The 57671-nt window shown below is 66.8% G+C and carries 47 protein-coding genes and 2 rRNA genes (2 of these 49 cut by a window edge); 21 read left to right on the top strand and 28 right to left on the bottom strand.

All coding sequences use genetic code 11. From position 1 onward, the window contains the following. A 23S ribosomal RNA gene (locus LZC94_14245) occupies positions 1 to 703 on the top strand; it begins 2268 nt to the left of the window's first position. 171 nt (positions 704 to 874) lie between these two features. After that, positions 875 to 991: ribosomal RNA gene (rrf, locus tag LZC94_14250) — 5S ribosomal RNA — on the top strand. Between the two features lie 187 nt (positions 992 to 1178). Here rrf and LZC94_14255 read toward each other — a convergent pair. The 3 genes from LZC94_14255 to LZC94_14265 form a co-directional block, all read right to left on the bottom strand. After that, entirely contained in the window at positions 1179 to 2549 is a 1371-nt protein-coding gene (locus LZC94_14255) for an IS66 family transposase (protein ID WXB18393.1), read from the bottom strand. A 118-nt stretch (positions 2550 to 2667) separates the two neighbouring features. Continuing rightward, positions 2668 to 3066: an IS66 family insertion sequence element accessory protein TnpB gene (gene tnpB, locus LZC94_14260; protein ID WXB18394.1), complete on the bottom strand. Its 399-nt coding sequence runs from the start codon at positions 3064 to 3066 to the stop codon at positions 2668 to 2670. Then, on the bottom strand, positions 3060 to 3389 hold the full coding sequence (locus tag LZC94_14265) for a hypothetical protein (GenBank protein ID WXB18395.1): 330 nt from the start codon (positions 3387 to 3389) through the stop codon (positions 3060 to 3062). Before LZC94_14265 ends, tnpB begins: the two co-directional genes overlap by 7 nt. A 624-nt stretch (positions 3390 to 4013) precedes the next feature. On the opposite strand from LZC94_14265, the gene LZC94_14270 reads away from it, so the two are divergent. The 3 genes from LZC94_14270 (at position 4014) to LZC94_14280 (ending at position 7776) form a co-directional block, all read left to right on the top strand. Next, positions 4014 to 5720 (top strand): HAMP domain-containing histidine kinase, encoded by a 1707-nt coding sequence (locus tag LZC94_14270; GenBank protein WXB18396.1) that lies wholly within the window; start codon positions 4014 to 4016, stop codon positions 5718 to 5720. Then, the gene (locus tag LZC94_14275; GenBank protein WXB20189.1) at positions 5720 to 6430 is read left to right on the top strand and encodes a response regulator transcription factor; all 711 of its coding nucleotides are present in this window, start codon (positions 5720 to 5722) and stop codon (positions 6428 to 6430) included. Before LZC94_14270 ends, LZC94_14275 begins: the two co-directional genes overlap by 1 nt. A 71-nt stretch (positions 6431 to 6501) precedes the next feature. Then, complete coding sequence (locus LZC94_14280; GenBank protein ID WXB18397.1) at positions 6502 to 7776, top strand: AgmX/PglI C-terminal domain-containing protein; 1275 nt, start codon at positions 6502 to 6504, stop codon at positions 7774 to 7776. Positions 7777 to 7810: 34 nt separating this feature from the next. On the opposite strand, the gene LZC94_14285 is transcribed toward LZC94_14280, so the two are convergent. Next, the gene (locus LZC94_14285) at positions 7811 to 8578 is read right to left on the bottom strand and encodes an oxidoreductase (GenBank protein WXB18398.1); all 768 of its coding nucleotides are present in this window, start codon (positions 8576 to 8578) and stop codon (positions 7811 to 7813) included. A gap of 118 nt (positions 8579 to 8696) precedes the next feature. Here LZC94_14285 and LZC94_14290 point away from each other — a divergent pair, with 118 nt between their 5' ends. Then, entirely contained in the window at positions 8697 to 9290 is a 594-nt protein-coding gene (locus LZC94_14290) for a TetR/AcrR family transcriptional regulator (GenBank protein ID WXB18399.1), read from the top strand. A gap of 384 nt (positions 9291 to 9674) precedes the next feature. On the opposite strand, the gene LZC94_14295 is transcribed toward LZC94_14290, so the two are convergent. From LZC94_14295 to LZC94_14320, 6 genes are all read right to left on the bottom strand, one after another. After that, the gene (locus tag LZC94_14295; GenBank protein ID WXB18400.1) at positions 9675 to 10160 is read right to left on the bottom strand and encodes an SRPBCC family protein; all 486 of its coding nucleotides are present in this window, start codon (positions 10158 to 10160) and stop codon (positions 9675 to 9677) included. Next, positions 10157 to 10558 (bottom strand): metalloregulator ArsR/SmtB family transcription factor, encoded by a 402-nt coding sequence (locus LZC94_14300; GenBank protein ID WXB18401.1) that lies wholly within the window; start codon positions 10556 to 10558, stop codon positions 10157 to 10159. Before LZC94_14300 ends, LZC94_14295 begins: the two co-directional genes overlap by 4 nt. Positions 10559 to 10634: 76 nt before the next feature. Then, positions 10635 to 11912, bottom strand: a complete 1278-nt coding sequence (locus tag LZC94_14305; GenBank protein ID WXB18402.1) for a beta-lactamase family protein — start codon at positions 11910 to 11912, stop codon at positions 10635 to 10637. A gap of 157 nt (positions 11913 to 12069) precedes the next feature. Further along, complete coding sequence (locus tag LZC94_14310) at positions 12070 to 12561, bottom strand: PQQ-like beta-propeller repeat protein (GenBank protein WXB18403.1); 492 nt, start codon at positions 12559 to 12561, stop codon at positions 12070 to 12072. Between the two features lie 163 nt (positions 12562 to 12724). Further along, positions 12725 to 12940 (bottom strand): hypothetical protein, encoded by a 216-nt coding sequence (locus LZC94_14315; GenBank protein ID WXB18404.1) that lies wholly within the window; start codon positions 12938 to 12940, stop codon positions 12725 to 12727. Positions 12941 to 13316: 376 nt separating this feature from the next. Beyond that, complete coding sequence (locus LZC94_14320; GenBank protein ID WXB18405.1) at positions 13317 to 14036, bottom strand: TetR/AcrR family transcriptional regulator; 720 nt, start codon at positions 14034 to 14036, stop codon at positions 13317 to 13319. A 28-nt stretch (positions 14037 to 14064) separates the two neighbouring features. Here LZC94_14320 and LZC94_14325 point away from each other — a divergent pair, with 28 nt between their 5' ends. Both LZC94_14325 and LZC94_14330 read left to right on the top strand, forming a co-directional pair. After that, positions 14065 to 15648 carry an FAD-dependent monooxygenase gene (locus tag LZC94_14325; protein WXB18406.1) on the top strand — a complete coding sequence of 528 codons (1584 nt, stop codon included), beginning with the start codon at positions 14065 to 14067 and terminating at the stop codon, positions 15646 to 15648. 203 nt (positions 15649 to 15851) lie between these two features. Next, complete coding sequence (locus tag LZC94_14330) at positions 15852 to 16865, top strand: formylglycine-generating enzyme family protein (GenBank protein ID WXB18407.1); 1014 nt, start codon at positions 15852 to 15854, stop codon at positions 16863 to 16865. A gap of 16 nt (positions 16866 to 16881) precedes the next feature. Here the strand turns inward: LZC94_14330 and LZC94_14335 are convergent, their stop codons facing one another. The 5 genes from LZC94_14335 to LZC94_14355 are packed head-to-tail and all read right to left on the bottom strand — an operon-like array spanning position 16882 to position 27273. Further along, positions 16882 to 19041: a TOMM precursor leader peptide-binding protein gene (locus LZC94_14335; protein ID WXB18408.1), complete on the bottom strand. Its 2160-nt coding sequence runs from the start codon at positions 19039 to 19041 to the stop codon at positions 16882 to 16884. A 7-nt stretch (positions 19042 to 19048) separates the two neighbouring features. Continuing rightward, on the bottom strand, positions 19049 to 21196 hold the full coding sequence (locus tag LZC94_14340) for a TOMM precursor leader peptide-binding protein (protein WXB18409.1): 2148 nt from the start codon (positions 21194 to 21196) through the stop codon (positions 19049 to 19051). 4 nt (positions 21197 to 21200) lie between these two features. Beyond that, entirely contained in the window at positions 21201 to 22340 is a 1140-nt protein-coding gene (locus LZC94_14345; GenBank protein WXB18410.1) for an amidohydrolase, read from the bottom strand. 29 nt (positions 22341 to 22369) lie between these two features. Beyond that, positions 22370 to 23341: a BMA_0021/BMA_0022 family TOMM bacteriocin gene (locus tag LZC94_14350; GenBank protein WXB18411.1), complete on the bottom strand. Its 972-nt coding sequence runs from the start codon at positions 23339 to 23341 to the stop codon at positions 22370 to 22372. A 53-nt stretch (positions 23342 to 23394) separates the two neighbouring features. Further along, positions 23395 to 27273 (bottom strand): TOMM system kinase/cyclase fusion protein, encoded by a 3879-nt coding sequence (locus tag LZC94_14355; GenBank protein ID WXB18412.1) that lies wholly within the window; start codon positions 27271 to 27273, stop codon positions 23395 to 23397. 333 nt (positions 27274 to 27606) lie between these two features. Here LZC94_14355 and LZC94_14360 point away from each other — a divergent pair, with 333 nt between their 5' ends. Next, entirely contained in the window at positions 27607 to 29340 is a 1734-nt protein-coding gene (locus LZC94_14360; protein ID WXB18413.1) for a sigma 54-interacting transcriptional regulator, read from the top strand. Positions 29341 to 29527: 187 nt separating this feature from the next. On the opposite strand, the gene LZC94_14365 is transcribed toward LZC94_14360, so the two are convergent. After that, positions 29528 to 30778 (bottom strand): carboxylesterase family protein, encoded by a 1251-nt coding sequence (locus LZC94_14365; GenBank protein WXB18414.1) that lies wholly within the window; start codon positions 30776 to 30778, stop codon positions 29528 to 29530. Between LZC94_14365 and LZC94_14370 the strand changes: the two genes are divergently transcribed. After that, on the top strand, positions 30764 to 31210 hold the full coding sequence (locus tag LZC94_14370) for a helix-turn-helix transcriptional regulator (protein ID WXB18415.1): 447 nt from the start codon (positions 30764 to 30766) through the stop codon (positions 31208 to 31210). The genes LZC94_14365 and LZC94_14370 overlap by 15 nt on opposite strands. 54 nt (positions 31211 to 31264) lie before the next feature. Here the strand turns inward: LZC94_14370 and LZC94_14375 are convergent, their stop codons facing one another. Together LZC94_14375 and LZC94_14380 are read right to left on the bottom strand one after the other, a co-directional pair. Continuing rightward, complete coding sequence (locus tag LZC94_14375) at positions 31265 to 32074, bottom strand: ParB N-terminal domain-containing protein (protein WXB18416.1); 810 nt, start codon at positions 32072 to 32074, stop codon at positions 31265 to 31267. A gap of 371 nt (positions 32075 to 32445) precedes the next feature. After that, positions 32446 to 33036, bottom strand: a complete 591-nt coding sequence (locus LZC94_14380) for a hypothetical protein (GenBank protein WXB18417.1) — start codon at positions 33034 to 33036, stop codon at positions 32446 to 32448. A gap of 697 nt (positions 33037 to 33733) precedes the next feature. On the opposite strand from LZC94_14380, the gene LZC94_14385 reads away from it, so the two are divergent. Further along, positions 33734 to 34612 carry an alpha/beta hydrolase gene (locus LZC94_14385; protein ID WXB18418.1) on the top strand — a complete coding sequence of 293 codons (879 nt, stop codon included), beginning with the start codon at positions 33734 to 33736 and terminating at the stop codon, positions 34610 to 34612. A 21-nt stretch (positions 34613 to 34633) separates the two neighbouring features. Here the strand turns inward: LZC94_14385 and LZC94_14390 are convergent, their stop codons facing one another. Then, the gene (locus LZC94_14390; GenBank protein WXB18419.1) at positions 34634 to 34990 is read right to left on the bottom strand and encodes a GFA family protein; all 357 of its coding nucleotides are present in this window, start codon (positions 34988 to 34990) and stop codon (positions 34634 to 34636) included. Positions 34991 to 35075: 85 nt separating this feature from the next. On the opposite strand from LZC94_14390, the gene LZC94_14395 reads away from it, so the two are divergent. Beyond that, positions 35076 to 35888, top strand: coding sequence for a helix-turn-helix transcriptional regulator (locus LZC94_14395; protein ID WXB18420.1), 813 nt, complete (start codon positions 35076 to 35078; stop codon positions 35886 to 35888). 5 nt (positions 35889 to 35893) lie between these two features. Continuing rightward, entirely contained in the window at positions 35894 to 36337 is a 444-nt protein-coding gene (locus LZC94_14400) for a hypothetical protein (GenBank protein ID WXB18421.1), read from the top strand. Between the two features lie 354 nt (positions 36338 to 36691). Here the strand turns inward: LZC94_14400 and LZC94_14405 are convergent, their stop codons facing one another. After that, the gene (locus tag LZC94_14405) at positions 36692 to 39118 is read right to left on the bottom strand and encodes a Xaa-Pro dipeptidyl-peptidase (protein WXB18422.1); all 2427 of its coding nucleotides are present in this window, start codon (positions 39116 to 39118) and stop codon (positions 36692 to 36694) included. A gap of 1105 nt (positions 39119 to 40223) precedes the next feature. Here LZC94_14405 and LZC94_14410 point away from each other — a divergent pair. Further along, positions 40224 to 40592, top strand: coding sequence for a hypothetical protein (locus LZC94_14410; GenBank protein ID WXB18423.1), 369 nt, complete (start codon positions 40224 to 40226; stop codon positions 40590 to 40592). A 205-nt stretch (positions 40593 to 40797) separates the two neighbouring features. Here LZC94_14410 and LZC94_14415 read toward each other — a convergent pair whose 3' ends face one another. From LZC94_14415 to LZC94_14435, 5 genes are all read right to left on the bottom strand, one after another. Next, on the bottom strand, positions 40798 to 41709 hold the full coding sequence (locus tag LZC94_14415; protein WXB18424.1) for a DUF4041 domain-containing protein: 912 nt from the start codon (positions 41707 to 41709) through the stop codon (positions 40798 to 40800). Between the two features lie 45 nt (positions 41710 to 41754). Beyond that, positions 41755 to 42465, bottom strand: a complete 711-nt coding sequence (locus tag LZC94_14420; protein WXB18425.1) for an HIRAN domain-containing protein — start codon at positions 42463 to 42465, stop codon at positions 41755 to 41757. A 354-nt stretch (positions 42466 to 42819) separates the two neighbouring features. Continuing rightward, positions 42820 to 43611, bottom strand: coding sequence for a phytanoyl-CoA dioxygenase family protein (locus LZC94_14425; GenBank protein ID WXB18426.1), 792 nt, complete (start codon positions 43609 to 43611; stop codon positions 42820 to 42822). A 300-nt stretch (positions 43612 to 43911) separates the two neighbouring features. Then, positions 43912 to 44244: an antibiotic biosynthesis monooxygenase gene (locus LZC94_14430; GenBank protein WXB18427.1), complete on the bottom strand. Its 333-nt coding sequence runs from the start codon at positions 44242 to 44244 to the stop codon at positions 43912 to 43914. A 98-nt stretch (positions 44245 to 44342) separates the two neighbouring features. Continuing rightward, complete coding sequence (locus LZC94_14435; GenBank protein ID WXB18428.1) at positions 44343 to 45842, bottom strand: FAD-dependent monooxygenase; 1500 nt, start codon at positions 45840 to 45842, stop codon at positions 44343 to 44345. Between the two features lie 339 nt (positions 45843 to 46181). Here LZC94_14435 and LZC94_14440 point away from each other — a divergent pair, with 339 nt between their 5' ends. The 3 genes from LZC94_14440 to LZC94_14450 all read left to right on the top strand — a co-directional run bounded on the left by LZC94_14440 (position 46182) and on the right by LZC94_14450 (position 49651). Beyond that, positions 46182 to 46721, top strand: a complete 540-nt coding sequence (locus tag LZC94_14440; protein WXB18429.1) for a hypothetical protein — start codon at positions 46182 to 46184, stop codon at positions 46719 to 46721. Positions 46722 to 46797: 76 nt separating this feature from the next. Then, positions 46798 to 47874: a hypothetical protein gene (locus LZC94_14445; protein WXB18430.1), complete on the top strand. Its 1077-nt coding sequence runs from the start codon at positions 46798 to 46800 to the stop codon at positions 47872 to 47874. A gap of 115 nt (positions 47875 to 47989) precedes the next feature. Further along, on the top strand, positions 47990 to 49651 hold the full coding sequence (locus LZC94_14450) for a S41 family peptidase (GenBank protein ID WXB18431.1): 1662 nt from the start codon (positions 47990 to 47992) through the stop codon (positions 49649 to 49651). Here the strand turns inward: LZC94_14450 and LZC94_14455 are convergent. Beyond that, complete coding sequence (locus tag LZC94_14455) at positions 49625 to 50527, bottom strand: LysR family transcriptional regulator (protein ID WXB20190.1); 903 nt, start codon at positions 50525 to 50527, stop codon at positions 49625 to 49627. The genes LZC94_14450 and LZC94_14455 overlap by 27 nt on opposite strands. 75 nt (positions 50528 to 50602) lie before the next feature. Here LZC94_14455 and LZC94_14460 point away from each other — a divergent pair, with 75 nt between their 5' ends. The 4 genes from LZC94_14460 (at position 50603) to LZC94_14475 (ending at position 53796) form a co-directional block, all read left to right on the top strand. Next, positions 50603 to 51136, top strand: a complete 534-nt coding sequence (locus LZC94_14460; protein ID WXB18432.1) for a dihydrofolate reductase family protein — start codon at positions 50603 to 50605, stop codon at positions 51134 to 51136. 166 nt (positions 51137 to 51302) lie between these two features. Next, on the top strand, positions 51303 to 51611 hold the full coding sequence (locus LZC94_14465; protein WXB18433.1) for a DUF6506 family protein: 309 nt from the start codon (positions 51303 to 51305) through the stop codon (positions 51609 to 51611). 125 nt (positions 51612 to 51736) lie between these two features. Further along, positions 51737 to 52765 carry a DUF1566 domain-containing protein gene (locus LZC94_14470; GenBank protein ID WXB18434.1) on the top strand — a complete coding sequence of 343 codons (1029 nt, stop codon included), beginning with the start codon at positions 51737 to 51739 and terminating at the stop codon, positions 52763 to 52765. A 407-nt stretch (positions 52766 to 53172) separates the two neighbouring features. Next, positions 53173 to 53796, top strand: a complete 624-nt coding sequence (locus LZC94_14475) for a hypothetical protein (GenBank protein ID WXB18435.1) — start codon at positions 53173 to 53175, stop codon at positions 53794 to 53796. A 33-nt stretch (positions 53797 to 53829) separates the two neighbouring features. Here the strand turns inward: LZC94_14475 and LZC94_14480 are convergent, their stop codons facing one another. Together LZC94_14480 and LZC94_14485 are read right to left on the bottom strand one after the other, a co-directional pair. Further along, positions 53830 to 55899: a TonB-dependent receptor gene (locus LZC94_14480; protein WXB18436.1), complete on the bottom strand. Its 2070-nt coding sequence runs from the start codon at positions 55897 to 55899 to the stop codon at positions 53830 to 53832. 83 nt (positions 55900 to 55982) lie between these two features. Next, a protein-coding gene (locus tag LZC94_14485; protein WXB18437.1) for an efflux RND transporter permease subunit crosses the window boundary here: on the bottom strand, positions 55983 to 57671 show its 3' portion. It continues 1431 nt past the right edge of the window; 1689 of the gene's 3120 nt are visible here — the last part of the coding sequence; its start codon lies beyond the right edge, outside the window; it ends in the stop codon at positions 55983 to 55985.

The following is a 57671-nucleotide window of genomic DNA, read 5'->3' on the forward strand; positions in this document are numbered from 1 at the left end:
CCTGCGCCCATGACCTGGGCGGGGGACACTGCCTGGTGGGCAGTTTGACTGGGGCGGTCGCCTCCTAAATCGTAACGGAGGCGTGCGAAGGTTCCCTCAGCCTGATTGGAAACCAGGCGTAGAGTGCAAACGCACAAGGGAGCTTAACTGCGAGACCGACAGGTCGAGCAGGTGCGAAAGCAGGCGTTAGTGATCCGGTGGTCCCGAATGGAAGGGCCATCGCTTATCGGATAAAAGGTACTCTGGGGATAACAGGCTGATCACTCCTGAGAGTTCACATCGGCGGAGTGGTTTGGCACCTCGATGTCGGCCCATCGCATCCTGGGGCTGGAGCAGGTCCCAAGGGTTCGGCTGTTCGCCGATTAAAGCGGTACGCGAGCTGGGTTTAAAACGTCGTGAGACAGTTTGGTCCCTATCTGCCGTGGGCGAAGGATACTTGAGAGGAGCTGACCATAGTACGAGAGGACCTGGTTGGACGCACCTCTAGTGAGCCAGTTGTCACGCCAGTGGCATAGCTGGGTAGCTATGTGCGGAACGGATAACCGCTGAAAGCATCTAAGCGGGAAGCCGGCCTCAAGACAAGGTATCCCAGGCCGCAAGGCCTCTAAAGACCCCTCGTAGACCACGAGGTCGATAGGCTGGGGATGGAAGTCCTGTAAAGGGCGGAGTTGACCAGTACTAATAGGTCGTGAGGCTTAACCATGTCTCTAAGGCAAACATCGTTTTGCACCGACCGCCGCGCGTGCGCGAGCCGGTCGCGTGTAGCTCGCACCCAGGATTGGGTTTGCGAAGCTCGCGCTTTAGCAACCGTTTCGAAAAGACGATCTTTTCACTGACCAACAAGACACGGTCGGAAACGTGGAAACCCACAGTTTCCGGTGGTGATCTCGAGGAGGCCACACCCGATCCCATCCCGAACTCGGAAGTTAAGCTCCTCGGAGCCGATGGTACTGCACGGGAAGCCGTGTGGGAGAGTAGGACGCCGCCGGGATTTCTTATGAGGGCTCGAATCTTTCAGATTCGAGCCTTTCCTTTTTTGTCGCTGCGCATCGCGTGTGCGGCTGGGCGCCCTGCGGCGTAGCGGTACATGCCGCGTCGAGGGAACGGGCGGCGTGGGTCGTCGCTGCGTAACCGTACGGCGAACGGCCTGAACGGGGTTCCGTTCGATCCGCGATGGTCTAAGCGTCGAAAAACGTCGAGGGTGATGCGATCGCGTGTGGTTTCCAGCGATCGGGCAGGAGGTTCGAGAGATTGTCGTCGGCGGTCTTGTCGATGCGTTCGAGAACGTCCGCGATGTACTCAACGGGATTGATGGCAACGCGTGTGCACGAGACGACCAGTGAGTAGAGCAGTGCGAGTTCCTTACCGGCGTCCTCGCTGTGGACAAATAGAAAATTTTTCCGGCCAAGAGCGACGAGCCTAAGGGCATTTTCTGCCAAGTTATTGTCCAGGCGGATGCGCGGATCGCGGAGAAAACGGCCGAGCGGGCGCAGGTTGCGCCATACATAGTGCGCGGCACGACCGAGCAACGTCTTCGGTCCGTGTGCACGACGAAGTTCGCGAGAAAGCAGAAGTAATCGCACAAATAGAGGCCGTGCATAGGTGCGCCGCAGCGCGAGATGCTCGGCCGTGCCAAGAAACGCGCGATGCTCTGCCTCGTGCTCGACACCGTACATTCCGGCGATGAGGTCGAGTGCTTCCTTCGCTTCGGGCACCTCCCCGGCCTCGAAAAATTTCCGACGAACGTGAGCGAGACAGCCACATCGCTGACGGAGTCCTCGCTTCTCGAGCGGGTCATATCCACGATAATCGTCGCACAGAAATGCGCCAGGCGAATCACCGAGGACCTCGAGTGGAGCATCGCCACCACGCGTGAGCTCAAAGCGATATCCCGTGAGGCGCTTGCCAACAAAGGCCCAGATAAACGCCTTCGAGGTTTGCTTCGTCAGCGTAAACGACGTCTCGTCGACATGGACGAGGAAGTCCTTCTTGATGACGTCGAAGAGCGGGGCTCGGAGGGGCTCGAGCTTTTGCGCCGCACGCCGGAACAAGTCATTCATCGTGCTTCGTGCGATGGGCATACCGAGCCGCGCGAACGACTGCTCGAGACGATAAAGCGGCGTGACGACAAGGCACTTCGAGACGACGAGGTGCGCAACGAAGCTCGAATCGTACCGCGTCTTGTCCGACCAACGCTCCGGCGGCGGCGCGGTAATGACGCATCCACCGCATCGACACGCGACGACCTCGCGCGTGTGCACAACACGTCGGAAGTAGCCCGGGACGTACGAGTAAACCTCGGATGGCTTGCCGGTGCCGACGCTGCGAAAATTCGTGCCGCCGCAAAGATGACACTTCTTCAGCGTCTCGGGCACGGGCTCCGTCTTCTCTTCTGTGACGATGTGTTCCGCGCGAAGCAAAGCCTGCTCCGTGCGGCGCTCGGCGATCTCCGCTGGCGTCCTCGGTGGCCGCGCGATCTTGGGCATCTTGCCCATCTTCTCGGTACGCCTGGCGAAGGCGCGTTTGAGCACCTCGAGCTCGGCCTGCATGATATCCATTCGAGCTTGCGCCCGCGCACCCTCCTGTTCGAGGTACTGCGCGTACTCGCGCCAAGCGCAGGAACCGTGTTCGTCGTTGTCGGGAGGAGGGACCAATAAACAGCTTTGATCATGCACTCCGCCGAATGTCGATCCCCTTTTTCGCTTCGGCGGTCGTCTTCGCGGGTTTCCACATCGGTGTGCGTCGAACGAGACGAAGATCGACACCATCGAGCAGCATGGTGAGCGACGTCGCGTCGAGGTCGATGCATGAGGCCCCTTCAGGGATCCGCGGCAGCGTGAAGCGCCCAGATTCGAGCCTTTTGTAATAGACAACGAAGCCGCCCGCGCTGAAGAAGAGGATCTTCACGCGATCCATGCGGCGACCAAGAAACACGAAGAGGGTGCCACTGTACGGGTCGGTCTTCCACAAAGACTGCACGAGCGTCACGAGGCCATCGTGTCCGCGCCGAAGGTCGACGGGCGCACTCGCGAGGACGATCTCGATGCCGGGCCCGAGACTCAACACGCGCGCGCCGCGGCGGCCACCAGCGCCGCAAGATGCTCGGCCGTAATCGCTCCACGCATCGTGATGCGTGCCGGTCCGGCTTCGACGACAAGCTCGATATCGCGCTCCACCGTCGCAGGTCGTGTCACGACGACGGGCAGCAGGCGCGTGGGGCCTGCTGTGCGCGCGCGCCGCTCAAGCTCGGATCGCCACCAGATCAACGTCCGCTCCCTGACGCTGTGTCGGCGGGCGATCCCCGCCGCGTCGCCGCTTTGCGCCAGCTCCTTGATCCGCTCAGCCCACCAGTTCGCATCATGTCTCGCCATGCGCGCAATGAACATCAAACGCGACCGCCCCGCACGGCGTCTTTGCCCGTACGGTTACGTCGCTGCGCATCGCGTGCGCGGCGCGGCGCGACGTTTTGCTCCAGGCCGTGACATTTCCTGTGGCGCGGGAGCGGTTTGGTGCGCCAGCGGCGTGGGCTGTGCATCGCGTGCGCGGCGCGGCGTTTTGCTCCAGGCCGTGACATTTCCTGTGGCGCGGGAGCGGTTTGGTGCGCCAGCGGCGTGGGCTGTGCATCGCGTGCGCGGCTCGTGGGCTCGGCGAATTGTCTGTGCGGCGTGGAGCGGTTTGGTGCGCCAGCGGCGTGGGCTGTGCATCGCGTGCGCGGCTCGTGGCTCCAGGCCGTGACATTTCTTTGCGGCGTGGGGGCGGCTTGGTGCGCCTGCGGCGTGGGGGGTGCTGCGCGTGCGCGGCTCGTGGTTCGACGAATTGTCTGTGCGGCGTGGGGCGGCTGGGTGCCTGCGGCGTAGCGGTACATGCCGCGTCGAGGGGACGTGCGGCGTGCGGCGTGGGGCGGCTTGGTGCGCCAGCGGCGTGGGGGGGGCTGCGCGTGCGCGGCTCGTGGTTCGACGGTTTGCTCCAGGCCGTGACATTTCCATGACCTGGACGTGCCATGTTGCGAGGGCATGCGCGCATCTCTGGCGTGGCTCTTTTTTGCCCTTGGCGCGGCGGTTCCGTCGGTGGCCGTTTTGGTGGTTGCCGTTCGCGCCGCCTCCACCGAGAGCGCCCGCGTGCGCGAGGAGCAGCTCGCCGAGCGCGTGGCCGTGGCCCAGGCCACCAAGCGCGACGTCGAGGCCGCCCTCGCCCGAGCCAAAGAGACCTTGCGCCGCTTGGAGCCGGCGGCCGTCTCCCGGCTCGAGTCGCGGTTGATGGCCGAAAAGCCGGCCTTTGCCGACGTCGTGGTGATGGGCGCCGAGGGGCAGATGCTGGTCCCGAAGCCGATGACCGACGAGCCCCCGTCGCCCCCCCAATGCCTCGCCGACCGCGCGGAGCTCTTGAAAGGGGACCGCACTGCGGCCCGCAATCGCATCGTCGGCGGCTGCCCGCACCTCAAGAGCGAACAAGGTCGCTACTTGTGGCCGCTCCTGGCGCTCGAGCGGGTGGCGGAGGGGACCACGCCGGCCGACGTCGTCGCGAGCTGGATCGGGGAGCACGCCGCGCGCCTCGGAGCGGCGGAGCGCGCGGTGCTGCGTGCGCGGGTGGCGCCGCTTCCCGAGGGAGTTCGCGGTGCGGCGCTGCGGGCGCTCGATGGGCCGCTCCCCCTTCATCGCACCTTGGCCGGGCTCCTCACCGAGCCACCCGGGAGCGACCCGCTCGAGGCAGGGCTGCGGGTTCATCGCGGGCGCTACCTCTCGCTCGTCCGGCCGATGCCCGAGGGCGGCGCCGCGGGCTTCGTCGTCCACGAGGCCTCGATGCTCGGCGCGCCCGGATTGCCCGCCCACCTGGTGCTCGCCGCCGGCGCGCGCGGCGATGCCACCGACGTGGCGTTGACCCCGGATCTCGTCGTCCATGTGGAGCCGAGGGACGGAGCGACGCTCGACGCGGAGGCCCGCCGCAGCGGCCATCGCATCCTTGCCGTCGGCGTCGCGGGGGTGCTCACCGCGGTGGTGCTGGCGACCGTCCTCTTTGCGCGGGCGCGAAAGGCGCAGCGCTTGGCCGAGCTGCGCACCGACTTCGTGGCCGCCGTCTCGCACGAGCTGCGTACGCCGCTGGCCTCGGTGCGGATGCTGTCCGAGCTCCTGGAAGCGGGCGAACTCCGGGACGACGAACGGCCCGAGGTGGACCGCATCCTGGCCGGCGAAGCGCGAAGGCTCTCGGCCACCGTCGAACGCATGCTCCGCTTCGGCGCGCTTGCGCGGGGGCGCCTGTCGGTCCAGAAGTCGCGGGTGCCCGCGTCGTGTATCCTCGAGGACGCACGGGACCGCTTCCGCAAGGCGCACCCGGACAAAGAGCTCGTCGTGGACGCACCAGAGGCCTTGGAGATGCACGTGGACCCCGGCCTGGTGGCCCTGGTGTTGGACAACCTGCTCTCCAACGCTGCCAAGTACGCGGCGGAGGGGCACCCGTACCGGATCGAGGCCCGGTGTGACGGACACCATGCGCTCCTCTCCGTGAGCGACTCCGGCCCGGGGATCGCCGCGCGCGCGCGGCGCCGGATCTTCTCCCCCTTCGAGCGCGCCGATGATCGCCTGTCGCGCGCCACCGAAGGCACCGGCGTGGGGCTGTCGCTCGTCCGCGGCATCGCCCGGGCCCACGGAGGCGACGCGTTCGTGAAGAGCACGGTCGGCGTTGGCTCGACATTCGTGGTTCGCTTTCCGATGGAGGGAGCGTGATGGCGGTGACGGAGAGGGTGCTCATCGTCGAAGACGACGCGGCGCTGCGCTTGGCCATGACCAAGGTGCTGCGCGCCGCGGGCTATCGCGTCGACGTGGCCAGCACCGGGGACGAGGGGCTCGAGATGGCGCTGGCCGATCCGCCCGACGTGGTGCTCTTGGACGTCATGCTCCCCGGGAAAAACGGCTTCGAGATCCTGTCCGCCCTCCGGCAGCGCGACACCGATCTGCCCATCGTCATGATCACCGCCAAAGGTGAAGAGGCGGACAAAGTGCGCGGACTCGAGCTGGGGGCCGACGAGTACGTGGTGAAGCCGGTGGGGGTGGCCGAGCTCCGAGCGCGCGTCGGCGCGGCGCTCCGTCGCAGGCGCCTGGTGGCCAAGAGCGGCCCGGTCGCCATCGGGGCGCTCACGGTGGACTTCGCCCAGCACGCGGCGACCCGGGAGGGGGCACCGGTGGAGCTGACGGCCCACGAGATGAAGCTCCTCGTCTTCTTTCTCCGCAACGAAGGGGCGCTCTTGCCGCGGGAGCGCATCTTGGCCGCCGTGTGGGGGGCCGACTACTTCGGGACGGATCGCACGGTGGACAACTTCGTCAACCGCCTCCGGGCCAAGGTGGAGAAGGATCCCAAGAACCCCCTGCACTTGGTCACCATCCGCGGCGCGGGCTACCGCTTCTCGCGCACCCCTCAGCGGCCCGAAGGCCGGTGATGAAACGGTGACATGGTGAGGAAACTTCCGAGACCGAGGCGGCGCAGAGTGGAGCGCATGGAGGTCACACGATGAATCCGATACGAACGCGAACGCGAACGCGAATGACATGGGCGCTCTTGCTGCTCGCCGGCTGCGGCGAGACGTCCAGCGCTCCGGGGGCGGCGCCGGCCCCAGCCCCAGCCGCAGCCGCAGTTCAGGGCACGCCCGAAGCTGCGCTGGAGCAGGCGCTGGTCGACGCCGACATCGGCCAAAACCTGGCGGCCGCCCGCGAGACGCTGACGGCGACCTTGGCCTCCGGCGCCGTCTCCAAAGGCGACCGCGTGCGGGCCGATCTCGCGCTGGCCAAGCTCGTGGAGTCCACGGACAAGGAGCGCGCCATTGCCCTCTTGGAGGACGCGGCATCGCTGGACGACGGGGCGGCGCAAAAGCGCCTCTTCCGCCTGCTCGCCGGACGCGACGCGCCCTCCTCCTGGTCGCGCAATACGTGGGATGCGCCGCCGCCGCCCAGCGCGTTCGCCTTCGCCCGCTACTTCCCGGCCCCCACGGCCGACAGCGAGGTCGACGCTCAGGTCTTCGTCTTCGGCGGAGACTCGCGGACCACCGATACGCTCGGCACCTTCCACGTGGCCGACGCACTGCGCTCCAGCGCGGTCGACGTTTGCGGCGCGTGCGACGGGGTGAAGAGCAGCATCCACGCCGGCAGCACGCACAGGGAGTTCTGGAGTGCCATCCCCGCTTATGCGGCGCAGATGGAGAAAGCGTTGGTGGTCCTCTATGTCGACGAAGAGACGATGGTGCCCGAGCGCTACGCCAAATGGCTGGCGGCCCCCGCGGCCGACCTTCGCGCGGCGTTCGCGCGCGGTGAGGGCCTGGTGGCGGTCAAGCAGCGGCCCGGCGCGCCGCCGCTGGTTACGGTAGCCGCTCCGCGCGTGGCGCAGCTCCTCACCGTCGAGGCCACCTTGACGGCCATGGACGAGCTCCCGAAGCAGCCGGTCACGGTGAAGCTCCGCGACGTCCTCACCAAGAACGAGATCCAGCGAGGGATACGCGCCCACTTCGGCGGGTTCTGGTCGTGCTACGAGTCGCTCGTGACCCGGCGCCCCGACGCGCGCGGGAGGGCGAACCTCTCCTTCACCGTCGAGGGATCGGGCAAGGTCGAAGACGCGCGCGTGGCGCTGGACGGCACCTTGGAAGACCCCGAGCTTCGCGCTTGCTTCGAGAAGGCCAGCCGCGCCATCCAGTACCCGGCGTGGTCCAAGACGCCCTCGGCCAAGACCACCGTCCGTTACCCCCTCCAGTTCGCGAACGGCGGCACGGGTGGAGAGCCCGGCGGCGGCGGTTAGCGTCGCGACGTAGGTCTCGTCGCGGCGTAGGTCGTCAGCGCGCCGTCATCCCGCCGTCGACGCGGTAGTTCACACCGGTCAGCCACTTCCCGCGATCCGACGCGAGGAGCGCGACGACCTCCGCGATATCGTCGGTGGCGCCGAAGCGACCGAGCGGCACCCACTGGAGCCACGCATCGCCCGGGATCCCGGGGTACGTCCTCCGCAGCTCGTCGGCGCTCGGCGTGGCGACGGGACCGGGCGACACGACATTCACGCGGACGCCGCTCGGTGCGAGCTCCACGGCGAGCGTGCGCGAGTAGGCATCGAGCGCCGCCTTCGCCGCGCAGTAGTGCGCGGCGGGCCCGAACGGCATCGTCGCGGCCGTCGACGAGATGTTCACCACGGAGGCGGCCTTCGACGCGCGGAGCGCGGGGAGGACCGCGTTCGTGAGGCGGATCGCGGACAAGAGGTTGAGCGCGAGGGCGTCTTGCCACTCCTCCTCGGGGATCGTCGCCGAGCCCCCCGGAAACACGCGCGAACCGCCCGCGTTGTTCACGAGGATGTCGAGGCCGCCCAGCGCTTCGAGCGTCTCGGCGGCGATCGCCTTCACCCCCTCGCTCGTGCGGACGTCGCCGGAGACGAACGTCGCCGCCGTGGGGGTGACGTCGCTGCGCGAGCGAGCGGCGACCACGACCTTGGCGCCGGCATCGAGGAGGCGCTGCGCGATCGCCGCGCCGATGCCGCGCGAGCCTCCGGTGACGAGGGCACGGCGACCGACGAACTCCTTGGAAAGATCGAGCTTGCTGGACATGTTGGACATGAGTCTCCCTTCGTCGCGAACGACGCACGGTCGTGCGGCTCGCGAGCGCGGACGTGTTAGTATTACCGGAGCGGTGCTCCAGATATGTGGAGCACTGCTCCGATTGTCAAGAACACCCATGCGAGCCGATGCTAGGCAGAACTACGACCACCTCCTCGCCGTCGCGCGCGACGTGGTAACCGAGCAAGGCGCCGACGCATCGCTGCGCGACATCGCGCGCCGAGCCGGCGTCGGGCTCGGCACGCTGTACCGTCACTTCCCGACGCGCGAGGCGTTGCTGGAGGTCTTGCTCCGCGCGAGCCTCGACGAGCTGACGCAAAAGGCGGGCGAGCTCCAAACATCCAGCTCACCGGATGAAGCTCTCGCGTCCTGGTTTCGCGAGGCGGTGGCGTTCGCGCATCGCTATCGCGGCGTCGTAGCTTTGATGGCGGCCGCCATCGCAGATCCGGGCTCCGCGCTTCATGCTTCATGCGTCACGGTGCGATCGGCCGGCACGCGGCTCCTTCTTCGAGCTCAGGCCGAGGGCATGGCGCGCGCCGATCTCGATGGGGCCGACCTGTTCGCCCTGATCGGCGCGCTCGGGTGGCTCGGCGACCAACCTTCGTTTGCGCCGCGCATCGATCACCTGCTCGGGATCATCGCGAGCGCCGTCCTGACGAAACCCGCGAGCAGCGACGTCAAAGGGGAGCGCCGGCGCCGGATCCCACCTTGAAGGCCCGTTGCGCTCCGCCATAACGTTCACCCCACTTCACCTCGCGACGAAATGGCGACCTCGCCCCTGTCGCGCGCTGCCGCACATCGGACGAGGGATAGACGTGCTCATGCTCACACCACGGCTCTCGCCTCGCCGGTTGCCGCGCGGCTCGACCCGGCGCGTGCAGTCGCGATCGCAGGGGAGAAAGAGCGCGCAGAGATTCGGCGGTGGCACCGCGCGCGACGGCACCCGCGCGACCGTCAGCGGCCCACGGACTTCATGTGCGCCACGAGTTGCTCGAGCACGGTTCCCCATCCGTCGTGGAACCCCATGGCCTCGTGCTTGTTGCGGAGCCACGGAGATTCGGCGGTGGCACCCCGCGTGACGGCACCCGCGCGACCGTCAGCGGCCCACGGACTTCATGTGCGCCACGAGTTGCTCGAGCACGGTTCCCCATCCGTCGTGGAACCCCATGGCCTCGTGCTTGTTGCGGCACTCTTCGTTGCTGTGCATGGCGATGGCGGTGTACTTCGTGCCGCTGCCATGGGGCTCGAGCAGAATGGCAGCCGTAAATCGGAACCCCAGATGCGCCGGTTGCCGCGATGGCCGAAAGCCTGCTTCGAGCGCGTCGGTCCAAACGAGTTTTCGCTTTGGGACGAGCTCGAGGTAGCAGCCCACGTTCGGGTGCTCTTCGCCCTCCGGCGAGCGCATCACGGTGCGGAACGTGCCGCCGGGGCGAAGATCGATTTCGCAGTCCACGGTGGTCCACGGCGCGGGCGTGAACCATTTCTTGATGTGCTCCGGTTGGGTCCACGCCGTCCAGACCAATTCCGGCGATACATCGACGACGCGTTCCAGTACGAGGTCCAGCTTGGAGTCGGTGGTCATTTCTTTGCCTTCTTTTTCTTGGATTGCACCCCGGCCCCGGACCGCTCTGTGCCCTTCGCCGGGTTCATGCTGGCCGCGAGATCCTCGAGATACCGGTCGAGTTGGTTGAACCGGCGCTCCCAGAGGGTGCGCTGCTCGGACATCCAGCCCTCCGCCGCCATCAGCGGGGTCGGTGAGATCTGGTACGTGCGGATTCGCCCCGCCTTCTCCGATCGAACCAACCCCGACCCCTCGAGCACCTTGAGGTGCTGGAGGAAGGACGGCAGCGCCATGTCGAACGGTTGGGCAAGCTCGCTCACGGCGGCGGCACCGCCGCTCAGCCGCTGCAGGACGGCCCGCCGCGTCGGATCCGCCAGGGCGTGGAATACGCGGTCGAGATCGATGGATTGTGTAGGCACAATTCTAACTATGCAGCTGCATGATACATAGGTCAATATCTAAGCATTGCGTTATCGCGTTTGCAATGTCATCGCATCAGGCATGGACGTGGCGCCAGAACTCCCGAAACATCCGCGGCGGTGACGGATCCGTCCACGAGCGCGACGAGAGGAGAATGCCCGTGGTGTTGGTGCGAGGATCGGCGTACCACGAGCTACCGAGCCCGCCGTCCCAACCGTAGCTCCCGGCAGGCATGTGATCATCGTCGCGCGCGGTGACGACCGCCATGCCGAACCCCCACCCGTGTCGATCGAAGTACCCCGGCACCATGGCGCCGAACGTCTTGTTCTTCGGGGTCAATGTGTCGTGCGTCATTTGCTCGACCGCCGCTTCGGAGAGCAGGCGTTTGCCGCCGAACGTACCCCGGCCCAACAAGAATCGGGAGAAGCGCAGGAAGTCGGGCGCCGTGGACACCAGGCCTTCGGCGCCGCTCGCGTGGAGCGGCGGCTGGGCCCACTGCCCGTTGGGCGAATCGTAGAGCGACAGCGCACCGGTCCCGGGGTCGGCCAAGTAGCTCGCCGTGAACCGATGGAGCTTCGACGCGGGGACGCTGAAATCGGTGTCGTGCATTCCGAGCGGCCCGAACAGACGCTCGCGCAAAAACGCGTCGAGCGGCATTCGCGCCGCCCGCCCCACGAGGATGCCGAGGACGATGCCGCTGGTGTTGTACATCCAGCGCTCACCGGGTTGATGCATCAGCGGCAACGTCGCAAATCGGCGCATCCACTCGTCGGGCGCGACGAGCTTGGCCGGCGCGGGCATTCCATCGCCCAAGAGCTCCTGGGTAACCTTCTCGATCGGGTACCGGTCGGGGTCGAACAGGAGGCCGGCGCCCATGCGGAAGGTGAGCAGATCGCGCACGGTGATCGCGCGCGCCGCGGGCACGACCCGGTCGAGCGGGCCATCGAGTCGTTCGAGCACCCTGGGATGCGCGAGCTCCGGGAGCAGGCGCGCAACGGGCTCGTCGAGCCCGAGCTTGCCGTCTTCGATGAGCATCATGGCCGCCGTGGCGGTGACGGGCTTGGTGATGGACGCGATGCGGAAGATGGTGTCCGGCTCCACCGCGACGCGCGAGCCCTGCGCCGTCGTCCCCATGGCGTGCAGCTCCTCGCGATCGCCCCGCGCGACCAGCGCGACCATCCCGGGGACCTCGCCGCGCTCCACGTACGGGGCGAGCACCCCGCGGGCCCCGCCGCGTTCGAGCCGCGAGGCGGTCTTCGCCGGCGTGTTGCTGCATGCGGCCAGAATTCCTGCGCTGGCCGCCGTGAGGAGATCGCGCCGCGTAAGGCGCGCGGTTGCATGATGGTTAGTCATGTGTCTAACTATCACGCGCGCTAACACTTAGGTCAACGCCTAAATTTTACATGCTCGGTAGGATGGCGGTTCGGGGGAGTCTCGCGGCGCAGGCCCGATCCGATGCTCGCACATCGCGTCACGGGCATCGCATCGCGGAGCGATCGTTTTTTGCTCTCTAGATATCTCCTTGCTCGGCGGCACCCGCGACCGCCAGGGCAACGGGGAGGACACCCCGGTATACTTCCACATGGTCGATCTTTTGCACCCAGAGCACCTGCCCCGTCTCGAGCGCGAACGCGGTGAGGACCGCGGCGTGCGCGAGGAAGACCTGGTCGCCGTCGATGAGCAAGGTCGCCGTGAAGCGATTGATGTTCTGCCCACCTTTGACCGGCTGATGCCAGAGGGGTCGGCCTGTCTCATAATCGAGGCAGCAGACGTGCGCCGTGCCATCGGCGTTCGCGAACATGCCCTCCTCGTTCATCCTGGCCGCCACGATGACGACGCGGTGCCCATCGGCGATGAGGCGGGTCACATGGCGATACTCCATCGCGCCATCGGGAACGCGGAACGTCCACGCGATCGCGCCCGAGGCGCGGGCGTAGGCCGTCACGGTGCCGTCGACGGCAGAGAGAACGAATGGGCTCGGGGCATGGTTGGTGCGGTACATGGCGTCAGTATAGTCAACGGAGGTCGCACCCCGAGCTCTCTGCAGGCCGAAAAGGCCCGTATGACCGAGGATCACCGGACGTTCTGCCGCGTCGATCGCCGTGCTGCCGCAGGTATTTTTCGCATGTCCCTCCGGCGAGACATCGGGCCTCACGGCGTCCTCGTCACGGCTCCTGCTCGGCGCCGAGTCGAACGCGCCCCGGTTGTATGGCGATTCGCCAGCCACGCGCTCGTTCGTACTGGGCATGCAGCCGCGCGTAGAAGCCGCCCTGTCGCTCCAGGCGCTCAGGTGGCCCCGCCTCGACGATATGCCCGGCACGGAGCGCGACCACTTGCGTGGCGATGGCGAGGGTCGCCGGCCTGTGCGCGATGACGATCACCGTCCGCTGCGGATCGCGCGCGAGGTTCCGGAGGGGCCGACGAGCGCCGTCGTTGTCCCTGGCGCACAATGGAACGACACGTCGGCTGCTCCATCGGGACCGCTCATGACGGGACCTCATGGCTCGAGAGGTTCGAGCGGTTCGAGCGGTTCGACGTGGCGCAGACGCCTGCGGCGGCACGCGCGCCGCCGTCCAAGCGCGCCGAGCACGGAGAGGTGGAGGAGGAAATCGCTGCGGACATGAGCATTCTCCAAGAGCCATCGGGGCTCGACGCGCAGCAGACCACTTCAAGTCGACTTGAAGTCAAGGTGCTCTCTGCCGATTGGGCTATTTGGCAAAGCCCGCCGAACCCGAGAGCGAGGCTGCTCGCGAATGGTCACTTCAATTTGAAGCGCTTCGCGAGCCCGTCGAGCAGCGCGTCGAGGCCGATGTCGAAGTGGTCGTCCTCGGTCAAGAAGCTTGAGTTCTTCACGAACGCATCGAGGGGATCGCCGTCGCCGATCATCGCGCGCAGATGTGGGTAGTCGCCCTCGTCGAGGTAGCGGTGTATCGCCCCGCTCAGCGCCTTGGCGGTCTTGCGGTCGAACTGCGATTGGCTACGCCTTCGCACCAACGAGGCGCAGTGGCCAAACACGTAGTCGTCGACGACGGACAGGATCGCGTGCTTGTCGCCCAGCGATAGATCCATGCCCGCGACCGCCTGCAGCGACTGCTCGATGTGGCGCAGCGCGTTCGGTCCGAAGCGCAGCCCGGTGAGCGCGCGCAGCGCCCACGCGTGGCGCACATAGGTCGCGCGGGTCGCGTTCGCGAGCTTGCGAATCGCAGGGCGCCACGCCTTCGGCAGCGGAGCGCAGGCCTCGACCGTCTCGCCCGTCAGCGCGTCCTCGACGAGGGCCAGCAGGTCCTCCTTGGTGCGCACGTAATAGTAGAGCGTCATCGTGCCCGCGCCGAGCTCTTCGGCGACCCGGCGCATGGACAGCGCCTCGAAGCCCTCGGAATCCGCGATCTCCAGCGCCGTCTTCGCGATCTGTTCGCGGGTGAGCCGCGGCTTGCGCGAACCGGGCGCGGCGACGGTCCAAATCGGGGCCTTTGACATTCGTACGGTGTACCACTAAATAATTCGTATGACGTACGAACAACACTCGGATCGAGGAAACGACTTGGTCTACGACGTGATCATCGCAGGGGCGGGCCCGGTCGGCCTGTTCCTCGCCTCCGAGCTGCGGCTCGCGAAGCTCTCGGTGCTGGTGCTCGAACGATCGGAGGATCCGTGCTCACCCCTGAAGCGGCTCCCGTTCGGACTGCGAGGGCTCTGGGGCCCGAGCATCGAAGCCTTCCACCGGCGCGGCCTCTTGGACCGAATGGCGTCGCGACCTCGCGCCGACGAGAAGGGCCCCGGCCAGCCGCGACCTGGAGCCATGGCGCCCGGGGCCCAGCTCCGCGGGCCGGCCGGCCACTTCGCGGGCATCCAATTCGATTACAGCAACATCGATTCATCGCGGTGGACATACCGACTACCGGGTCCGGCCGACACCCAATTCGGGTGCGAAATGGAGCACCTCGAGAGCGTCCTCGCCGCGCACGCGCTCTCCCTCGGGGTCGCGATCCGGCGCGGCCACGGTGTCGAAGGATACGAGGCTACGCACGACGAAGTCCTCGTCCGTGCCGGCGAGCAACGCTTTCGCGCGCGTTGGCTGGTGGGGTGCGATGGCGCCCGCAGCACGGTGCGCAAGCACGGGGGCTTCGAGTTCGTAGGTACCGAGCCCGAGTTCACCGGATATTCGGCCCAAGTCGAACTCGCCGACCCGTCGATACTCCCTTTGGGCCGTCATTACACGGAGGCCGGCATGTACACGCAGTGGCAACCCGGGGTGCTCGGGATCGCCGACTTCGACGGCGGCGCGTTTCATCGCAGCCAACCGCTCACGCTCGAGCACATCCAAACGGTCTTACGGCGCGTGTCCTGCACCGACGTGACCATCCGAGCGTTGAACATCGCCTCGACATGGACCGATCGCTCGCGGCAGGCCACGACCTACCGCAAAGGACGGGTGCTGCTGGCAGGCGACGCCGCGCACATTCATTCACCGCTCGGCGGACAAGGCTTGAACCTCGGATTCGGCGACGCGATGAACCTCGGGTGGAAGCTCGCGGCCACCCTCCGCGGCGATGCCCCCGATGGCCTGCTCGACAGCTACACCACCGAGCGGCACCCCATCGGGGCGCGCATCCTCGAGTGGACGCGGGCCCAGGTCGCGGTGATGCGACCGGACCGACAATCCCGCGCGATCCAAGCCGTCCTGCGCGACCTGATCGACACACGCGACGGCGCGACCTACTTCGCGGAGCGCGTCTGGGGTGTGTCCCTCCGCTACGATCTCGGCGAGGAGCACCCGTTGATGGGCCGCAGCTGCCCGGACTTCGAGCTCGAGGACGGAACGAGGGTCGGCACCTTGCTCCGCGATGGAAACGGTTTGCTGCTCGACTTCGGCCAGCAAGCGCCGCTCCAAGCGCTCGATGGCCTTTGGGGCGACCGCGTCAGGTACGTCGCCCGCGACGCCAAGGATCGTCTTGGCCTCCGCGCGGTGCTCGTGCGTCCCGACGGATTCGTGGCGTGGGCGAGCGATACGGCGCCCCATCCCGAGGACGTCACGCGGGCCGCGGCACGATGGTTCACGAGCCGCGAACATCGCGCCGTCCGTAGCTGATCGAACGTCATCGGGCCCAGGGTGAGATAACGTATCGCGAGGAGCTCGTGGACTGGCTCGAAACATCCCGGAGACGGTTCCAAGGCGATCGGATGGCCGTCATCGCGGCGAGCCAATCGCGCGCGTCTGACCGCGATCGCCCGATGGTGCTGCGGTCGCGCGGGACCGGGTGATGGATCCATGTTAGGGTGAAGGGCTCCGAGATGAAACGCCGGTTCCTTTGGCTCGTCGTGCCCTTCGCGTTCCTGGTCGCAGCGTGGGGGGTGGCGCGCTGGATGCGCGCACACGGCTTGTCCGGGGAGGACCTGATGAGCGAGATCCGCCGCAGCGAAGCGCCGCGCTTTGCATGGCAGAGCGTCGACCGCCGGCATTGGCAGGCGAGCTCGCTCAGCCCCTCGGAGCAGGCCATGACCTTGGTCTCGTTGGAGCCAAACGGGGAAGGGTGCCCCCTCGGGATGGTGCGCGCGAAGGGGACGTTTCACAGCGACACCTCCGACGGGCGCATGACGGGCGCGATCGAGCGCCTCCAAGACGCGGCCTGCACGGACTGGATCAGTCGTGATTTTCCGGCGCGGTGCCGCGCGTTCGATGCGGCCAAGATCGCCGAGGGCATCGCCGCGCTGCCGACCACGGAGCTCGATTTCTGCATCGACCGGTTCGAGTACCCCAATGTGGTCGGGCAAAATCCAATTATCGTGGTGACGTTTCACGAGGCCGAGGCGCTCTGCAAGCGAGAGCAAAAGCGCCTCTGCACGGAGAACGAATGGACGTTCGCCTGCGAGGGCGAGGAGGCGCGCCCCTATCCTTATGGCTACACGCGCGATGACTCGGCGTGCGTCATGGATCGTCCGTGGCGGCCATTCACCGAAGGCGCCCTCCAGCCGCGCGATGGAGAGAGGGCCCGCGCCGAGCTCGATCGACTGTGGCAAGGAGAGCCTTCCGGTGCGCGTCCCAAGTGCCGTAGTCCGTTCGGTGCCTACGATATGACGGGAAACGTCGACGAGTGGACGCGCTCGGTCAACCCTACCGGCTATTCCTCGATCCTGAAGGGCGGCTATTGGGGCCCGGTGCGCGCCCGCTGCCGGCCTTCCACGCGCGCCCACAACGAGGACTTCATCGACTACCAACAAAGCTTCCGCTGCTGCGCGCAGCCGTCCTCGCCCCCGGAAGCCCCGGAGACGACGAGCGCCAACGGGAGCTCCGTCAAGAGTCTTTGATAGGCCGTCTGCGCGGTCAGATGAGCAGCTCCAAGGGATGGAGCTCGGCCTCGGTGAGGGGGGACGCGCGCCAGCCCATACGCACCGGAACTTCGTAAAGTCGGGCGGCCGCCCGGTACGGGAAGATATGGCAAGCTCCGGGCATGATGACTTTGGCCGTGCGGAGCGGAAAGTCGGGACGGCTATTGTCCAACACCAAGACCTCCAGCCCGACCGCGGCCGCCCGCGCCACACAGGTCCGCACGTCGTCGGCGATGTCCCCGTTGAATGATTCGAAGGGGATCGCGTCGATGGCCGGGATCCGCGGCGCCTGTTCGGTATTTGGAAAGAGGTAGTCCTCGGGCGCAATCGCGTCGAAGTCGAAGGGCGCCGCGTGCTGGTGGCGAATCTCGAGGATCTGACATAGCTCGGTGAGCGCACGCCGGAGGGCCAGGCGCGGGTCGAGGTGGGCGCCGAAGCCCAGACACAGCTTGCCCGTCGCGCGCTGGCGGCTCACCGCGACGAACACAGGGACGCGAAAATCGTGGGTGACGTCCAGGACCCAATAGTCGCTTTCGACGCCTACGGTCGCCGCCAGCTGCCGGACGAGCTCCTCGGGCAGGGACTCCAGATGTACCGCGGGCCGGCGTTGGCGATTGTACCACCACACCGCGACCGCGTCCCGCTCCACCAGCTCGAGAAACCCTTGCAGGATCGCCTCCTCGAGGCAATTGCCGGCCGCGCCGCCGCTATGGAAGAAACGGCAGCGCGGATCCTCGTCGTAGGGCGTATTCGCATAGCACCACGTGAATGGAACGAAGCAAACCTCCGAGCGCGTCAGCGACCAAACCGGTGTCCAATCCAGCACCGCGTCGGAGCTCGCGGGCATCATCCCATGCAAGGTCTTCCGGAGCGGATCGCCGGTCGCCTCGAAGGCTCGATACTGCTGCTCGCTGTACGGAGCCAGGGCCGCCGGCGGAAAGCTCCTGCCCGGAAGCTCGCGCGCGCGGGCGCGGATCACGGGCTCGTCTCCGTGGTAGTTGGACGCGAGGCGCTCGAGCGACTCGCCGATGGCGCTGACCCGGGACTGCTCCGCCGCGATGCCCTTGCCCAAGGTCGTTTGAAAGAGCTGCTCGGTGCGCGGGAGCTCGCTCCGATACGGGGCCTTGGCGAACCAGGCGCGAAAGATGCGATTGACGTCGGCTCCCGGCCCGGAGTGGCAGACCACCCTCGCCACCAAGCCGCTGACCGGGCCGAGGATGCGCTCGAGCGCGCGCGCGGTCCGTTCGGGCGCCTGGGTGCGAACGCCGCCATCTTCGTCCCAAGCTTTGGGCGCGGGCTGGAGCAGGAGAGGGCGCCCGGCGCGCGCGGCGTAGAGCGAGGAATCGCCGCAGACGGAGCATTGCGGGCGCCGGATGACCGGGTGCGCGAGCGACTCGGGTGGGTCCCATCGCAGCTCCGTCATCGCGTCCCCGACCCGCGCCTCGACCAGACGCTGCGCCGCCGCCGCGAAGCGCGCGAGCTCGCGCTCGATGACGGATGGGCGAAAGGCCACCGGGATCGGCAGGAGCTCGCCAGGGTGCGTGCGGTGGTACCAGCGGCGAACGGGCTGGTTCCACAGCATCCGAAACGACAGACAGCTCCAGCACGGTGCCTGGTCCGACGTATCGAACAGCGGACCGGCGGTGGGATGATCGCCGGCGAGCCGCAGCAGCAGCCAGGGGCGCCCGGCCGCGCGCAAGCGCCGATTCAGCACGTCGAGCCGAGGATCCAGCGCGTCATCGACCACGACCGCCGCGAAGGCCGGCGGGAGCGCGAGCTTCGTGGCCAGCATCGCGATCAGCGGGTCCTCGCGCGGATCGGCCAAGGTCACCCACTGGCCGCCCGAGCCCCGATCCTCGAGCGCGCGCGGCGCTGCGTCGAAATCGGGGAGGATATAGGCGCTCGAATCGGGCTCGCCGCCGCCCAGGATCCAGAGACCCGCTGCCACGAGCATTTCCAGATTGGCGCGCAGCCGCTCGTGCCGCTTGGAATCGAGCGCCCCGAGATCGCGCGCGGCGGACGGATGCAGGAGCGCGGCGTCGGGGATATCGACCAGGAACTGCGCGAACTCGGCGAACATCGCCAGGCCCCCGCCATGGGGCCATAGGACCCGAAAGCGCGGGTGCGGGGAGCCCAGCTCGTTTTCGAGGGTCATGATGGGCTCAGACGAACAAGGGCAGGGGGTTGAGATCGTGCTCGCCGAGGGCACGCGAAGACCAGCCGAGATCGACCGGAACGCGATACAGCCGGGACGCCCCGAGCTCTGGCCAGATGTGGCATGCGCCGGGGACGATGGTCTTGACGACGGCGAGCGCATCGTCGATGGCCGGGTAGCGGTGCGCCAGCACCTCGAGCCCGCGCGCGGCCAGGCGCGCGATGCATGCCTCGATGGCATCGCGAATGTCATCGTATTCGGTGGAGACGGCCAAGGCGCGCGCCGCCCGGCCCGTGGCCGATGGATGAAGGTACGGCTCGCCCGCGACCCCCGCGAAATCGAAGGATGCTCCGCGCTGCTTCTCGACCGCGATGAGCTGATGGAGCTCGGTGGCCGCCCTCTGGGCCGCGAGCTTCGCCTCGACGTGGCAGCCAAAGCCAAACCGATATTGCCCGTCTTGGTGACGGCGGGCTACCGCGACGCAGACCGGAGTGTCCAGATCGTGGGTCGCGTCGAGCAGCCACCAATCCCAAATAGGACCGAGCCCGCGCTGGAGCGCATCGAGCAGGCTCGGACCGACGAGCGCGGGGGATAGGGAAGGGACGGCCAGGCGATTGTACCACCAGATGGCCACCGCATCGCGCTCGATGCGCTCGAGCAAACCTTGAAGCAACGCCTCTTCCAATGTGCGCCCGGCCGCGCAACCATTGGAGTCGAAGCGACAGAGCTCTTCTTCCCGCGCGAACGGCGTATTCGCATAACAGTAGGTCAAGGGGACTTTGCAGAGCTCACGGCGGGTGAGCGAGCTTACGTCCACCCAGTGAATCGGCTCGTCGGTCCTCCAGGCGGGGAAGGTGGCCATTTGGCGCGCGCTCAGGGGCCTCACCATCGGCGGGGGGAACGACCGCGCACCGGTGAGCGCTTCGGCCGAGGCGAGCACGGTCGGCTCGTCGCCTCGATACTGCGCAACGGATCGCTCGAGCGCTTCGCACAAAGCGCTCGCGCGAGACTGCGCCGCGGACGTGCCCTTGCCGAGCGCGACGCGGTGGAAGTCGGCCGGGCGGACGATCGACTTTCCCAAGGGGCAGGTGAGAAAGGCGCTGCGGTGCACGGGGAGCGGTTGCAAATCCTGGCCGGGGACGATGGAGACGTCTGCCACGTTGCCCGTCACCGTACTGACGTGCACGAGGAGCCTCGCCACCGTGTCTTCCGCGGAGTGGCTTCGATATCCACCGTCAGGGTCGCGCCCTCGTTTGGTGGACCGGAGCTCGATCCAAGGCGAGCGCCTCGCCGGATCGCCGCAGCGCGAACCATGTTCGTGGCCGGCGACATGATGCGCGCCGGCGATCGCGGCGGTCGTTGGCTCGAGCCGCACCAGTGCCCCGGCTCGGAGGTGCTCGAGCAGCGCACCGCCGAGAGGGGGCTGCGGCAGGACCCCCGGGGCCAGCAGGTCGATGGCGACGGGGATCTCGAGGCATCGTCGCGAGGTCGCGTGGGTCAGCCAGCGCCGCACGTGCTGGTTGCCGAGCATCCGGCGCTCCAAGCAGGACCAGCATGGGCGTCCGGGCTCGGGATCGAACCAGGGGCCGAGCGAAGGTCGCCGCCCGCGCGGCTTGAACAAGAGCCAGGGGCGCATGGCGTCCCGGTGACGGCGATCGACGGCCTCCAGCCGGGGATCGAGCTCGTCATCGACGATGGCGACCGCGATTCCATGCGCGGTGGCGAGCGCGCGCGCCCAGTCGACGAGGGGATCCGACGCGGGGATCTCGGAGAGCAGCACCACCTCGCTGCCCGCCTGCGCGCCCACGCTGCCCGCCTGCGCGACCGCGCGCGGCTGCGTGACCACGCGCGGCTCGGCCTCGAAGGCAGGCCGCAAATAGCCCGGCAGCGCCAGCCGATACGCGTCGGCCGTCTGCACGAGATCGTGCGCGAAGAACCCGTCGAGGGTGACCCGCATCGCAGCTCGCCCCCCCGGCGTTTGCGCGAGCTCCAGGACCTGGTGAATCGATGCATGACGGCTCACCGCCTGCGCGACATGGGCGGGCGGCCCCTCGTCGAACAGCACGGCATCGCCGTCCTCCAGCAGCACAATCTGACCGTGCACGGTGGTATGGACGAGAAATCGCGGATGCCAGCGCAGCGGCCCGGTGGCCATCGCGCTAGCCCGCGCCCTCGAAGAAGGCGCGCGCGTTATCCCGAAACACCAGCTCCTGCTCGCGCTCGGTCAGCACCGTGCCGCCATCGCGTTCGTCGCGTTCGGCGCGCGCATCGCCCTCCGACGGCAAGTGGTCCGGATGCGGAAAGTCGGTCCCGTACAAAAGCCGATCGGCGCCGATACAGTCAATCACCTGGCGAAGGCACGGCTCCTCCAACTCGATCCCCACCCAGCACTGGCGGGCGAAGTAAGCCGAGGGCTTCATGGTCACATTGCGCGCGTTCTCGCCCGGCATGGTCGCGTAGCAGATCGCGTCGAGCCGCCACAGCCAGTGGGGCACCCAGGAGGCGCCCGCCTCGAGGAAGGCCACCTTGAGCCGCGGATGGCGCTCCAGCACCCCCGCGTCGAGCAAGGCGAGGAAAGCCAATTGCGCCTCCATGGGGTGCGAGCACGCGTGGAGCGCAAAGCGCGTCGTAAAGCGATCGCGCCCCACCGTGGGCCCAAAGAGGTGCGTGCTGCCGTGGATGGCGACCGCGATGCTCTCCTGCTCGCAGCGCGTCCAAAAGGGCTCGAGCCGCGGATCGCCCAGCCCGAGCCCGCGAATGGGCTCGGGGCGCATCACCACGCAGCGAAAGCCGTCGCCGATGATCCGATCGAGCTCCGCCAAGGTCATGGCGGGATCGTGGCGACTGACCATCCCGACGGGGTGGAGTCGGGCCGGGGCCTCCGCGCAATAGTCCAGGAGCCAGCGGTTGTAGGCCCTGGCGAAGCCCGCCGAGACCGGGGCGGGGAGCTCTTCGTGGTGCACGAGGAAGGTCGCCAGGGTGGGAAACAGGTACGCTTCGGAGATGCCCGCGGTGTCCATCGCCGCGAGCTGGCCCGCCCCGCGGGTGGCGCTGTCGATCGACCGCCGATGCTGCTGGCTTTGCCGGCTCGCCTCGAGCTGGAACTCGAGCCCCCAATTGGCGAACAGCGGCCGTCCGTCGACGGTCAGCTCCGGCAGCAGCGGGACCGCGGCCCGCGCCCCGAGCTCCGCGACCCGCTGGGCCATGGCTTGCGGCGTGTCCACCACGCGCATACGGGGTGCGTAGGGCCGAAGCTCGGGATCGAGGTACTCCGGCCACATCGCCAAGGGCTCGGACACATGGCGATCCGAGTCAATCGCGCCGCGGTTCAACCGCACGTGAAGGGGTACCCTGGGCCGTCCGTATTGTAGAGCGCGAGGCCCATGATGGCGGGGGCGATGTTCGCGACATTCAAACGGACTTCTTCCGCTTGATTGGCCGCGGTGGAGGGCGGCTCGACGAACGCCCCGCTCATCCACGGCAGGACGAGCATCAGCTCCGGCCAACTCAGATCGCGCCACTTGTACTTCCCGTCGTCCTTGTTCTTGACGTATTTCGCGCGGGGGTCGGGCTTGAAGACCAGCTGGATATCCCACGGATAATCGTAGTCGAACCACTGCTTCAGGATTTGAGGGGCCGTCTGCAGCGGCGCAAATACGTCGGGATTGAGGTCTTGCCGCGGTGGGGGCTGTTCGCGCGTGAGCTCCTGCCACATGGCTTGATCGTTCCACGCCAGCGCCAACGCGTTCAAAACGACCGCGGCGAACGAGATGAAGTCGTCGGTGCTGTCACCCAGATCGTAGCGGTGCGTGGGGAGGACCGAGGACCACTTGCCATTCGGGCTCACGGCCGGCAAATCCGGGGGGTTGAAGGGCTGATTCGGGGCGCCGGGTTGCCTGTTTTGCAGGAGCTGCCAGTTCTGTTGGTAGAAGGCTGCCAGCGCCTCCATGAGGGTCTTGCGATACTCGTCGTCTCGCATCCCCGGATACTCGGACGCCTCGGGCCTCTTCGGGAGATACACGGTGAGCGTCTCCCCGTGCAGCGGCGCGCGCATGATGGCTCCCTTGGCCGGGTTGTAGCGCGGACCCCAGTAAATGTCGTCGCGCACCACGAAGCTCAGTTGCCAGGGGCAGCGGTATCCGAACTGCTCGCCGAGGATGTGGAGCGCATCGTCACTGCGCGTGAGCTTCCTCCGGAACTCGAGATCGACGGCTGCGCGGGCCACGCCCTGCAGATAGGCGGTCCGGAACTGCATGAGCTGCGTGGTGAGATCGGTGTCTTTTCCTTCTTGGAGAGCCATGTCACGTCACCTCCGTATTCGAATGTCCAGGGTAAACCCGCTTATTTCCGAACCTAGCCAAAGTCGCGCTGGCGGGCCATCGCACCACTGGCGCGCTTCGCGATGTGGGCCGCCCCTTGGGCGATGGCCATGCGCTGGGCGGTCTCCAGATCCCGGCGGGCTCGAGCCCCCTCGTGCTTGGGGTCGGCCATCGTCAGGTAGCGGGCGCGCCGCAAGTAGAGGTGGGGCTCGTAGTAGTGCTCGTCGACCGAGCCGCATAGCGCGATGCACGTGTCGATGCGCGCCAGCGCCACCTCCGGCCCGCTCTGCAGCAGGTCGATGTCCGCGAGCAGGGAGTAAAAGTAAGCTACGGCGTGCAGGCTCTTGATCGTGTCGAGCAAGCCGAAGCTCTCCTCCCCGCCGGAGAGATCGTCCGTAGCCCAGCAGTGCATCAACCTGGCGTAGGCCGCATACACCGTGAGCCCGTACCTGGCCGAGAGCTCCAGGAGCTCTTTGGAGACCTCGCCGGCCTGCTCCTTCTCGTCGTTGTACTGGTGGACGATGCTCTGGTACATGAGCGCGATGCCGAGGGAGGGGACGTGGTCGATCTCCCGCGCCCAGCTCACCGCGTCCTGGGCCAACGCGGTCGCCCGTTCGGCGTGGCCCATATCCCAGGTCACGCGGGCCAACGACGCGGTCGCATAGACGCGGACGTCGAAGCCGTAGGTGGCCCCGCTCTCGCGGTGCAGCTTTGGATCGTACGCATCGAGCGCGAGGCGCATGGCCCGACTGCCGCCCTCGCAGTCGCCCTGTGTGTACGAATAGTAGCCAATCAGCGCCTCCGAGGCCCCGATGACCTCGGCCTCGCCGGTCTGCTTGGCCAACGCTCGCAGCTGGGATGTCAGCTCGGCCAAGGTCGCACGGTTGCCCGCGACGAGCCGGTTCATCACGATCCACCACAGCGAGAATACGCGGTGGGGAGAGTCGCCTGCGGTCTTCAAGATCTCGAGCGATCGCGCGGCCGTATCCGCCAGCTCCTTGGCCGCCCAGCCGTATTTGTTCATCAAGGAGGGGGTCAGGATGGAATTGACCTTCAGCTCGGCGCTGCCCTGCTCGGCCTCGGGCAGCTTCTTGATCCACTTGAGCAATGTCTGCGCGCGTGAGATGGCCTCCTCGGACGCCGACTGCTGGAGCGCCTTGGTCGCGGCGCGAACCCCGTGCGCGATGGCGCTCGGGTACGCGCCCGCCTCGAACGCGTGATGGGCGACGGCGCCCGGATCCGCGCGAACGGCGTGGGGGAAATGTTGCTCGAGCGCGTCCGCGATCTGCTTGTGCACGCGGCAGCGCTCGGAGGAGGTGAGCATCTCGTACGCCGCGTCGCGGATCAGGGCGTGGCGGAAGAAGAAGCTCTCTTGCTCGTGGCTGGTGCGGCGGAGAACCAGATCGGCGTCGCGCAAGCTTTGCAGATCGCGCTCGGCTTGCTCGGGGGACTTGGTCGTCGCGGCCAGGAGCAGCTCGCGCGTGAACTCGCGCCCGATGGCCCCCGCGAGCTGGGCGGTCTGCTTGGCCGAGCCGAGCCGATCGAGCCGGCCCACCAGCGAGTCGCGGATCGAGCCGGGGATCTTCGAGAGGTCGGCCCCGGGCTTGAGCACGAGCCCTCCATTCCCCTGGACGAGGTGCGTCTCGAGGAGCATCCGCGTCAGCTCCTCGATGAACAGCGGGATGCCGTCGGTGCGCTCGACGATGAGCTGCACGACGTCCTCGGGCAGCCGGCGCCCCTTGAGGACCATGTCGGTGATGGTCTTGATGCCCTCGAGATCGAGCCCCGAGAGCGCGATGACCCGGGCTCGCCCGGCCCACGGATTGGCGAACTCGGGCCGCGCGATGGTGACCACGAGCAGCGCGTGCTGGTGGACCACGCTCGCGAGCCGATCGAGCAATTCGCGGGTCGTCGAGTCGCTCCAGTGCAGATCTTCGAACGCGAGCAAGAGCGGCTGGCGTTTGGCGCGATCGAGGAGCCAGGCCATGATCGCGTCGAGGAGCTCGGACTTCTGCAGCGGCGGCGAGAGCTTCGAGGCGCGGTACGTATCGCCGAGCGGCAGCGAGAGCCACGCGCAGAAGATGGGGATCACCCGCGCGACGTCGATACCTGCGGCCCCGAGGGTGCGTTCGAGCCGGCGCCTGGCCTCGAGCCCTGCGTCCACGCGCGGGATCTCCAGCTGCGCTCGCATCAGCTCCAGCACGGGAAACAGCGCGCTGTTCACCTGCTCGGGCAAGCAGCGGCACCACCACGGCTCGGTCCCCTCGCGCTGCCAAAATGCCCGGACCAGCCGCGATTTGCCGATGCCGGCTTCGCCCGTGACGAGAAACAGCGAGCCCGCCTGTCGCTGCGCCGAGGCCCACGCCTCGCTCATCGCGTCGAGCTCCTTCTGGCGCCCCACCATGGGGCGATCGGGCTTCGTGCGAACCGTCGGATCGTTCGGGCTGGGCGCGGCCTGGTCCACGTAGCGGTAGCACCCGGCGATCGTCTTGACGACCTCCTGCTCGCCCGCGAGGAACGGCTCGAAGTGGAAGGCATCGGCGAGCCGGCGCTGCACGGCATCGCTCACCAGGATCGCGCCCGCGGGGGCGATGTTCTCGAGCCGCATCGCGATGCTGGCGGTGACGCCCGTCGCGACGACGTCTTTCATCACGGTCAAGCCCGAGTGGATCCCGATCCGTGCCCCGCCTTGCGGCAGGTCCCGAGCGCGGTCGAAGTGCTTCTCGATCGCGATGGCCGCCCGCAGGGCCCGCGGAGCGTCCGAGTCGGTGGCCACGGGATAGCCAAAGTAGACGAGGAGGCGGTCCGCGAGCGTCCCCATCACGTAGCCCCCGAAGCGGGTGGCGATGTCCACGCATTCGCTGACCTGGCTGCGCAGCCGGGTCTCGAGCGGCTCGAGCTCCGTCTCCAGCTGCTCGATGCCTCGATCGCCCCCGAACGCGGGGGGCAACGCGCAGGACAGGACGGTGATCTGGTGCTTCCGAGAATCGCGCTCGCGGTTCTGGATCGCGACCGTCGGCGCGACGGATCCCGTCGACTGGGGGCCGAGGATCTCGCCGACGAGGTTGGCCAGGTTGGTGGCTTGGAGCTCGTTCCACAGCGCCTGCGAGCTCGGGCACCGCTGCGCCGCGTCCTTCTTGAGCGCGCGCCGCAAGAGCGCCCCGAGGGGGTGGCCCGCGATCGCTTGGGGGAGGGGAACCTCCGCGGGGCTGAGCTGCTGGTGCAACACCTCGGCGAGCGAGGCGCCGCGCACGGCGGGAGCGCCCGTGAGGCACTCCAGAAATACCAGCGCCCACGCGTAGAGATCCGTCTTGATGGTCGGAGGCTCGCCGCGAAGCTGCTCGGGCGCGCTGTAGGCGGGGGTCCCGAGCAGCTCGTGGGTCAAGGTCAGGCTTTTGTAATCGCCGGCTCGCGCGCCGGGGATCACCACCCCGATGCCGAAGTCCAGGACCTTGGCTTGCGGCTTGGCGCCCGGCGAGGACACCATGATGTTCTGCGGCTTCAAGTCACGATGGACGACCCCGTGCGCGTGGGCACAGACGAGCGCGTCGAGGACCTGGCCCATCAGCTCCCCGGCCTCCGACACCACCAGAGGCCCCATCCGGCTGACATACTCCTTGAGCGTCTCGCCGGGCACATACTGGTAAGCCGCGAAGAGCCGCCCATCCTCCGTGCGGCCCTGGTCGAGCAGTTGGACGATATGGGGGTGCCGCAGCTCGGCACATAGGCTTGCCTCGCGCTCGAATCGTGCTTCGTCTCGCCCGGTGGGCCGATATGTCGGATCCCCGCGCTGGATCTTCAACGCCACGAGCTGTTTGGTGCTGTGCTGCCGCGCGAGGTACACGGAGCCAAAGCCGCCTTCGCCAATCGGCGCCATGACGTGATAACCCGATACGGCGGGTAGATCGCTCACCACGACCTCTATGTATATCGGTTTACATCGGTCGAAGTAAATCGACGTAAGTCGATATGTCGCGCGATGTAGCGCCTAGGCACGCTTCCGCGCTGCGCCACACGTCTCACGGATCGTGCTCGGCCGAGATCCTCGCCGAACGGGACGGCCATCGGGTGAGCGCGCCGGGAGCGAGTCTTTTGAACATCATGCAGGCCCATTCGATGCGGGTGCAGCCATGGCCGATCCAAATGGAGAGCACTCTTCGGCTGTACGGGCAAAAAGGATTCCCTGCCAAGAAGCGGCTCGTGGACGGTCCAGCGGGGGTATACTGCACAACCGGGAGGGTTTCGATTGCTGGAAGCCGGCGAGCTGAATGCATTTCTCACGCAGGTTCGAAGCTCGAGCTTCTTCGAAGAGGTCGCGGCGCACGCGCTCGTGGCCATCCTCGGCGAGGTCGAACGGGTCCTCGCGGCGACCGCATTTGCAGGGCGTGCGCGCTTGACCTGCGGCATGGTGCATCTTCGGCCATCCGATGGCTACCGGCAATTGGTGGTGCTGGAAGCCGGCAGCACGGAGGCGGTGGCGCTCGAGTCGGGCTCCACCCGCCTGCCCTCGACCAGCGCGTGGCGTCTGGTGGAGCAGCACGGGTGCGCCGTCGCCATCGACGTCAGCCTCGGCCGCATCGAGGCCATGGGCGTGCCGGCGGCCCGGATCGATCCCCTCGGCGAGGGCGAGACGCGCCAGCGCCTGCTCGAGCGCGGGACCACCCACGTCTATGTGCTGCCCTTGCGCGGGGCGCGCGGCGACGTCGTGGGCATGATCTCCATCGAGGCCGCGTGCCGCGCGGCGATGGGGCAGCCGTTCGTGTGGGAGAGTTGCGACGCGGTGTTGCAGCTCTACACGGAGCTGGTCACCCCGTATCTGTTGGCGCGGCCGTCGCGGCCCGCCGTCGTCGAGCACGAAGATCCGCTGCTGCCGGTGCTGGGCGCGGCGATGAAGGGGCTCGTGCGCCTCTTGCGCGTGTTCGCCCAGCAAGACGAGACGATCCTCCTCTGCGGCGCGACCGGCACCGGCAAGTCGCGGCTGGCGCGCTGGTGCCACGAGCGCTCGCCGTTCCGCGAGGGGCCCTTCGAGGTGCTCGATCTGTCCACGGTGCCCGAGGATCTGCAGCTCGCGGAGCTATCGGGCTGGCGCAAAGGCGCCTTTACGGGGGCCAGCCGCGATCACGTCGGCGCGGTCGAACGCGCCGGCAATGGCACCTTGTTCATCGACGAAATCGACAAGCTGTCGCTGCGCGCGCAAGCGGGCCTGCTCTACATGTTGGAGGTGCGCGCCTACCGCGTGCTGGGCGACAGCGGCAGCGAGCGGCGCGCCAACGCGCGCTTCATCATCGGCACCAACGCCAACCTCCAAGCGGCGGTGCGCGCGCAGCGCTTTCGCGAGGACCTCTATTACCGCATCAACGTGCTGCCGGTGCGCCTGCCGTCCCTGGCCGAGCGGCCCGACGAGATCGCGCCCTGGGCGCGCTACATGCTCGAACGACGCCATCACGAACGCGTGCCCGACGGCAGCGCCGGTCTGACGGCGGCCGTCGTGCAGCGCCTGCTCGGCTATCCATGGCCGGGCAATTTGCGGCAGCTCGACAACGTCATCCGCCGTGCCTACACGGTATCGCTCGCGGAGCAGGGCAGCGCCGCGCCGCACGAGCTGGTCGTCGACGAGCACCACTTGACCCGCGCGCTCGCCTACGAAGAGGCCGATCCCGATCGCTCGCTGGTCGAGCTCCTGCACACCGCCGCCACCGCCTTCGTGCGCGAGGCGGAGCGGCACGCGGTGCTCGGCACACCGCTCGAGCTCGACCTGACCGACGCGTTTCGAGGGCTGGTGCTCGCCGCCGCCACCGAAAAGCTGGAGAGCCTCGAGGAGGCCTTCCGCCTCTTCGGCCGCCACGCGCTGGTCAAGAGCCGCAACCACCACAAGAGCCTGCGCCGCGAGCTGGAGCGGGTCGACGCCTTGTGCCGCGCGCTCGGTGTCGACCCGGGCTTGTCGTTCGGCCGCCTGTTCGATCCGGCGCAGGACGCGTGATGGCGGGGCGCGCTCGCCCCGGGGAGCGCGCGCGGTGCCTGCCTTCGTGACCCACGACGCGCGCGCCCTTTCTCCGTCGCACGCCGCGCACGGGACCGCTCTTGCGCCTCTATGGGTGGGGGGCCAAAGGCACCAGCGAGTGGGAGCGCACGAGCCGCTCGTGTTCGAGAGTCGGGATGGACATGCGTCAATGCGAATCGAGCGCGTCGTCCCAGAAATTGCAAAAGAGGTCGCGGGGCTTGCTCTGGGTCGAAATGCTCGGGTCGAGCACCATCGTCTTCTCCGTCGCGAGATCGTATTTCGGCCACTCGGGTGTGCGTTCGGTGTTCGGGTTACCGGTGACCAGGTTCGTCCAGTACGTACGCGCGCGCGCCCCGAGGAGGCGTTCGGCTGCCGTCTGGGGGTAGAGAAACGCGTCGGTGGTGTTCCACACGAAGGGGATCTCGGCCGCATGAAAGACACCCAACGACGCGAGGGGGTGCGGCGCTCTATACCCGTGTGACCACACGTAACGGTAGACGGCGGGGGTTCCCCCTTTGAGCGCGTTGCGCGCGATGCGGCGCGCTTCGCACGCGAAGGCGAAGTCGGTTCCTAGATCGATGATGGCGCGGCGCCCATTGGGTAATGGATTGAAGTAAGGGTAAAGCTTTTTGACGTCGCTCGCGTACCGCCCCGTGGCGATGTCGATGGTGGCTTCGTAGGTGGCGAGATCCGTTCCGAGGTACGGGACGGCCGCCGCCTCCTCGGTGTTGTTTCCCACGATGAGCGGCACCTTGTTGTGCTTTCCTTCGCGCAGGATCGTATAGGGATCACCCGTAAAGACGTAGTCGTCGACATTCGGGCCATACACGAGCCACCACAGATGGCCCTCGAGGGCGCCTTTCAGGAATTGCTCGGCCGCCTCCACGATGCCGCCGACGGGATGGAGAAAATGGTGAGCCGGCACCTTGCGCAGGCACGCGGGAATGTCCCGCGCCCGCGCGCACCCCTCGCGCGCCGCGATATCCTCCCCTTGCTCGTAACGGCGGGCGCGCGGGGCGACACCGATACCGCCGCTCTCCAGGATGGCCGCGGAGAACAACCCGGCGGCGAGCGGCGAGACCAGGAGATGCCCAACGCTCTCCGCGCCGGCCGATTCGCCGAAGATCGTCACTCGGTCCGGATCGCCGCCGAAGCTCGCGATGTTGTCGTGCACCCATCGCAGCGCGGCGATCTGATCGAGGCTCCCGCAGTTGCCCGAGGAGCCGTGCGGATCCTCGGCGGAAAGCGAAGGGTGGGCCGTAAATCCGAGCTCCCCCAAGCGGTAGTTGATCGTCACCACGACGACGTCCTGCTCCTTCGCGAAGGTCGCGCCGTGGTAGAGGTTTCCGGTCCCCTCGAGGATGATATCCTGATCGCTGGCGCCAGTGATGAACCCGCCGCCGTGAATCCAGAACATCACGCGCTTCTTCGCGCGCTCCGCCCGCACGGCGCCGATCCCGTGCTCGCCAACTTGATCGGGCAGCAAGCCGAGACGATGCTCGCCGACCTGCGCCGCACGAGCACCAGCGACGACGTCCGCCGCGCGGTGCGCGAAGAGTTGCGCAGCGGGGCGCCGGCGATGGACCGCATCGCGCGCCGCCTCTCCACCACACCGAGCACGCTCCGGCGCCGCCTCTCGGAAGAAGGTGTAAGATACAAGGATTTGCTGGAGTCGGCCCGGCGCGAGTCGGCGTACGCCTACCTGCGCGATCCCTCGCTCACCATGACCGAAATCGCATTTCGCCTCGGCTACCGCGACGCCACGGCCTTTTTCAGGGTGTTCAAGCGCTGGACCGGCCAGACCCCCACCGAATACCGTCGAAGCTCCGAGTCGCCGTCCCGCTCTTAGCGCGCCGCCCTCCAACGTGGCGACCTGCGCTCGGTATTTCGCGACACGGATGCGTCATGCACTCTCGGTCGGATTCTCCAGAAACTCCCCGAGCCTGCGATGCAGCTCGGCGAGCTCGCCCCGCGAGAGCTTCATGACGCGTTTCCAGACGGAGTCCACCGCGGCGTTGGGCGAAACGGCTGCCGGGGGCGCGCTCTTCGCGAGCGCTTGAGAGAGCGTCCTGGCTTCTCCGGCTTCGACGCGCGCGACCAACTCGGCCTGCTCCTCTTGCGGGCGATCGACGATGCGCACGGCGTCGGTGATGGTGAGCTTTCCTGCCTGCACCGCCGCCGTCACCTCGGGCGCAGCTTGATCGACGACCTTTTTTGCGCGCTGGACGAGGCTCGGCGAGACGCCCACTTGCGCGGCGGCCTTCGCGCGGGGTTTGCGCGCTTCGGTCTCTGTTCCGTCGGAGGGCTCGACCTCCGGGGTCTCCTTTTTCCCGGGGCCTTTGGCGCCGTCCGCTCCTTGGCCAGCCTTCTCCGGCTTGCCCGTCTCGTCGGAATACAGCTTTTCGATCGCGACGGCCAGTATGGCAAGTTGGCTATCGCGCAGCTGGCGCCGACGAAGATTGGCCGACGTGACGTACGCGACGGGATCGGCGCCCTGCCACATCGTATGCTGCGGTTCGACTTCGGCCATCTGACAGGCTCGCAGACGATTGCGTCCGTCGAGCACCCATCGCTCGCCCATCTCGTCGAGCACGACGATGGGCGCGCGAAGGCCGTTTTTTCGGATGTCGTCCGCGAGCTCACGAAGCTCGTCGCCTTTCATCAAGGGAAAGAGCTCTGCCGCGGGATGGACGCGAAGGGAGAAAAGATCCATTACCTTTCCGTTCTCGGTGTGTGCCGATTCGCGTGGGCTCGCGCGCAACCGAGCGCGAGCCGCAACGCAGGAGGACTGCCGTGTCGGGCGGGCCCGACGAGAGCAAATGGATCGGCGTGCGCGTTCATCGGTGCCGAATGGGCGTCGTTTTTCGAGTCGACCTTCACGCGCGCAGGATCCTGATGCCCCCACAGTCCGCGCGCATCATGCCTGGATGTGCCCTCATCGCAACCCGTTTCCGACGCCCGCGGCTGCTGGGTTCGTGTGGATTTCGTGTGGATTTCGTGTGCCTTCCGCGCTGACCGAAGAACTGGCGCCATACACGTAGGGTCACGCGGAGAGCGCGATGGCGGCCGATTCGGCCGCTCGCTTCATGATTGAGGGAGCTGGTCGAGCACCTGTCGATGGACGCCGAGAATCCAGATATGGGTGGCATCGATCTTCTTCGTGCGAAGCAGCGCGGGACGGACGAGCGCGAACGAGACCACCATGAGCGCGACAAAGCCGATTCCGGCCAGCGATAGCAGGACGCCTGCCGCCGTCTCGGACGCGGACGCCAGAACCAGTCCGAGGACGAACGGGACGAACATCACGCCGAGGGCGGCCCAAAGCGCGATCATCGCCTTGCGCCATCGTTCGTTGCACGGCTGGCAAAGGGGAAGGACCATCTTCGCCTGCTTGCGCATGATGAGCATGGCGATGATCCCGACCAAGTTGCACAGAACGAAAAAGAGCACCGTCCACGGGGGCGTATATTGAAACGTGTGGTTTCGCGGCACGAGACCGTCGGGGCGGCCGCACTTCATGCAAACGGCAGGAAGGTTCGCCCCGAGGGTATGAACGAGCGCGTCACCCTCGCGACGGGTATAGGAGCCGGGCGGCTGAGGGGCGGCGTAAGGGAGATGGGCGTGCGGTGCACGCGGAGCGGCGTAAGGGTTCGCGTTTGGATCGATCGGGTTCATCGCGTGTCCGAGTTATACGGATGTAACGCGCCAATATTCTGCCCTTTCATCGGAGGACGCGAGAAATAAACGGACGCCACCGGGGTGACTCGAGCGTTGGTCACTGAACGTTTTTGGGTCGTCCGGGGCCCTTTCTTCCGGCGCGTGGGGCTGTTTCTACGAGGGCGTAGCGCACGGTCTGGCAACGAGGAGCTTTCGCCTTGGACTCGAGGACTCGAGGGCTCGAGGACTCGAGGGCTCGCAGACGAAGGCGTCGACGTGACGTCATCGGACGCGAGCTCGTTTGCGGACGCGAGCTCGTTTGCGGACGCGAGCTCGTTTGCGGACGCGAGCTCGTCACGGACGCGAGCTCGTCACGGACGCGAGCTCGTTCGCGGACGTGAGCTCGTTCACGGAAAGGCCGCGCGCTCGGATAGGATTTGCACATACGAGAGGGCAGGAGCGAACGGGGCGCTCTCGCGGAATTCGCCGATTCGCGCATCCCTTCTCGAAACAGGACGTGGGAATTCATCGCCCCATCCGATTTCACGCTGAGCTTCCGCGAGCACACCCGGATCGCCATGCCCGTGCGCGTCTGCGCGAGGGTTCGGGTGCTTGCGACCACCCATTGCACGAGGCCGGCGGCCGGGCTCGAGGATGGCATACCGGCATGCAGGGATTATCTTGGTGAGTCCACACCAACCCGGAGGCTTAATCGATGAATTCCCTGAATCGCAAGCGTATGCGCGTCTCGGCCGGAGTCGACCTTTCCTTCGTGACGGCCGGCGATCCGACCTATCCCGCCGTTCTTTTGCTGCATGGATTACCGAACTCGGCGAGCGGATTCCGCGACATCATCCCGACGTTGGCGGAGGTTTGCTACGTGATCGCGCCCGACTTACCCGGCTTTGGTGCATCGGAGCCGTTCCCGAAACCCACGTTCGAAGCCTACGGCGAGGCGATCCTCGAGCTCTTGTCGCATTTGCGCGTCGGGCCGCGTTATGTCTACCTGCACGACTTCGGGGCGCCGGTTGGCTTTCATGTGGCCATGAAGGAACCCGATTTGCTCCTGGGGCTCATCGTGCAAAACGCGAATGCGCATCGGTCCGGCATGGGGCCGCAATGGAACGACGTCTTTACGTATTGGTCGCATCCAAACGCGCAGACCGAAGCCGCCGTCACGAAGCATCTCAGCTACGAAGGGACGCGCGACCAATACATCGCCGGCGTTCCGGCGGACGTGGCCGCGCTCGTGTCCCCAGAGAGGTGGGAAGAAGACTGGCGGGTCATGTCTCTGCCGGGCCGGCTCGAAACCCAGCGGGCGCTGCTCGCCGATTATGGAAAATACGTGGCGCGGTTCGATGCGTTCGCGCGGTTCCTCGCCGAGAGGCAGCCGCCCGCGGTCATGGTGTGGGGGCGCCACGATATCTATTTCGATATTGCGGAGACGGTGTCTTGGATGCAGGACCTTCCGCGAATGGAGTGCCATATCCTCGATGGCGGGCACCTGCTCCTCGAGACGCACGCCCGGCCCGCGGCGGAGATCCTCCGGCGTTTCATCGAACGTGGCCCCCGTCGGACCGCGCGGCGCACCTGAGCCCGACGGGAGAGCGGTGCATCAGTAGCTCTTGCCGTCGAATTTTTGGATTTCGAGCGCGTCGATGTCGAGGCCGTCGAGGCAGCGCAAGTTCACGACGATCTTGTCCTGCCCGTCGGCCGCGTATGTTCCAAAAGCGCGTACGCCGCACGTCCCGCAGAACAAATGGTGCATCGTTTTCGAGCCGAATTGATAATCGACTTGCGCTTCCGCCCCCGAGAGGACCTTGAACGCGTCGGATAGGACCGAGGTCATCAACCAGCCCGTGCGTCCGCAGATGGAACAATTGCACGAGCTCGCCTTGCCGATGTCGGCGGTTACCTCGAAGCGAATTTTGCCGCAGTGACAGGAACCCGAATACGTCTTCATCTCGCCCATGTGTGCCTCCGGGGCAAGAGAGTGCGTTCCCTACGCCGTTTCGTATTGTAAAAGTGCGCCAGGCCCCCCGAAAATGGCGGATGACATGGGGCTGAACGGCACGCGCGGCATCTTGAACCCGGAGGAGGGGCTCACGCGCTTCGGGCTCGCGCGCGAGCTGCCCCCCGCCGATCTGGCGGGCTTCGTGGAGCACTTCTGGAGCGTGCAGTGGGATCTCGAGGGGCAGCCACCGTTCGAGCAAGAGACCCTGCCGTACCCGTGCGTGCATCTCTCATTTGCCGCGGCGGCCGCGGCCTTCGAAGTTCACGGCCCCGGAACGCGCCGTTTCGTGGCCCACCTCTCCGGGCGCGGCCGCGTACATGGGACGCGGTTCAAGCCGGCGGGCTTCTTCGCGCTCGCTGCGGTGCCGATGCGCGAGCTGGTCGATCGCGTGGTGACCTTGCAGGAGGCCACCGGCCGGACCGCCGCGATCCCAGAGAACGCCGAGCCCGCGGCGGTGCGGCCCATCGTGGAGTCATTCCTCCGCCGTATCGCACCGGCGCCCGACCAAAGCGCGGACCTGGTAAATCGCCTCGTCGCGCTGGCGCAAGAGGACCGGCACGTCGCACGCGCCGACGATCTGGCCGGGGTGGCCGGCGTCTCGGTGCGCTCCCTGCACCGCCTCTTCGAACGGTACGTCGGCGTGGGGCCAAAGTGGATTGTGCGCCGCGCGCGCGTGCAAGAAGCCGCCGAACGCGTGGCCCGAGGTGCCCACGTCGATTGGGCCGCCGTGGCGCAGGAGCTCGGCTACCACGACCAAGCGCACTTGATCCGCGATTTCCGCGCCCAAATCGGCTTTACGCCGGCGGCCTACGCGCGCCGGTGCGAGGCCGCGGCGCGGGCCGTGGGTCGAGGGTGACGGTCATGCCGCGCGGGGCGCACCCGAAGCCGTTCGATTTGCTCGAGCAGGTGCCGCCGGAGCTCCGTGGGCTGCTGCTGCCGTGGGCATGGGATCTCGGCCGGCTATGGGCGTTGTCGTTGCCGACCGAGCTCATACCGCTCGCACCCTTCGAGCCGCTGCTGGCGCTTCCCTATTGGCGCGACCGCGAAGGGCGGCCATTCCGCGTGCGTCCCCTCGATGTGCTGGCTCGTCCGGAGCAATACCCTGACCATGCCAAACGAATGCGCGATGCGAACCTCGACCTCCCGATTCACCTCACCGAGCATGGCGGCCGGACGATTGTGCTCGATGGCATGCACCGCATCGCCCAGGGCACACGCGTCGGGCGCAAGGTGTTGCCGGGCCGTCGTGTGGATGGGGGCTCGCTTTCGGAGATCCTCGTAGGTTACGCCGACGGTGTGGGTTAGCGCTGCGCTGGGCCTACGTCGATGCGCGGGATTCCGAAGTCCGCGCGCTCGGTCATGTTCGGCCGCCTGCATCCGCCTTCCGAAACGCATATCGGCGGGTCGCCATCCAGGGGCTCGTGGATCGTGGGCGACGAGGGGGGGCGCGCCGTGATGTGCGGTGCGGTGGCGACCAAGCGCACTCGATCCGCGACTTCCGCGCCCAAATCGGCTTTACGCCCGCAGCCTACGCACGCCGGTGCGAGGCGGCCGCACGGGGCCGGTGCACACTCACCTCCATGCGGCGAAAGCACACGGAGGTGAGTCGCTATTTGACGTGTGGATACTTCGATGTCCGACCCCCCCGGTTGCGGAATGTCAGCGGAACGACGACATGGCGAAGTCGCGACTGTCGCGTCGCCCATCCGAAGAAGGCGCGATGGCGAAGTCGCGGCTGCCGGGGCGCCCATCCGAGGAAGGTGCGATGGCGAAGTCGCGGCTGCCGGGTCCTGAACCGGAGGAAGGAGCGATGGCGAAGTCGCGGCTGCCGGGTCCCGAACCGGAGGAAGGAGCGATGGCGAAGTCACGACTGCCGGGTCGCCCATCCGAAGAAGGAGCGATGGCGAAGTCGCGGCTGCCGGGTCGCCCATCCGAAGAAGGAGCGATGGCGAAGTCACGACTGTCGGGTCCCGAACCGGAGGAAGGAGCGATGGCGAAGTCACGACTGCCGGGTCGCCCATCCGAAGAAGGCGCGATGGCGAAGTCGCGGCTGTCGCGTCCCGAACCGGAGGAAGGAGCGATGGCGAAGTCGCGGCTGTCGCGTCGCCAATCGGAGGACGGCGAGGGGGCGCGCGCCGTGATGTGCGGTGCGGTGGCGGTGGCGAGCGCGGATTCGTCGGCGTTGGCGATGGGCAGGTACAGGCGGCTGGTGACGAGATCGACCGAGAGGGTCGCGCCGGTGGATTGGGGCTCCGTCATTTCGAAGTCGGAGGCCGCGATCACGAGACCGACGACGTGGCCCGCGGGGATGACGGAGTCTTCTGAATCGAGCGGCACGGTGATGTCGTACCACTTGGACGGATCGAGGGGCGATGGGGACGTGAGCGAGTTGCGGTGCGCGGCGTCGACCCAGCCGCGCGTGAGGACGCCCAAGTCCGTCTTTTTGAGGTCTTGGGCCATATCGATGTAGCACGCGTCATCGAGCGCGGTCGATTCGCCCCAGCAGGATTCGGTGGTCAGGTTGACGAGTCCACCCTTGCCCGCGAGATAATTGATGTTGCGGGTCGCGCTGCCATAATCGACCAGGCGCGCGGTGATTTCGGTGGTGGGCTTGTCGACCTTGACCGTCAGCTTGACCCGCGGGCGGCCCGAGATGCGAATGTCTCGCGAGAGGGCGCGGCTGAGGAAGACGAGGCGGCCGTTCTTCCTCGTGCTGGGATCGGAGACGGCATCGGCCTCGGTGAGCGCTTTGTCGTCGGTGAAGACGACGGTGTCGATGACCGGATCCGTGCTGTCGGCCGCCTTGCTCTGGACGAAGTCGAGCCTGCCCGTGTCGCCCTTTCCCCAGGCGAGTTGAAGTTGGGATTCGCGGGCCGCCGGCGTGGGCCACGTGGGCTCGTTCACCCAGTTGCCGGGCGTGCGCTCGATGGAGGCCATGGGCTCGTTCATGATGCCGTTGTCGCGGCCTTGCAGCCAATAATCGAACCAGCGATGCAGGGTGGAGACCCATTCGGCACGGCGGATGTCGAACGGATCGACGTGCGCACCCTGCGAGAGCCATATCTTTCGCGGCACGCCGCGGGCCGCGAGCGCGTTCCACCAGGTGCCGAACTGCGGGGTGGTCACGATCCAGTCGTCGATGCCATGGGTGAGGAAGACGCTCGCTTTGACCTTGCTGACGTCGGGCACGTAGTCGCGCTCGGCGAAGAATGCGTTGTAGTTGCCTGTGGCATCGTCTTGCCCTTTGCGCAATTCGGCGACGTTCGCGTCGCAGACCCCCGGCGGGCGCCCGTTGTTTCGGCCGGCCGCGAGGAATCCGAAGTAGTCGGCGCCGCGCAAGGTGCCGTTCGCGCGGGTGTACTCGTACCAGCTCGAGATGGCGGACTGCGGCACGATGGTGACCAAGCCATCGACCCCCGTCGCGGCGACGCCATTGGCGATGGACCCGTCCCAGGATTTTCCGATCATGCCGACCTTGCCGGTCGTCCAATCGGCGAGAACCGGTGTGCCGTCGGCGCGGGCGGCGGTGGCGCGACCATTGAGCCAGTCGATCACCGCTTTGGTGCCGAGGACCTCTTCTTTGCCGCCGGCGTCGAGGCAGCCCGTGGAGCGGCTGCTGCCCGGCAGGTCGACCGCGACGAAGGCGTAGCCGCGCGGTACGAAGTAATTGTCGTAGTAGAGCGGCACCTTCGTGATGATGCCGTTCGCGTCGAAGGCCTTCCTCTCGGACTCGTTTCCGCGGCCGCTCCCCTTGTAATAGGGCGATGCTTCCAAAATGACGGGGACCTTGACACCCGCCTCGGCGGCCTCCCGCGGCCGGATCAAATCGACCGCGACTTTGTCGGGCTGTCCATCGCCGTCGTTGTCGAACGGCGTGGTGACCCAAATGCTCTCGTGGATGGCATTCGCGTACGAATAAATGGGAGTGCTCTCATTGCCATTGGCCGCGACGCCGAGCGGGGATCCGGAGGTGTCGCTCGAACCGGTCTCGGTCGCGCTGCTGCATGCGTAAAGAAAGCCCGTACCGGTGACAGCTGCGATGCGTAAGACACGTCGGATGGAAGAGCGAATTCGAAGATGCGCCATGGGTAAGAGATCTCCTCGTGTGAGCATCGGCCGCAACACTCCGGGCCGAGCGATTGAGAGTATTATGTGAAGAGGAGGCCCCCGAGCGAGGAGCATCGTGCGTCAATGTTGCCACCAATCACGACACGATATCGTGACGTAGGCTCGCCTCCCTTGCGGTCTCGCATGCCGTCAGAATTTTATTCGCTTCATCGAGCCAGCCCTGAAACGCTTCGACCCGCTTCATGGCGCGCCCGTCCGCGCGCGCGGCGCGTGATGCACGGATTCAAGCGGGTCATGCCCCGCACGCACCGGAGGCGAGCCCCTGCGGGAAGGCATACGCGGTCTCGTCATCGGAGCTGCTGCACTCTTCGAGGGAGGCCATTTCACGGCATCTACTCCGCGCCATGGGGTCGATTTGCACGATGCACCTACGATGGGGATCGGCATCTGTGGATGATCTCGGGCCATCCGCCCACCGCGTGACGGGTGGGGCGCAGGTCGTCCGACCCTTCTCGAAGGACGCGGATACATCGATTCCGTTCGAGACGGGCTGGGTGACCGAGGGGCGCAGCCGGCTCGCATTCGTCGATTAACATGGCACGGTGAGGTGGCAAAATGGTCGAGCGCACGACCCTCTGCACGACCTTGCGAGTCCGGACGGTCTTCTCGCGTACGGCCAGTTCAGGGGAGAGCTCGGTCTCGGCTCGAATATCGTATCCCATCCGCCGTCGATTCGTGTTCATCGACGCTCCCCGTGGACGCCGAATCGTGGAGCGCCTACGAGAGCACGACACCTCGTTGCAGCAAGGGTTATCGGCTCAGTACGCAATATCCGATCGGGCCGGTCGTCCTATCGTTGCCAATGCGATGAGCACGGCGTGCGCAGTATTTGCCGGATTGTCGGCATGGCGCATGTCGTGCGGCATCTCCCGCCGATTCGTGGCGTGATCTTCGCTGTGTCGAAGTCGAAGGAAGGATTTCGGACGAAGCTTCGTAAGCCCTCCAACACCTGTCGGTGCACTCGCGCGTGATTCGAAATCGAAGGAGGCTCACCTGTGGCCTTCACGCGTGCTCGCGCCGGCGTTGCCTGGACTCGAATCGTTCAAATACAGGAAATTGCACGATGAAAAAACATTATGCCATCCCCGCGCTCGCCATGCTCTCCATGGTGACCGCCATCGGAGCAAGCTCGTCTGCCCGTGCGGCCGCCGCCGGTGGAACCGCCCAAGTGACCATCGACAGCGCGCAATACAACTTCGTTGCAACGGTGTGCGACTACACCGGCCGCGGCGCGCAGCTCCAGGCGACGCTGCCCGATGGCACCAAGCTGACGGTCAACGGACCCAGCGATTACATCACCATTGCGGGCGCATCGGTCAACTTCAACGGCTGGATCGAGAACGTGAAGGGCGATGCCCATCAATTCGTATTGGCGGGCGCCGAAGACGGCGGTCCGCGCCGCTTCTTCATCTCGGCCACCTGCCAAAACTGACATTCGGGCAGCATCGACGGAGGGGAGCCTCTCGCGGGGAGGTTCCCCTCGTTGCATTTCGTCCCCGGAGCGCGGCTGCCGATCGCGTCCGATGCGAGCCGCAATTCGGTCCACGCGCGCGATAGGCGATTCGATTCGCATCATGGTGCACGAGCTCCTCGGGCACGCCCGCGCAGCATGAGCACCGTATGCGAAGGAGCGGCAGCTACGCGCTTGCTCCCACCGTCTGCGCGGTCGCCGCCGTGGCAGCCTCGCGGATCGCGGTCGCCGCGGCCATGCTCTTTCGATACTCCTCGGCCTCCGCCGATAGCGTGAACGACACCAGACCGTGCAGCTTCTGCACCTCCCCCCGGATCTCGTCGAGGGTGACCCGAAAGTACTCCTTGCGCAGGTTGACGCCGTTGACGCGGCGGCTGGCGAACGCTTGGTGTAGCCTGTTCTCGAGGGTCGGCGCGTCTTCGCAGAAAATAATGGCGTGGACGTCGAAGGGGAAGGGGACGGACGCATCTCCGAGCTCGTCGACGCGCTCGAAGGGATCGAGGCGCCTCGTCATTCCAATCTTGTAGACGCCCTCGCCGAAGGAACCGACGTTCGAGAGCACGTAGACATGGCCCGACTTGGTGAGCTGGGCTCGTGCGATGGCTTTGGCTTTCCGGTCGAGGGCGTCTTTCAGCTCCGTCTCGAGTCGCGTTACCAGCGCTTCGAGGCGATCGTGCTGCTCACCGGTGGCCACGTCGGCGGCGAGCTTCGCGCGCGCGTTCTCGAGGGCGGCGGTCTTCTGCGCCTCTTCCTTTTCGGCTTCGGCCCGCGCGCGCGCCAGCTCCTCCTCGGCTCTCTGCTCTTCGCGCATTTGGTCTCGGATTCGCCTCTGTTGGTCCTTCTCTTCTTGGACCTTCTCGCGATGCTCGTGAACCAGATGAAGCTCGGCGAGCTTGAGATCGTGATACCGGGCCGAGATGAACACCTGCTGGACCTCACCCAGCTTGTTGATGTCCCGATACGCCTTGCTCACGCGTTCTTCGAGCTTTATCACATTGTCGTATCGGACTTTGGCGATCGCCGCGTCGCACTCGCCGTTGAAGGCGCGCAGCATCAGCTTGGCCTGCTGCTTGACCATCTTTTTGCCCTCTGCGGCGCTCCCGCCCACCGTCCATTGCGTGTCTCACGGGGCAGCCTTGTCCGTCTTGATCAGGGCCTGCTGCTCGTCCTTGATGGCCTTCAAACGAGCCACATACTCCGCGGAAGACTCGAACCCGTACCGCGGTCGATAAAACCCGAACGACTGAACCTCGAGCGCCTCCTCGACGGACTCGAGCTCCTTTTTTGCGGCGGCGAGGGCCGCGAGCGTCTTGGACAACTGCTCCGAGGGCGGCGCGGCCGGCGCAGGACGGGGGGACACCGCTACGGCGGGTCGAGCTGCGACGGGCGGTGGTGGTCGCGGCACGCTCGGATGGGCGGCGGGGAGGGCTGGCAACCAAACGGCGACGCCGAAGCCACCTTGATTCGCCGCGGAGGGAGGGTCGATCTGGGCTTGGCAGGCGACGGCGAGGTCGTAGCGCGCCCGAAATCGCGCGAGGATCGGCGACCATTGGGCGGCGAGCTCGCGAGGGAGATAACCGACTTTGCCCCCGAGCATCCAGATCCATACAGCCTGCGGATCGTGCGGATTTTGCGGCTCGGGCACCAGCCACGCCGGCAACACCACGTCCGTTCGCCCATGAACGCTGGCGACGATGCGGCGCATCTGCTCCGGATTGTAAGCCTCACCCACGGCTTCGTGCCGGGCGAGGTTCCCTCCCGCGATCCACACGGCGGACTGCGACTCGACGGTGGTCAGGGTATGAGGAACGCTCATCTCATCGACGTGATGCATCGGACGTCTCCCGTGGCTCCAAAGGCATTTCGCGATCCATCGTCGCGACAAATCCTCTGCGCCAACCATTGTCACTCCCGTTCGATCGTCGAGGTCACGAAAACGGCGCCCGCGAAGCGATGCGTTTGCAAGTTAAGTAGCTGCAATGTAGGTAACCCTACGTTGCTTATCGCCTATATGATGTTTTTACGACGTCTATTGGTTCAGGGGGCCAGCCCTCGCACCATGCGGCGACATCCGCGCCCTCGTCTCGTGCCAGGAGCCATATACCCCGGAGGGTATAGGTTTGGAGCGCACCGGCCTTGCACGGAAGGTGAAGCCGGGCGCTCCAGGCATTTCGGCGAGAGGGCTTCGTTAGGTCGTCAGCGCGAGCTGGATCGCGCGCTCGACGGGGGACGCCTCGCGCTCCGGTCGCAGGGGATCCAGCGGCACGCGGGGCAGCAACGGCGGTTGAGCGAGGAAGCGCGGGGAGCGCCCTCGATGGGGCTGCGCCGCATGCACGAGGAAGGGGTGGCACAGGTACACCGTGCCGGCAGGTCCTGTCGCCCGTGCCTCGGGGCGGTGGGCCGACTCGGCGAACTGCGTGCTTGCGAGCTCGCCGAGGGTCAGCCCCGCCTCGCCGTGGGGAGCGAGCCGGCGGGCGATGTCGAGGTGCGAGCCCACGCGGATACGGGTCGGTGCGTCGTCCTCGCCGGTGTCGGAGAAGAGGAACAGCATGAGCAGCGCGCGCCCCTTCGAGGCGAGGTTCGCGCGCCACTTCATGAAGTCGGCCTCGCCCTCGGCGCCGAAGCTTACGTCGATGTGCCAGCCGCAGTCGCCTGGATCCTCCGCGGATGGGAAGCGGATTGGGAATGTGCCGAGGCCGCCGCGGGGGAGCCACCGCCCTGGACCCACGAGCGCATCGTAGGAGGCGCACAACGTTGGTGTGTTGGCCGCGTCACGGAAAAGAGGGTTCGGGATTTGGTCGATGCGTACGACGGGACGTGTCCACGTCGAGGGATCGTCCTCCATGCAGCCGGTGGCGAGCCACAAGATCCGACGGCACGCGTCGGCGAGATCACGAGGAAAGGCTTCGTCGACCCGAATGAAGCCGTCTGAAATGAATTGATCGATCTGCGCTGCGGACAGCCCGCTAGGATGAGGCATTGAGTTCTCCTGTTGTGTTCCAGCTCGAGGCACACCACCGCGACACCGACGAAGCGCATCGCGGGGAACGGGGAAAGCGCCGGGGACGGCGCTCAGGCGAGCAAGAACACGGAGAACTTCATCATGGGAGCGAGAGCTTACCCGACGGCATGCGCCCCTTCAACGTCGATCGATGCTCTCGCCGAGGTCGCTGCGTGCGCAGGTCCTCGCGGTGCAGCGGAGAGCACGGCTTCGAGGACCGCGCTCCCCGTGACCTCGCGCAATCGACTTCGACGGCGGCTGCCCGATGGCGGTATTGCGTTACAACGGCTTGTGGACCGAGATCCCCTCGCGGCCGGCGATCCAGTCGCGTATGTAGGGATTGAGCTCGCCGTAGAACGATGCCGATACCAAATCGACCAACGCAAAAAGTTCGCCGAGCAAGGGGCCCACATGGTTGTTGTGGGCTTCGGCCGCGTCGGCGTCGGTGTATTCCTCGATGATCGAATAGTGACCGGGTTTTTGCGTGATGTACCACTGGTAGCGCAAGGTTCCCGGCTCGGTCGCGGCGGCGGATGCCAATGCCCGCGCCACCCGCAGGAACTCGGCTTCGTCGGTCTTTACTTTGAGCTCAATCTGCACGAGAAGACTCATTGGTCGATCCTTACTCGGTATCCGCGGAAGCGCAAGAAGCTCGCGTGCACGTCATCATGCGATGCGCATCGCCAATGGGCGCTCGTTCCCAATCGAAGCTATGGCGCGGTGGGAGGTCCGAACCAGGTAGCGAGGGCGTCGCGGAGACCCTGATCCGTGCCGTCTCCGACCCAGGCGACATGTCCGTCGGGCCGGATCAATACGGCGGTGGGGGCCGCGACCGCACCGAGCACGGGGAGCTCCCACATACCCGTGTAGCGCGCGTCGAGCTGCCGAACTCGATTCGCCCATGGAGCGATGTCGAGGGCGCCAGGCTCGCCCAGATTGAGCAATACCGGTCGAGCCTCGTGCAGCAGGGTGAACACGCGCCGCGAGCCGCCCGCGGTGAGCAGGTCGAGATCGGGCATGCGGCGCCCCAGCAGCGGGTGCCCCGTGCCGAAGTCGTAATGAATGTCGAGGCCCGACATCATCGCAGCGCATTGCTTGCGGGGCTCGTCCAGCCGCAGCACCCCGGACATCATCTCGCGCAAGGCCAGGGTACGCTCGTCGCCCCGGTTGAGCGCGGTGAGCGCCAGGGTCGTGCGGAGCACGCGGGCACCGACGGGGTGTCGCTCGGCATGGTACGTGTCCAAGAGGCTCTCGGGTGACGTTCCGGTGACCACCTGGGCGAGCTTCCATCCCAAGTTCACGGCATCCTGCACACCGGTGTTGAGCCCCTGTCCGCCCACGGGGGAATGCACGTGCGCCGCGTCGCCGGCCAAGAGAACCCGTCGGTCTCGGTACGACGCCGCCTGCCGGGCCATATCGGTAAACCGGGAGACGTATGCGGCGCTGTGAAGTCCGTAATCCGTCCCGTAAAGGGCGATGAGCGCCTCGCGGAGATCCTGCAGGGTCGGCTCGTCGCCCCGGCGGACATGCTCTTCGCGCAGCACGACCCGCGCACCCTTCGCGTCCTCCAATTTGCCAATACCATAAACGCCTTTGTCATCCCGCCGGAGGCCCCACGCCGGCTCTTCGGACATCGCGACCTCGCCAATCAAGTAGCTGGTCGACGGATCCCATCCTGGGAAATCGATGCCTGCGCTCTTGCGAACGAGACTGCGACCTCCGTCGCACCCCACCAGGTACTTCGCCCGCATCGATCGGCCGCCTTCGAGCGCGACGTCGACGCCGTCGGGGTCCTGCGCAAAACCCGTGACCGCACGTCCGCGGTACGTCGGCACGGCCAGCTCGGAGACCCACTCGGCCAAGATGCGCTCGATGTGGTTCTGCCAGAGCGCGAGCCCGTAGTTGTGGCGCGTCGGAAAGTCGCGGATGTCGAGCGGGATCTCCTGCGCGAAGGAGGCGATCTGCGTCGTTTGCCCCTGCGAAAGAAAGCGCTCGGCGACCCCTCGCTGATCGAGCACCTCGATGGTGCGTGCGTGCAAACCGCCCGCGCGCGAGCTCGCGAGGTCCTGGTCTTCGCGCCGCTCGACGATGGCGACGTCGACCCCCGAGAGCGCCAACTCGGCCGCCAACATCGAGCCCGTCGGACCTCCTCCTGCGATCACCACCGCGTGCGTTGCCACCGCCCCACTGCGTCCGGATTCATCGTGCATGTTCGAGCCTCCTGTTTCGTTGCTTCTCGCTCGTGGCCCGTGACTGTGCGGCACGACCTGGGGCTTGTCGCAAGCCCCTATGTGTGGCATATATTCGAAGTGGAAAGAGGGGAGGGGCGCGGTCCTTCACCGCTCCACGCGTGGCCCCTCGCGTCGCGCGCCGGTCTCGAATAGTCTCGAAAAGACCGCAGCGCCGTTCAAAACGCTCCAGCTGCGCTAGGATTGGGCGGATGAGGATATCCCATGCGCTGAAAAGTCTTTTTGCTTCGTCCGCCGTTTGCCTCGTGGGTTTTCCATGCTCTTGCCGCGCGCCGTCGCGCACACGTCGAGGAGCCTGCCTTGTTTGGTGATGTCATTGTATTTGGTGTTGGACATAGCGGAACCTCGCTCCTCTCGAAGATGCTCCACACGCTCGGGTGGCAAAGCAACGACGCCGACGAACCTTTTGCCGAGAGCGTTCGAATGCGGGAGCTCAACGGCCAAATCCTGGCGACCGGCCTCACATCGGACATTCGAGCGGCGCAACGAGCCTATTTTCAATCGCTGGAGCGGCCGTTCGCGCTCAAAGACCCCCGCTTCGTCGAGACCCTTCCTCATTGGATATCCGCGGTCCACGAGCTCGACGAGAAGCCGACGCTCTTGATGATTACGCGCGATCGCGAGGCCGTGATCCAGAGCTATCTCGACCGAGGTGAGCTCGTCGATGGCCAGCCCGGAACGCGCGGCCGCACGGTCTCCCAGTTGCTGGATCTCGCGGCCGAGAACTACGAGCGCTGGCCCTTTCGCAAGACGAGCCTGCGCTATGAACGATTGGTCGAAGCGGCCCTGATTGTCAAACAACAGCGCAAGATGAGGCACGATGGGGGACTCTGGCTCTAATCGTCGGGGCGCGTACGATCCGCGGCCATCGCCCCTCGATGAGCACTTCCGGGCTCGCTATGTCACCCTTTCGCAAATGCCGCCGGCGGCCACCTCGGGGCTCCCGCTCGAACGGGACCGGCTCTGGGCCATCGTCCCCATGGCCGAACGGCAGCCGGAGCTGGCGGAGACCATCACCCGGGCCGCCTCCTATTTGAGCCGGCGGCTGCCGCGCGGGCGCGTGCTCTTTCTCGATGGCGGCTCGTGTTCGGAGAATGTCGCGGCGGCGCGCGCGGGGGGCGCGATCGTCCTCGCGCAAGATGCGATCTTCGACGCGATGGATTGGGAAAGGCTCCTTCCGATCCTGAACCTCCGCCGTCGCCCCGTAGGTCGATCCGGCCAGGGCTTCAATGTCTTCGCGGCCCACGTCGCGCTCCATGCGCTCGGCGTGCGCGATGACGATATCGTTTTCCAATGTGACGCCGACGTCCAGAACTACGAAGAGCTCGCGCCGATGGAGCGGCTCCTCGCGGCATGGTCATTGGAAAAGAGCGCCCGGCACGTCAAGCTCGCGCAGCCCGGGCGGAACAACGAGATGACCATGGTCGCCGTGGCCATGCAGCAGCTCTTCTCGTGCCTGGAGCTCCCCTGGATCCCGCCCGCCGTCAAGCAGCTTGGCCACGATGTATTCATGGCGCTCGCGCCCGATAAGTGGCTGACGTGTGGTTTGTACCTCGTCACCGGCGCCATCGTCCGGTCGAGACCCTTTGCGTCCGGCTACCTCGATGCGACGGTGCAGGCCGTGTGGGCTGCGGGGGCCCCGGAGTGCGGGTGGCGGAACGTCCGCTATGTCGAGTGCCCCGTGCGGTGTCGCGATTCCATCAACACCGCGACGAAGGAGACGCTCATCTTGAGCATGGTCGCCCTGTACCTTCAAAGCATGGTGATGCACGGCGTCGCGCCCCACGCGTGGACTACCGATCATATCTTGCGACTCAATCGCAACATGATGCCCAAGCTCGGCGACATCCCGGAGATCGGGGATGCCGCGGGGCCGGTGGCCATCCACCGCATCGACCCCGATCGGCTCATTCCGTCGGTGAGCGCCCTCGGCGAGGAGGGGATCCTCGATGTGGCGCGTGTGGCCGAGATCGTCGCCGGAGCACGGGGGTGAACCCATCGAGCCCGACGCGGCGTGGAGCGCCCGGTCTTTTCGACGTGGGGCACGGAGCGCCGTTGCCGCGGTTTTTGTGGCGGTCCGTGTCCCCGCCGGAGGATACTCCCGTGCGATGATGGGCCGTCGAATCGATCCGAAGTGGCTGCGCCGCGGCATCCTGCTCGTGGCGGTGGGCGCGGCCGCGCACCTTTTCACGAAGCAGGACACGCCGCGCCTCGTCGCCGGCGAGGTGCCCCGCGAGGATCCGTGCGCGGGCTTTGGCGGCTATTTCGAAGGGAAGGGGAAGAGTGACGCCTGGGGCGAATTCGATATCACCGTGAACCTGCGGTGCAAAGGCGATGCGTTCGAAGGCGATGTCTTCGCGGGGCCGGCGGCGCCGATCGTCCGAGCCGTGCCGAATGGGCGGCACATCGAAATCGCGTTCGGCGCCGGCGGCCAGGACAAGCTCGACGTGGAGGCGGATGGGGAAGCGCTTCGGGGGCGCATCTTCGCCGACGGCGAATCCGCGGACATCGCGCTGACGCGCAGGGGCGATGGTCGGCCCCCGCCGCACCTCGATTCGAACGCGGACCAATGGCGCGAGGATCTCCGCTTCCTCGCCGCCGAGCTCCCCAAGCGGCACGCCGCGCCGTTCGCCTTCATGAAGCGCGACGCATACGAAGCCGCCATCGCCGACCTCGAGCGCAAGCTGCCCGAGTCGAACGGCGATGCCGCGTTCGTCGGCTTGAACCGCATCGCCAATGGGGTCGGCGACGGCCACACCTACATCCGCAATCCGCCCGGCTCTCCGCTCTTTGCGATAAAGGTGCGACGCTTTGGCGACGATTACCGGTTGGTCGCCGTCGGCCAAGAAAACGCATCGGCCCGGGGCGCGCGCATCGTACGCATCGATGGAAAACCCATGGCCGAGGTGAGGGAGCTCCTTTGGTCGCTCACCCCCGCCGACGAAAATCCGAGCCTCCGCGAGGAGCGCCTCTTCGATCTGCTCGAGAGCGGCCTGGCGCTCCATGGAGCCGGTGTGCTGGCGGCGCGCGATCGCGCCACATTCGCCCTCGAGGATGGCTCCGGCCGTGCCTTCGAGGCCGTCTTTCGGGCCACGGAGGCGAAGGCGACCGCGTGGGCCTTCGACCATGCGCCGCTCTACCGCCAGAGGCCGGACGAGACGTTTTGGTTCGAGTGGCTCCCCGCGCCGCATTCTCGTGTTCTGTATTGCAGCTTTCGCAAGTACGCCGATCTGGAGCGCCATGGTGCGGCGCTGATGAGGGCCATCGACGAACGAAAGCCCGAAAAGCTGATCATCGATCTGCGCCTGAATCATGGCGGCAACTTCATCGAGGGCGTGAAGTATATCGTCGCGCCCCTCGCGCAGCGGCCGCTCGTCAATCGAAAGGGCCATTTGTTCGTCTTGGTCGGCGCCGAGACCTTCTCCGCCGCCATGAGCAACGCTTCGCACTTTCGCGCGATGACGGCGGCCACCTTGGTCGGACAACCCATCGGCGAGAAGCCGAACAGCTACCAAGAGCCGAGCGAGGTCAAGCTGCCCAACTCCGGCCTGGTCCTGCGCTACTCCACCCGCTTCTATGCGTTTCTTCCGGGCCTCGCCGACGGCGGTGTCTCGGGGGTGGTGAACATTCCTCCCGAAGGAAAGAACGTGATCCTCCCCGATCGGATCATCGACACCTCGTGGGCCGACTTCGAGGCCGGGCGCGATCCGGTGCTCGCCGGGGTGCTCGAGGCGCACGGCGCGTCAAGCCGCTTCCCCGCGAGCCCGTAAGACGGCCGGGGCGCGCGCGCGGATCCAGTCGACGAACGCGCGGAGCTGCGGCGGCATCATGGTGCGCTCGCCGTAGACGAGAAAGATGGCGCCATCGACCCGGAGTCGATCCGCGAGCACGACGGCCAGCTCCCCGCGCTGGATGTGCGGATCGGCCAGACGGTTCGGCAGGAGCGCGATCCCGAGCCCGCGCACGCAGAGCTGCGTGAGCAGGTGCGGATCGTCGGAATGGACCGCTCCGCGCACGGCGACCGTGCGCTTGCCCGCGGGCCAGTGCGTGCGCGGCTTCATCCGCGCGTCGAGGCCGAGGAGGCAACGATGTTCCTTGAGATCGCGGAGCGACGTCGGGGCTCCGTAGCGCGCGAGGTAGCTCGGCGCGGCGGCGGCGACGAGGCGCGCGGGCGCGAGCCGTCGCGCGACGAGCCCGGGGGCGATCTTCGCGCTCGCGCGGATGGCGACGTCGATGCCGTCGCGTTGGAGGTCGACACTGCGGTCGGACACGTGCACGAGCAGGCGCACCGTTGGATGGGCGACGATGAAGTCGGCGAGCACGTCTGCGAGCGCGGCCGCGCTGGCACGGCCGAGCGAGACCCGCACATCGCCTCGAATGTCGTCGTCGCGGCGGCGGACGCTCGCCTCGGCCGCGATCGCGGCGTCGACGACGAGGTGGGCGTGGCGGAGGAGCTCGCGGCCGGCGTCCGTGACCGCCATGGACCGGGTGGTGCGGGCGAGGAGGCGGACACCGAGCTTCGCCTCCAGCCCGGCGAGGCGGCGGCTGACGGTGGCGCGCGGCAACCGGAGCTCGGTCGCGGCGCGCGCGAGCGATTGCGTCGCCACGATCCGGGTGAAGACGAGCAGTTCTTCCGTGTCCAGCATTTGGATCAATTATGGATCGCTGAGTCTCATTGTGCAGCAATTGATCGAAATCCCACGCGGCACCATCTCTTGGGCATGAAAACGATCCTTTGGGCCACCCTGACCGCCAACGGAAACTACGCCCGCTCCTCCCAGCGCCACCCGCCGAGGCCCGAGGCCACCGCCGACTTCGCCGTCCACGCGCGGCAGTACGGCAACTTCATCGTCGGGCGGCAGACATTTCTCGAGTTCCAAGAGAACGCCTCCCGACGTCCGCAGAGCGCGTCGCTCGATGGCATCGACATCACCGTCGTATCGAGCTCCCTGACCTTGCCCCCCGGCGCGCCGGCGCAGACCGCCGCCGATCCGCGCGCGGCCCTCGCGCTCGTTCGTGCGCGCGGACACCAAGCCGCCCTCGTCGTGGGCGGCGAGCGTATCCACCGCGCGTTCCTCGCCGCCGGGCTCGTCGACGAAATGATCGTGGTCGTCACCCCCTCGCTCGAGGACGAGGGCCGCCGGATCGTGCTCCCGAGCGGCGAGCGGCGCGAGGCGACGTTGATCGAGCACGCGCCGCTCGATGGGGGCCTGATCCGACTGCGCTACGCGCTGGGACCCTCGGATACGTGGTAGCCCTGAGGCTGCGATCGCGCCGGGAGAGAGGTGCACGGCGGCTCGCGCGGGCGGCACCCCGGGCCGCGCGACGTCGTCCCGGCGCGGGCCTGGCGGTGACCGATCCTCCGTCCTCTCGGAATTCGAGTCGCGCTTTGCCTCGATGGAGCTAGAAGAGGCCATCACGATGGCACTTCAAAACTGGGCTTTTATTTACACGGCGCCCGGCAGTCCCTCGGAGGGGACGGTTTCGATCGTCGAGACACCCGCCTGCCGGACCGTTTTGGTCGGCGTTCCCGACGTGGAGAGCGGCGTGAGGATCGCACCGCGGTTGGTCGCGGAGGGCGCGCAGCTCATCGAGCTCTGCGGCGGATTTGGACCGATGGGGACGGCTCGCGTTCTGTCGGTGATTCAACATGCCGTTCCCGTCGGCTCGGTCGCCTACGGCCCCGAATCGGTCGACGGGGTCCACGCGATCTTCGCCCCCGGCGCGTGAGAGCAACCCTCCGTCCCCGAGGCAACACGCTTCGACGTGGCATCGGTAGGAAGGAACGGACGCGCGCCCCCGTAAGCTACGGCGTGGGAGTCTCCGTCCGCCCTTCGCCCGCGGCACGTTGGAGCGTGCGGCTCGTTTTCGTGGCGCTCGTCGCCGGCTCGGGCGCGATCGGCTGCCGCTCCATCCTCGGGATCGACGACGATGCGACCCTCTTTTCCACGTTGGACGGGGGCGGCGACCTCCCTCCGCGCGACGGCGGCCGGCCGGACGCGGGGCGCGACCCCGTGCCCGATGGCGGCAGCACGGATGCTTCGAAGGAGCACGACGGCGCGCTGCCTGGCGACGGTGTGGACCGGACGGAGCCGCAGTGGCCTCTGCCCGTGGAGTCACCGCCTTTGTCCAACTACGACGTCACCGAGGAGACGGTGCTGGACAAGACGACCGGCCTCATGTGGCAACGCCGGATGACGATCGAAGACGTGTGGGCCGAAGCCTCCGGCGCGTGCGCCAAGCTCGCCCTAGCGGGCTATCGCGATTGGCGCTTGGCGACGCGTATCGAGATGATCAGCCTCCTCGACTACGGTCCCAATGCCGAGTACATGAACCCGAATATCTTTTCGCAAAGGACGAACATCTCGCCCCAATGGACGGCATCGAAGTATGTCGTACAGCCGACCTCGGACGCGCGCTGGGTGGTGCGGGTGCTCGACGCCGTCGTCGCACATTGGGACGAGGCCTCCAGCGAAAAGTTTCCGGTGCGATGCGTCCGCGGGGGCAAGACGTCCTCGTCGCCCCGCTTCGTGCCGAGCGGTACCACCGTGCTGGACGCGCGCACGGGGCTCTCGTGGGAAAAAGGGACGAGCGAGCCGCTGGATTTCACGAGCGCGCGGCAACGGTGTGAAGCCTTGGAGCCCGCGGGCTTTCGCCTCCCCAATGTGCGCGAGCTTCAAACCCTGATCGACGAGACGCGAACCGAAGCCCCTACGTGGAATGGCGTCTTCGATAAGCCCGCCGCCGGCACGGCCCTCGGCGTCTGGAGCAGCACCGTACGTACGCGCACCCGCACCGGGACCCTCGTCGTCGACTTCGCGACCGGCGGCACCAAGTTGAACGAATCGGCGGACACCCGGATGCGCGCGCGCTGCGTGCGCTGAGCGGCCGACGCGCGAACCTGCGTCTCCCGCCGGGGACGACTGCACGCTTGTAAAAGCGCTTCGATAAGCGCCGTGGCGGGCCGCGCGCGCAGGTTGGGACGGTCTTCACCGTCGGCCTCGTGCCGCACTGCGTATCCAGGCCATCTCCGGCCGGCGAATCGTGCACGTGGCGTTGCTCCGGCTCTGCCAAAACTTTGCACGACGGACGGACCATCGCGGGGCCATCTAACGGAGGTATGTTTCCCGTGCACGAGGACGAGGGTTCTCCATCGGGCCCTCCAATTGAGACTTACGACGAATCGGATGCCACGTCCCTCCAGGAGCTCGTTGCCCTTGCAGAGCAGCGCCAACGTAGGAGACAGGAAGAGATCCTCCGCGCCGAGGTCGTTGCCAACGAGCGACGCGCCATGGAGGAACGCGAATGGGAAGAACGGAGGCAGCGCGCGGCGGCCGCTCGGCTCGAGCGCGAGCGTGCTCCGCTCGTCGCGAACGAGCTCGCAAACGAAGGACGGATCGAGCCCGCGCCGCCGCCTCTCGAACGTGAGAGCGGCCCTTACACCAAAGTAATCGCCGCGCTGCTGGGGGCGGTGTTCGCCTTGGTCGTCCTCGACTCGGCGTACTATCTGCTGTTCTCGCGCGCGCGCATCGTGCAATTGGCCGAGGCCTCGCGGCGGGTGCTCGAAGAGCACAAGGTCGTGCTGGCGCAGATGGAACGCGCCCTCGATACCGAGCGAACCAAGGCCGCCGCGCTCGCGGGCGAGCTGACCGAGGCCCACAAGACCAACGCGCGGCTCGAACGCGAGCTCTTCTCGGCGCGCCGCGATCGCCTCACGCGCGCGCCAAGCACGCCGGCCCTCGCGGCAGCAGCTGCGCCGACAGTGCCCTCCATCGTGGTCATGACCGTGCCTCGCCCGTCGTCGCGACCCTACGCCACCCCGCTCGACGACATGGCGAAGAGGCCCGCGCCGCGCACCGAGGAAGCGCAGGCGGCCCCTTGCCACCCGGGGGACCCGCTCTGTAGCCATTTGTGAATCATTCGCAAGAGGCGAGGACGTGCCACGCGTTCATGATTTGAATCGCAAGCTCACGAGCACGGTGCGCGGGACGCCTGGCGTGAGCTGCGTGCCGTAGATCGACGAAACGAAGTACTGCCGTGCGTTGAAGACGTTATCGAGGTGGAGCGCGAGCTCGACCTGACCAAAGGTATAGTAGCCCGCGGCGCTCGCGAGCGCATATGCGGGCATGGGTACGGTGTTTTCGACATTGGCCCATTGGCTTCCAACGATCCGCACCCCCGCGCCGGCGCCCAGCCCCCAGGGGAACCGATAGCTCCCCCAGGCGGTCAACGAATGATCGGGCACATTGGGCGGATTCTTCCCCGCGTAGTTTCCTTCCGAGGATGCGTAGGAATCGTAGCGCGCCAAGGTGTACGCGTACCCCAGGCGCAGCGAGCACCGGTCGACCGGATCCCACGTTGCGCTGACCTCGAAGCCGCGCGACGTCTGCGAGCCCGCCTGCTCGTAGAGACCTTGTCTGCGGGTCACGACCACGTCGGTCTTTCGCAGGTTGTAGGCGGCCACGTCGACGTGAAGACGCCGGCCGAAGGCGTCGGCGCGCGCGCCCAGCTCGTACTGCCGCCCCCGCTCCGGATCGAGCGCGCGGCCATCCGCCGAGACCACCCGCACGGGGCTGAACGACGTCCCTGCGACCCCGTAAAACGTGAGCCAGTCTTTGGGTTGAAGCACGACCCCGGCGCGAAACGTCGCCGCGAGGGCGCTTCGATGCGCCGATGTCTCCGATGCCGGCCGCGCCCCCGCGCTGAAGGTGACCGTCTCCGTATCGTAGCCCCATCGGTCGAGACGGCCGCTCGCGGACAGCTTCACGCCGTCCACGAGCTGCATCGTATCGTGCACGAAAACGCCGTGCGTGACTTGATGCTGCGTGCGGCGGCCGATCTTCTCGGTCGCATAATCCCCCTGCGGATCGAGCCCGTCGCGGTAAGGGACGGGGGCGAGCTCGTCGAGGTAGGGAGCGAGCTCGATGTCCGCGCTGTTGTTGATGAACCGAGGATGATGGGAAAAGAGATACGAAAACTCGTATCCGACCAGCGCCCGATGCGGCACCACGAGGTCTCCGCGCCATTGGCCTTCGACTCGAGCGGACAGCTGATTCCACTCGTGCCCGAGGGCGACCCAATTCCGGCGGACGGTCTGGTTCGGGCCGATGGATAGAGCCTCGGCGGACTTGTATTCGTAGGGATTGTGGCTGATCGCGACGCTCGTCGTCCATTTGATGCGATCGGTGGGGTTGTGGGAGTACTCGAGGACGGCATCGTAGAAGGAGCCATCCAGGTAATCCCACGGGGTATTGAAGCGACGATCGAGCGGGATCTCGGCGGGAACGGAGCCGCGCTCGGTCGGTAATCCGGTATCGGTGGAGAAGTGGAGCTTCTGATGACGCGCGCGGAGCACGAAGCGGTGCCGCGCGAAAGGTGACCATTGCAGCGCGCCCGCGAAATTGGCGCTGGACGAGCGCGCCCGGCGAAAGTCGTCGTCATCCACGATCCCCGCGTCCGCGCGAAACGCGAGGTGCTCGCCCAGCGGTCCGGTGACCCCGGCGGTGGCGCGGCGCATGAGCGTTGGACCGCCCACCGCGAGCGAGCCGTCGTAACCAAAGCGTCTGGAGGGCTGTTTGTGGACGAAGTTCACGACGCCGCCCACCCCACCGTAGCCATAGAGGGCGGACGCGGGGCCTTTGAGCACCTCGATGCGATCGATGCCGGCCAGGTTGCCGGTCGGCGCCGAACCGATGACCTGAAATCGCGCGTCGCGAACGCCGTCGACCAGGCTCACGAACTCCTTGAAGCCGCGGATGGTCATCGTGGTGAACCCGCCGTACTCGAGCTGAGGTTGCAGCCCCGCGACCCACGACAGCGCCCCCACCACATTGGCCGCGCCGCGCTCCTCGAGGTCGCGGTGGGTCAGCACATGAACCGTGGCGGGAATGTCGCGAAGCGGCTCCCGGATACGCGAGCCGACGGTGGGCTCTCGCTTTCCCGTGACCTTGATCTCGGTCGCGACGGGCTCGTTCGAGGCTGGCGGTGCGGTCGCCGGCGCCGGCTGAGCGAGGCCCATACGCGCTGCCGCGATCGTGCATGTGGCGACGAGCGCCGCGCAGGCTCGAGGGGACGACCGCGGGTAAAAAGGGGAGGGGGTGATCATTCAAGCGAGTCCTTCGAACGCGCGACCCGCTCGCGGAGCTGTTCGACGAGCACGTACAAGGTTGGGATGAAGAAGACGTTCAACACGGTGGAGAGCGCCATGCCCCCGAAGACGGCGGTGCCCAGAGAGCGGCGGCTCGCAGCGCCGGCGCCGGTGGCCATGAGCAAGGGGAAGAGTCCGAGGAGGAAGGGGACGGAGGTCATCAAGATGGGGCGCAAGCGCATCTCCGAGGCGGCGATCGCGGCGCGAACGATGGGCGTGCCCTGACCGCGCAGCTCTTTGGCGAACTCCACGATGAGCACCGCGTTCTTGCTGGCGAGTCCGATCATCATGACCAAACCCACTTGGCAGAAGACATCGTTGGCGTAGCCGCGGCACCATTGGCCGAGCAGCGCGCCGAGCAGGCCCACGGGCACGCCGAGGAGGATGATGAACGGCAGGACGAAGCTCTCGTATTGGGCGGCGAGCACGAGGAAGACGAACACCAGGCCGAGGCCGAAGACGACGAAGGTCTGCCGGCCCGATTCCAGCTCCTCGCGCGAGAGGCCCGACCATTCGAAGGCGATGCCACGTGGCAGCTCGCGCTTGGCCAATTGCGCCATGGCCGCGAGCGCCTCACCCGAGCTGTGCCCCGCCGCGGGTGCGCCCGAGATTTCAATGGAGCGAAAGAGGTTGTAATGGTCGATCGTCTGCGCGCTCGTCGTCTGTTTGATGTGCACGAGGCTGCCCAGCGGGATCATGTCGCCGCCGTTCGAACGAACGTAATACGACTCGATATCGCGCGGTCTCGCCCGGGATTTGCCCTCGGCCTGCACGTAGACGCGGTACGTTTGGGTACCGAAGACGAAGTCGTTCACGTACTGCGATCCCATGTAAATCTGCAATGTCGCGAAGAGCTCGTCGAGCGACACATCGAGCGCCTTCGCCTTTTTGCGATCGGCCTCGACCACGAGCTGCGGATCGTTCGCCGTAAAGGACGAGAACACGGAGGCGAGTCGCGGGTCTTCGTTGGCCGCGCGGACCAACTTGCCCATCGACGTGGCCAGATCATCGATGTTCGGATTGCCCGATTTGTCCTCCATCTCGAATTGGAAGCCGCCGAATCCGCCCACACCGCTGATGGTCGCCGGTGCGAAGGGATAGGCCATGGCCTCGCCGATGCCCATCAAAGGGCCGCGCAGCCGCTCGATGACCCGCGCCAGGCTCGCGTCCGGCGCCCTTCGCTGGTCCCAATCGCGCAAATTGCAATACGACACGCCGCGATTTGGAGCTTTGCCTCCGCCGGCCGAGAGGCCCGCGACCGAGAAGCAACCCGAGATCTCCGGCACCTTCGCGGTGAGGACGTCGATGCGGTCGAGCGCCCTGCGCGTGGTGGACAGGTTCGCCCCCTCCGGTGCGACGACGGCGATGATGAACCAGCCTTGATCTTCCTCGGGGAGGAAGCCGCCGGGCACCTTTCGATAGACCCAAGCCGTCGCGCTGGTGAGGCCGAGGAAGACCGCGAGCGTCACGAAGCGGTGGCAGAGGACGCGGGTGAGCAGCGCGATGTATGCGCCGCGCACCGCGTCGAGGAGGCGGTCGAACGCGCGGAACCCCGCCCATTTCGGTCCGCGCTCGGGCCGCAAGAGGCGCGCGGCCAGCGCCGGGGTCAACGTGATGGCATTGAAGGCCGAGAGCGTGACGCT

The organism is Sorangiineae bacterium MSr11954 (assembly GCA_037157815.1).
Classification (GTDB): Bacteria; Myxococcota_A; Polyangia; order Polyangiales; family Polyangiaceae; genus Pendulispora; species Pendulispora albinea.

Excerpts from the sequence above, each read along its gene's own strand:
- LZC94_14255 (WXB18393.1), bottom strand. The coding sequence starts at position 2,549 with ATGCAGGCCGAGCTCGAGGTGCTCAAACGCGCCTTCGCCAGGCGTACC.
- LZC94_14270 (WXB18396.1), top strand. The coding sequence starts at position 4,014 with ATGCGCGCATCTCTGGCGTGGCTCTTTTTTGCCCTTGGCGCGGCGGTT.
- LZC94_14275 (WXB20189.1), top strand. The coding sequence starts at position 5,720 with ATGGCGGTGACGGAGAGGGTGCTCATCGTCGAAGACGACGCGGCGCTG.
- LZC94_14280 (WXB18397.1), top strand. The coding sequence starts at position 6,502 with ATGAATCCGATACGAACGCGAACGCGAACGCGAATGACATGGGCGCTC.
- LZC94_14285 (WXB18398.1), bottom strand. The coding sequence starts at position 8,578 with ATGTCCAACATGTCCAGCAAGCTCGATCTTTCCAAGGAGTTCGTCGGT.
- LZC94_14290 (WXB18399.1), top strand. The coding sequence starts at position 8,697 with ATGCGAGCCGATGCTAGGCAGAACTACGACCACCTCCTCGCCGTCGCG.
- LZC94_14295 (WXB18400.1), bottom strand. The coding sequence starts at position 10,160 with ATGACCACCGACTCCAAGCTGGACCTCGTACTGGAACGCGTCGTCGAT.
- LZC94_14305 (WXB18402.1), bottom strand. The coding sequence starts at position 11,912 with ATGACTAACCATCATGCAACCGCGCGCCTTACGCGGCGCGATCTCCTC.
- LZC94_14310 (WXB18403.1), bottom strand. The coding sequence starts at position 12,561 with ATGTACCGCACCAACCATGCCCCGAGCCCATTCGTTCTCTCTGCCGTC.
- LZC94_14320 (WXB18405.1), bottom strand. The coding sequence starts at position 14,036 with ATGTCAAAGGCCCCGATTTGGACCGTCGCCGCGCCCGGTTCGCGCAAG.
- LZC94_14325 (WXB18406.1), top strand. The coding sequence starts at position 14,065 with ATGACGTACGAACAACACTCGGATCGAGGAAACGACTTGGTCTACGAC.
- LZC94_14330 (WXB18407.1), top strand. The coding sequence starts at position 15,852 with ATGAAACGCCGGTTCCTTTGGCTCGTCGTGCCCTTCGCGTTCCTGGTC.
- LZC94_14335 (WXB18408.1), bottom strand. The coding sequence starts at position 19,041 with ATGACCCTCGAAAACGAGCTGGGCTCCCCGCACCCGCGCTTTCGGGTC.
- LZC94_14340 (WXB18409.1), bottom strand. The coding sequence starts at position 21,196 with ATGGCCACCGGGCCGCTGCGCTGGCATCCGCGATTTCTCGTCCATACC.
- LZC94_14350 (WXB18411.1), bottom strand. The coding sequence starts at position 23,341 with ATGGCTCTCCAAGAAGGAAAAGACACCGATCTCACCACGCAGCTCATG.
- LZC94_14365 (WXB18414.1), bottom strand. The coding sequence starts at position 30,778 with ATGTTCTGGATTCACGGCGGCGGGTTCATCACTGGCGCCAGCGATCAG.
- LZC94_14375 (WXB18416.1), bottom strand. The coding sequence starts at position 32,074 with ATGGATCTTTTCTCCCTTCGCGTCCATCCCGCGGCAGAGCTCTTTCCC.
- LZC94_14380 (WXB18417.1), bottom strand. The coding sequence starts at position 33,036 with ATGAACCCGATCGATCCAAACGCGAACCCTTACGCCGCTCCGCGTGCA.
- LZC94_14385 (WXB18418.1), top strand. The coding sequence starts at position 33,734 with ATGAATTCCCTGAATCGCAAGCGTATGCGCGTCTCGGCCGGAGTCGAC.
- LZC94_14390 (WXB18419.1), bottom strand. The coding sequence starts at position 34,990 with ATGGGCGAGATGAAGACGTATTCGGGTTCCTGTCACTGCGGCAAAATT.
- LZC94_14395 (WXB18420.1), top strand. The coding sequence starts at position 35,076 with ATGGGGCTGAACGGCACGCGCGGCATCTTGAACCCGGAGGAGGGGCTC.
- LZC94_14400 (WXB18421.1), top strand. The coding sequence starts at position 35,894 with ATGCCGCGCGGGGCGCACCCGAAGCCGTTCGATTTGCTCGAGCAGGTG.
- LZC94_14405 (WXB18422.1), bottom strand. The coding sequence starts at position 39,118 with ATGGCGCATCTTCGAATTCGCTCTTCCATCCGACGTGTCTTACGCATC.
- LZC94_14410 (WXB18423.1), top strand. The coding sequence starts at position 40,224 with ATGAAAAAACATTATGCCATCCCCGCGCTCGCCATGCTCTCCATGGTG.
- LZC94_14415 (WXB18424.1), bottom strand. The coding sequence starts at position 41,709 with ATGGTCAAGCAGCAGGCCAAGCTGATGCTGCGCGCCTTCAACGGCGAG.
- LZC94_14420 (WXB18425.1), bottom strand. The coding sequence starts at position 42,465 with ATGCATCACGTCGATGAGATGAGCGTTCCTCATACCCTGACCACCGTC.
- LZC94_14425 (WXB18426.1), bottom strand. The coding sequence starts at position 43,611 with ATGCCTCATCCTAGCGGGCTGTCCGCAGCGCAGATCGATCAATTCATT.
- LZC94_14430 (WXB18427.1), bottom strand. The coding sequence starts at position 44,244 with ATGAGTCTTCTCGTGCAGATTGAGCTCAAAGTAAAGACCGACGAAGCC.
- LZC94_14435 (WXB18428.1), bottom strand. The coding sequence starts at position 45,842 with ATGCACGATGAATCCGGACGCAGTGGGGCGGTGGCAACGCACGCGGTG.
- LZC94_14445 (WXB18430.1), top strand. The coding sequence starts at position 46,798 with ATGCCGCCGGCGGCCACCTCGGGGCTCCCGCTCGAACGGGACCGGCTC.
- LZC94_14450 (WXB18431.1), top strand. The coding sequence starts at position 47,990 with ATGATGGGCCGTCGAATCGATCCGAAGTGGCTGCGCCGCGGCATCCTG.
- LZC94_14455 (WXB20190.1), bottom strand. The coding sequence starts at position 50,527 with ATGCTGGACACGGAAGAACTGCTCGTCTTCACCCGGATCGTGGCGACG.
- LZC94_14460 (WXB18432.1), top strand. The coding sequence starts at position 50,603 with ATGAAAACGATCCTTTGGGCCACCCTGACCGCCAACGGAAACTACGCC.
- LZC94_14465 (WXB18433.1), top strand. The coding sequence starts at position 51,303 with ATGGCACTTCAAAACTGGGCTTTTATTTACACGGCGCCCGGCAGTCCC.
- LZC94_14475 (WXB18435.1), top strand. The coding sequence starts at position 53,173 with ATGGAGGAACGCGAATGGGAAGAACGGAGGCAGCGCGCGGCGGCCGCT.
- LZC94_14480 (WXB18436.1), bottom strand. The coding sequence starts at position 55,899 with ATGGGCCTCGCTCAGCCGGCGCCGGCGACCGCACCGCCAGCCTCGAAC.